At 73.2% G+C, this 56,145-nt stretch carries 52 protein-coding genes (2 of these 52 running past the window's edge); 21 read left to right on the forward strand and 31 right to left on the reverse strand.

Annotated features, from left to right (window positions below):
• A protein-coding gene (locus ACIF8S_RS01585; protein WP_349797320.1) for a hypothetical protein crosses the window boundary here: on the forward strand, positions 1–73 show its 3' portion. Its footprint begins 287 nt before the window's first position; 73 of the gene's 360 nt are visible here — the last part of the coding sequence; its start codon lies beyond the left edge, outside the window; the stop codon is at positions 71–73.
• A gap of 99 nt (positions 74–172) precedes the next feature.
• Here ACIF8S_RS01585 and ACIF8S_RS01590 read toward each other — a convergent pair whose 3' ends face one another.
• On the reverse strand, positions 173–1,570 hold the full coding sequence (locus tag ACIF8S_RS01590) for an FAD-dependent oxidoreductase (protein WP_399996700.1): 1,398 nt from the start codon (positions 1,568–1,570) through the stop codon (positions 173–175).
• A gap of 37 nt (positions 1,571–1,607) precedes the next feature.
• A complete protein-coding gene (locus ACIF8S_RS01595) occupies positions 1,608–2,600 on the reverse strand; it encodes a DUF4349 domain-containing protein (protein WP_399996701.1) in 993 nt (330 codons plus the stop codon).
• Between the two features lie 158 nt (positions 2,601–2,758).
• Between ACIF8S_RS01595 and hemG the strand changes: the two genes are divergently transcribed.
• The gene (gene hemG, locus ACIF8S_RS01600; RefSeq protein ID WP_399996702.1) at positions 2,759–4,216 is read left to right on the forward strand and encodes a protoporphyrinogen oxidase; all 1,458 of its coding nucleotides are present in this window, start codon (positions 2,759–2,761) and stop codon (positions 4,214–4,216) included.
• Between the two features lie 5 nt (positions 4,217–4,221).
• Positions 4,222–4,953 carry a hydrogen peroxide-dependent heme synthase gene (gene hemQ, locus ACIF8S_RS01605; RefSeq protein ID WP_399996704.1) on the forward strand — a complete coding sequence of 244 codons (732 nt, stop codon included), beginning with the start codon at positions 4,222–4,224 and terminating at the stop codon, positions 4,951–4,953.
• A 13-nt stretch (positions 4,954–4,966) separates the two neighbouring features.
• On the opposite strand, the gene ACIF8S_RS01610 is transcribed toward hemQ, so the two are convergent.
• From ACIF8S_RS01610 to ACIF8S_RS01655, 10 genes are all read right to left on the reverse strand, one after another.
• Positions 4,967–6,586, reverse strand: a complete 1,620-nt coding sequence (locus tag ACIF8S_RS01610; protein ID WP_399996705.1) for an alpha/beta hydrolase — start codon at positions 6,584–6,586, stop codon at positions 4,967–4,969.
• Between the two features lie 123 nt (positions 6,587–6,709).
• A complete protein-coding gene (locus tag ACIF8S_RS01615) occupies positions 6,710–7,489 on the reverse strand; it encodes a TIGR04222 domain-containing membrane protein (RefSeq protein WP_399996707.1) in 780 nt (259 codons plus the stop codon).
• Positions 7,490–7,565: 76 nt separating this feature from the next.
• Positions 7,566–8,453, reverse strand: a complete 888-nt coding sequence (locus ACIF8S_RS01620; RefSeq protein ID WP_399996708.1) for an alpha/beta fold hydrolase — start codon at positions 8,451–8,453, stop codon at positions 7,566–7,568.
• A 150-nt stretch (positions 8,454–8,603) separates the two neighbouring features.
• A complete protein-coding gene (gene asnB / locus ACIF8S_RS01625; protein WP_399996710.1) occupies positions 8,604–10,433 on the reverse strand; it encodes an asparagine synthase (glutamine-hydrolyzing) in 1,830 nt (609 codons plus the stop codon).
• A gap of 35 nt (positions 10,434–10,468) precedes the next feature.
• Entirely contained in the window at positions 10,469–11,755 is a 1,287-nt protein-coding gene (locus tag ACIF8S_RS01630) for an aspartate aminotransferase family protein (RefSeq protein ID WP_399996712.1), read from the reverse strand.
• Positions 11,733–12,854: a hypothetical protein gene (locus ACIF8S_RS01635; protein ID WP_399996713.1), complete on the reverse strand. Its 1,122-nt coding sequence runs from the start codon at positions 12,852–12,854 to the stop codon at positions 11,733–11,735. The genes ACIF8S_RS01630 and ACIF8S_RS01635 overlap by 23 nt, the downstream gene beginning before the upstream one ends.
• Complete coding sequence (locus ACIF8S_RS01640) at positions 12,851–13,903, reverse strand: GNAT family N-acetyltransferase (RefSeq protein WP_399996714.1); 1,053 nt, start codon at positions 13,901–13,903, stop codon at positions 12,851–12,853. Before ACIF8S_RS01640 ends, ACIF8S_RS01635 begins: the two co-directional genes overlap by 4 nt.
• Positions 13,904–14,113: 210 nt before the next feature.
• The gene (locus ACIF8S_RS01645; protein ID WP_399996715.1) at positions 14,114–15,484 is read right to left on the reverse strand and encodes a DUF6002 family protein; all 1,371 of its coding nucleotides are present in this window, start codon (positions 15,482–15,484) and stop codon (positions 14,114–14,116) included.
• On the reverse strand, positions 15,484–15,918 hold the full coding sequence (gene panD, locus ACIF8S_RS01650) for an aspartate 1-decarboxylase (RefSeq protein ID WP_399996716.1): 435 nt from the start codon (positions 15,916–15,918) through the stop codon (positions 15,484–15,486). Before panD ends, ACIF8S_RS01645 begins: the two co-directional genes overlap by 1 nt.
• A gap of 38 nt (positions 15,919–15,956) precedes the next feature.
• Entirely contained in the window at positions 15,957–16,697 is a 741-nt protein-coding gene (locus ACIF8S_RS01655; protein ID WP_399996718.1) for a TauD/TfdA family dioxygenase, read from the reverse strand.
• Positions 16,698–17,180: 483 nt separating this feature from the next.
• Here ACIF8S_RS01655 and ACIF8S_RS01660 point away from each other — a divergent pair, with 483 nt between their 5' ends.
• The gene (locus tag ACIF8S_RS01660) at positions 17,181–18,425 is read left to right on the forward strand and encodes an MFS transporter (protein ID WP_399996719.1); all 1,245 of its coding nucleotides are present in this window, start codon (positions 17,181–17,183) and stop codon (positions 18,423–18,425) included.
• 82 nt (positions 18,426–18,507) lie between these two features.
• Here the strand turns inward: ACIF8S_RS01660 and ACIF8S_RS01665 are convergent, their stop codons facing one another.
• Entirely contained in the window at positions 18,508–19,824 is a 1,317-nt protein-coding gene (locus ACIF8S_RS01665) for a DUF692 domain-containing protein (RefSeq protein ID WP_399996720.1), read from the reverse strand.
• A 259-nt stretch (positions 19,825–20,083) separates the two neighbouring features.
• Here ACIF8S_RS01665 and ACIF8S_RS01670 point away from each other — a divergent pair, with 259 nt between their 5' ends.
• From ACIF8S_RS01670 to ACIF8S_RS01680, 3 genes are all read left to right on the forward strand, one after another.
• Positions 20,084–21,064 carry a TIGR03619 family F420-dependent LLM class oxidoreductase gene (locus ACIF8S_RS01670; RefSeq protein WP_399996721.1) on the forward strand — a complete coding sequence of 327 codons (981 nt, stop codon included), beginning with the start codon at positions 20,084–20,086 and terminating at the stop codon, positions 21,062–21,064.
• A 139-nt stretch (positions 21,065–21,203) separates the two neighbouring features.
• Positions 21,204–22,124 carry a presqualene diphosphate synthase HpnD gene (gene hpnD, locus ACIF8S_RS01675; protein WP_399996723.1) on the forward strand — a complete coding sequence of 307 codons (921 nt, stop codon included), beginning with the start codon at positions 21,204–21,206 and terminating at the stop codon, positions 22,122–22,124.
• A 75-nt stretch (positions 22,125–22,199) separates the two neighbouring features.
• Positions 22,200–22,874, forward strand: coding sequence for a phosphatase PAP2 family protein (locus tag ACIF8S_RS01680; protein ID WP_399996725.1), 675 nt, complete (start codon positions 22,200–22,202; stop codon positions 22,872–22,874).
• Between the two features lie 70 nt (positions 22,875–22,944).
• On the opposite strand, the gene ACIF8S_RS01685 is transcribed toward ACIF8S_RS01680, so the two are convergent.
• The 3 genes from ACIF8S_RS01685 to ACIF8S_RS01695 all read right to left on the reverse strand — a co-directional run bounded on the left by ACIF8S_RS01685 (position 22,945) and on the right by ACIF8S_RS01695 (position 27,762).
• Positions 22,945–25,008 carry a neutral/alkaline ceramidase gene (locus ACIF8S_RS01685; protein WP_399996726.1) on the reverse strand — a complete coding sequence of 688 codons (2,064 nt, stop codon included), beginning with the start codon at positions 25,006–25,008 and terminating at the stop codon, positions 22,945–22,947.
• Between the two features lie 267 nt (positions 25,009–25,275).
• Entirely contained in the window at positions 25,276–26,874 is a 1,599-nt protein-coding gene (locus ACIF8S_RS01690) for an alpha/beta hydrolase (RefSeq protein WP_399996727.1), read from the reverse strand.
• Between the two features lie 168 nt (positions 26,875–27,042).
• A complete protein-coding gene (locus ACIF8S_RS01695; RefSeq protein ID WP_399996728.1) occupies positions 27,043–27,762 on the reverse strand; it encodes a peptidyl-tRNA hydrolase in 720 nt (239 codons plus the stop codon).
• 103 nt (positions 27,763–27,865) lie between these two features.
• Here ACIF8S_RS01695 and ACIF8S_RS01700 point away from each other — a divergent pair, with 103 nt between their 5' ends.
• Positions 27,866–28,231: a gas vesicle structural protein GvpA gene (locus tag ACIF8S_RS01700; protein WP_399996729.1), complete on the forward strand. Its 366-nt coding sequence runs from the start codon at positions 27,866–27,868 to the stop codon at positions 28,229–28,231.
• Positions 28,232–28,289: 58 nt separating this feature from the next.
• Here ACIF8S_RS01700 and ACIF8S_RS01705 read toward each other — a convergent pair whose 3' ends face one another.
• The 6 genes from ACIF8S_RS01705 to zapE form a co-directional block, all read right to left on the reverse strand.
• Positions 28,290–28,481 carry a hypothetical protein gene (locus tag ACIF8S_RS01705; RefSeq protein ID WP_399996730.1) on the reverse strand — a complete coding sequence of 64 codons (192 nt, stop codon included), beginning with the start codon at positions 28,479–28,481 and terminating at the stop codon, positions 28,290–28,292.
• Positions 28,482–28,499: 18 nt separating this feature from the next.
• The gene (locus tag ACIF8S_RS01710; protein ID WP_399996731.1) at positions 28,500–29,342 is read right to left on the reverse strand and encodes a polysaccharide deacetylase family protein; all 843 of its coding nucleotides are present in this window, start codon (positions 29,340–29,342) and stop codon (positions 28,500–28,502) included.
• A 189-nt stretch (positions 29,343–29,531) separates the two neighbouring features.
• Positions 29,532–31,058: an FAD-dependent oxidoreductase gene (locus tag ACIF8S_RS01715; RefSeq protein WP_399996732.1), complete on the reverse strand. Its 1,527-nt coding sequence runs from the start codon at positions 31,056–31,058 to the stop codon at positions 29,532–29,534.
• 148 nt (positions 31,059–31,206) lie between these two features.
• The gene (locus tag ACIF8S_RS01720; RefSeq protein ID WP_399996733.1) at positions 31,207–32,601 is read right to left on the reverse strand and encodes a PhoX family protein; all 1,395 of its coding nucleotides are present in this window, start codon (positions 32,599–32,601) and stop codon (positions 31,207–31,209) included.
• A 197-nt stretch (positions 32,602–32,798) separates the two neighbouring features.
• Entirely contained in the window at positions 32,799–34,253 is a 1,455-nt protein-coding gene (locus ACIF8S_RS01725; RefSeq protein WP_399996734.1) for a SulP family inorganic anion transporter, read from the reverse strand.
• A 643-nt stretch (positions 34,254–34,896) separates the two neighbouring features.
• Positions 34,897–36,036 carry a cell division protein ZapE gene (zapE, locus tag ACIF8S_RS01730; RefSeq protein ID WP_399996735.1) on the reverse strand — a complete coding sequence of 380 codons (1,140 nt, stop codon included), beginning with the start codon at positions 36,034–36,036 and terminating at the stop codon, positions 34,897–34,899.
• Here zapE and ACIF8S_RS01735 point away from each other — a divergent pair.
• The 4 genes from ACIF8S_RS01735 to msrB all read left to right on the forward strand — a co-directional run bounded on the left by ACIF8S_RS01735 (position 36,035) and on the right by msrB (position 39,436).
• Positions 36,035–36,847, forward strand: coding sequence for a pyrimidine reductase family protein (locus tag ACIF8S_RS01735; RefSeq protein ID WP_399996736.1), 813 nt, complete (start codon positions 36,035–36,037; stop codon positions 36,845–36,847). The genes zapE and ACIF8S_RS01735 overlap by 2 nt on opposite strands.
• Positions 36,848–37,070: 223 nt before the next feature.
• Entirely contained in the window at positions 37,071–37,544 is a 474-nt protein-coding gene (locus ACIF8S_RS01740) for an indole-3-glycerol phosphate synthase (RefSeq protein WP_186568370.1), read from the forward strand.
• A gap of 81 nt (positions 37,545–37,625) precedes the next feature.
• Positions 37,626–39,014 carry a UDP-N-acetylmuramate--L-alanine ligase gene (murC, locus tag ACIF8S_RS01745; RefSeq protein ID WP_399996737.1) on the forward strand — a complete coding sequence of 463 codons (1,389 nt, stop codon included), beginning with the start codon at positions 37,626–37,628 and terminating at the stop codon, positions 39,012–39,014.
• A gap of 14 nt (positions 39,015–39,028) precedes the next feature.
• A complete protein-coding gene (gene msrB / locus ACIF8S_RS01750; protein ID WP_399996738.1) occupies positions 39,029–39,436 on the forward strand; it encodes a peptide-methionine (R)-S-oxide reductase MsrB in 408 nt (135 codons plus the stop codon).
• A 15-nt stretch (positions 39,437–39,451) separates the two neighbouring features.
• Here msrB and ACIF8S_RS01755 read toward each other — a convergent pair whose 3' ends face one another.
• Entirely contained in the window at positions 39,452–40,828 is a 1,377-nt protein-coding gene (locus ACIF8S_RS01755) for a hypothetical protein (protein ID WP_399996739.1), read from the reverse strand.
• Between the two features lie 115 nt (positions 40,829–40,943).
• Between ACIF8S_RS01755 and ACIF8S_RS01760 the strand changes: the two genes are divergently transcribed.
• From ACIF8S_RS01760 to ACIF8S_RS01770, 3 genes are all read left to right on the forward strand, one after another.
• On the forward strand, positions 40,944–42,230 hold the full coding sequence (locus ACIF8S_RS01760; protein WP_399996740.1) for a molybdopterin-dependent oxidoreductase: 1,287 nt from the start codon (positions 40,944–40,946) through the stop codon (positions 42,228–42,230).
• Positions 42,231–42,243: 13 nt separating this feature from the next.
• Positions 42,244–42,708 (forward strand): hypothetical protein, encoded by a 465-nt coding sequence (locus ACIF8S_RS01765; RefSeq protein WP_399996742.1) that lies wholly within the window; start codon positions 42,244–42,246, stop codon positions 42,706–42,708.
• 94 nt (positions 42,709–42,802) lie between these two features.
• Positions 42,803–43,915: a hypothetical protein gene (locus tag ACIF8S_RS01770; protein WP_399996743.1), complete on the forward strand. Its 1,113-nt coding sequence runs from the start codon at positions 42,803–42,805 to the stop codon at positions 43,913–43,915.
• Here ACIF8S_RS01770 and ACIF8S_RS01775 read toward each other — a convergent pair.
• Genes ACIF8S_RS01775 through ACIF8S_RS01785 form a run of 3 tightly spaced genes read right to left on the reverse strand, consistent with a single transcriptional unit; the run spans position 43,912 to position 46,012 of the window.
• Complete coding sequence (locus ACIF8S_RS01775) at positions 43,912–44,658, reverse strand: class I SAM-dependent methyltransferase (RefSeq protein WP_399996745.1); 747 nt, start codon at positions 44,656–44,658, stop codon at positions 43,912–43,914. The genes ACIF8S_RS01770 and ACIF8S_RS01775 overlap by 4 nt on opposite strands.
• 11 nt (positions 44,659–44,669) lie before the next feature.
• On the reverse strand, positions 44,670–45,290 hold the full coding sequence (locus ACIF8S_RS01780) for a DUF2064 domain-containing protein (protein WP_399996746.1): 621 nt from the start codon (positions 45,288–45,290) through the stop codon (positions 44,670–44,672).
• Positions 45,287–46,012 (reverse strand): glycosyltransferase family 2 protein, encoded by a 726-nt coding sequence (locus ACIF8S_RS01785; RefSeq protein WP_399996747.1) that lies wholly within the window; start codon positions 46,010–46,012, stop codon positions 45,287–45,289. Before ACIF8S_RS01785 ends, ACIF8S_RS01780 begins: the two co-directional genes overlap by 4 nt.
• A 104-nt stretch (positions 46,013–46,116) precedes the next feature.
• Between ACIF8S_RS01785 and ACIF8S_RS01790 the strand changes: the two genes are divergently transcribed.
• Positions 46,117–46,836, forward strand: a complete 720-nt coding sequence (locus ACIF8S_RS01790) for a response regulator transcription factor (RefSeq protein ID WP_399996748.1) — start codon at positions 46,117–46,119, stop codon at positions 46,834–46,836.
• 2 nt (positions 46,837–46,838) lie between these two features.
• Complete coding sequence (locus tag ACIF8S_RS01795; protein ID WP_399996749.1) at positions 46,839–47,951, forward strand: sensor histidine kinase; 1,113 nt, start codon at positions 46,839–46,841, stop codon at positions 47,949–47,951.
• Positions 47,952–48,258: 307 nt separating this feature from the next.
• Here the strand turns inward: ACIF8S_RS01795 and ACIF8S_RS01800 are convergent, their stop codons facing one another.
• From ACIF8S_RS01800 to ACIF8S_RS01810, 3 genes are read right to left on the reverse strand one after another with little or no spacing between them, the layout of a single operon-like run.
• Positions 48,259–49,248, reverse strand: a complete 990-nt coding sequence (locus tag ACIF8S_RS01800; RefSeq protein ID WP_399996750.1) for an NAD-dependent epimerase/dehydratase family protein — start codon at positions 49,246–49,248, stop codon at positions 48,259–48,261.
• A 52-nt stretch (positions 49,249–49,300) separates the two neighbouring features.
• Positions 49,301–50,758, reverse strand: a complete 1,458-nt coding sequence (locus ACIF8S_RS01805) for a sensor histidine kinase (RefSeq protein ID WP_399997058.1) — start codon at positions 50,756–50,758, stop codon at positions 49,301–49,303.
• A gap of 38 nt (positions 50,759–50,796) precedes the next feature.
• Entirely contained in the window at positions 50,797–51,486 is a 690-nt protein-coding gene (locus ACIF8S_RS01810; protein WP_399996752.1) for a response regulator transcription factor, read from the reverse strand.
• A 290-nt stretch (positions 51,487–51,776) separates the two neighbouring features.
• On the opposite strand from ACIF8S_RS01810, the gene ACIF8S_RS01815 reads away from it, so the two are divergent.
• The 4 genes from ACIF8S_RS01815 (at position 51,777) to ACIF8S_RS01830 (ending at position 55,317) form a co-directional block, all read left to right on the forward strand.
• A complete protein-coding gene (locus tag ACIF8S_RS01815; protein WP_399996753.1) occupies positions 51,777–52,934 on the forward strand; it encodes an ABC transporter ATP-binding protein in 1,158 nt (385 codons plus the stop codon).
• On the forward strand, positions 52,931–53,623 hold the full coding sequence (locus ACIF8S_RS01820) for an ABC transporter permease (protein WP_399996754.1): 693 nt from the start codon (positions 52,931–52,933) through the stop codon (positions 53,621–53,623). Before ACIF8S_RS01815 ends, ACIF8S_RS01820 begins: the two co-directional genes overlap by 4 nt.
• Positions 53,620–54,285, forward strand: a complete 666-nt coding sequence (locus tag ACIF8S_RS01825; RefSeq protein ID WP_399996755.1) for an ABC transporter permease — start codon at positions 53,620–53,622, stop codon at positions 54,283–54,285. The genes ACIF8S_RS01820 and ACIF8S_RS01825 overlap by 4 nt, the downstream gene beginning before the upstream one ends.
• Positions 54,286–54,360: 75 nt before the next feature.
• Complete coding sequence (locus tag ACIF8S_RS01830) at positions 54,361–55,317, forward strand: ABC transporter substrate-binding protein (RefSeq protein WP_399996756.1); 957 nt, start codon at positions 54,361–54,363, stop codon at positions 55,315–55,317.
• Between the two features lie 84 nt (positions 55,318–55,401).
• On the opposite strand, the gene ACIF8S_RS01835 is transcribed toward ACIF8S_RS01830, so the two are convergent.
• Positions 55,402–55,998 (reverse strand): GTP-binding protein, encoded by a 597-nt coding sequence (locus ACIF8S_RS01835; protein ID WP_399996757.1) that lies wholly within the window; start codon positions 55,996–55,998, stop codon positions 55,402–55,404.
• Positions 55,985–56,145 carry the end of a DUF742 domain-containing protein gene (locus ACIF8S_RS01840; RefSeq protein WP_399996758.1) on the reverse strand. It continues 193 nt past the right edge of the window, so only the last 161 of its 354 coding nucleotides appear in the window; the start codon falls outside the window, past its right edge; its stop codon occupies positions 55,985–55,987. The genes ACIF8S_RS01835 and ACIF8S_RS01840 overlap by 14 nt, the downstream gene beginning before the upstream one ends.

Here is a 56,145-nt window from a genome sequence, read left to right on the forward strand (position 1 = left end):
GTCCTCCCTGCCGTCCCGGCCGCCGGGGGAGCAGGCACGCCAGGCGATCGAGCGGATCAACGGGACGGCGTGAGCGTCGCCCGCGGGGTCGACGGCGCACACCGGGTCGACGGCGCACACCGCGTCGACGGTGTGCGCGGCGTGAGCGGCGCGCGGCGGGCGCGGGGCACGCTCAGCGCCCGCCTATGAGGCGCGTCGCCGCCTTGCGGGCCGCCACCTGGACCGGGTCCCACACCGGCGAGAACGGCGGGGCGTACCCGAGGTCCAGTGCCGCCACCTGGTCCACCGTCATGCCGGCCGTCAGGGCCACCGCCGCGATGTCCACCCGCTTGCCCGCGCCCTCACGGCCGACGATCTGCACGCCCAGCAGCCGGCCGGTGCGCAGTTCGGCCAGCATCTTCACCGTCATGGGCGAGGCGTTCGGGTAGTAGCCCGCCCGGCTGGTCGACTCGATCGTCACCGTCTCGAAGCGCAGGCCCACGCGGTGGGCGTCCTTCTCCCGCAGTCCGGTGCGGGCGATCTCCAGGTCGCACACCTTGCTGACCGCCGTGCCGACCACGCCCGGGAACGTGGCGTAACCGCCGCCCACGTTCGCGCCGATGATCTGGCCGTGCTTGTTGGCGTGGGTGCCGAGCGGGATGTGCCGCTGCTGCCCGGACACCAGGTCCAGCACCTCCACGCAGTCACCGCCCGCCCACACGTTCTCCTGCCCGCGCACCCGCAGGGAACGGTCGGTGAGCAGCCCGCCGTGGTCCCCGAGGGGCAGCCCGGCCGCCCGCGCCAAGGCTGTCTCCGGGCGTACGCCGATGCCCAGGACGACCACGTCGGCCGGATACTCGGCGTCCGCGGTGGCGACCGCCCGCACCCGGCCGTCGTCGCCGGTGGGCAGCCCGGTCACCTCGGCGTCGTTCACCATGGTGATGCCCATGCCGGCCATGGCCTTGTGCACCAGCCGGCCCATGTCGGGGTCGAGCGTCGCCATGGGCTCCCGGCCCCGGTTGACGACGGTCACCTCGTAGCCTCGGTTGATCATCGCCTCGGCCATCTCCACGCCGATGTACCCCGCCCCGACGACCACCGCGCGGCGCCCGCCGGTCCGGGCCAGCGTGTCGAGCAGCGCCTGCCCGTCGTCCAGGGTCTGCACCCCGTGCACCCCCGGCGCGTCGATGCCGGGCAGCTCCGGACGGACCGGCCGCGCACCGGTGGCGATCACCAGCTTGTCGTACGACGTCCACGCCTCCGCCCCGGACTCCAGGTCACGCGCCCGGACCCGCCGCCCGTCCAGGTCGATCCCGGTGACCTCGGTGCGCAGCCGCACGTCGATGTCGCGTGCGCGGTGCTCCTCGGGGGTGCGCGCGATCAGCCGGTCCCGGTCCTCGACGTCGCCGCCCACCCAGTAGGGGATGCCGCAGGCGGAGTAGGAGGTGAAGTGGCCGCGTTCGAACGCCACGATCTCCAGCTCGTCCGGGCCCCTCATCCGCCGGGCCTGCGACGCCGCGGACATACCCGCGGCGTCACCGCCGATCACGACCAGGCGTTCCCTCGCTCCGTGCGCAGCGCTCGTGTCCATGCGGACCACGCTACGGGGGAGGGAGCGGAGCGGTCCCTCAGGCCTCGCCGTCCCCGCCCCCGGGGGCGCGCCCCGGCACCCGCGGCGCCACGGGCAGCGATCCCGGACCACCCGCCGGGGGCACCGGGGCCGGCCGGCGCGGCAGCCGGGGACGTACCAGCGTGCGCCACACCAGGACGGCCGGCGCCGCCACCGCCGCGAACGGCAGGACCGCGCCGAGTGCCAGGGCCAGCCAGCGCAGCAGCGTAAGGAAGACGTCCCAGCCGCCCGCGAGCGCGTCCAGGAAGCCCGGGTCGTCGTCCTTCGCCTCCTCCACAGGGTTCTCGGTCAGCGTCAGGGTGATGGTGGCGAGGCTCGTACGGTCCTTCAGTGCCGCCTGCTGGGCCAGCAGCGACTCCAGGTCCGCCTGACGGCTGCTCAGCTCGCCCTCCAGGGTCACCACGTCACTGAGCCGGGTGGCCCGGTCCATCAGCTCGCGGATACGCGCCACGCTGGCCCGCTGCGTGCTGATCCGGCTCTCCACGTCGACCACCTGGTCGGTGACGTCCTGTGCCTTCGCGCTGCGCTCGACGAGGGTGCCCGTGCCCTCCAGACCGGTCAGCACCTCCTCGTACGCGTCGGCCGGAACCCGCAGCACCACACGGGTGTGCTCGTCGCCCACCGCGTCCCGGTGGGTGTTCTCGTCGCCCACGTAACCGCCGGCGTCCGTGGCCGCCGCGCGGGCCTCGTCCAGCGCCTTCGGGACGTCCTTGACCCGCACCGTCAGGGAGGCGGTGCGGATGACGTGCTCCGCCGCCACCCGCGGGGCGGCCGCCGCGGCCCGGCCCGCCGCGCCGCCCGGCGCGCCCTCCTTGGCGGACTCCGCCGCCGCGTCCCCGGCCGCCTCGTCCGCCATCACGCCCTTGTCGGCCTTGCTGTCGCCCAAGGCCCCGCCGTCGGCGGCGCCGCTGCACCCGGTGACCGCGAGGGCCGCCGCCAGCAAGGTTCCGGCCAGGGCGGGGCCGGTTCGTACGGATCGTCCTGTGCGCATGCGGGAGTCCCCCTCGTGTCGTCACTGCTGACGCTCCTGAGACGCCGTAAGGGGGACGGTCGTTCGGGCCGGACGGTCGCGATGGGGTCACGGTCGGGACTCGGCGGGGCCACACGGCCCTGGCGGGCCGGCGTGCGGCATTTGAGAAGGTGGGAGGCATGAGCGGAACACACAGGGACGGCGGGCGGCACGCCGTCGTCGTCGGAGCGGGCATCGCCGGGCTGGCCGCCGCGCACCGGCTGCTGGAGCACGGGGCGCGGGTCACCGTGCTGGAGGCCTCGGACCGGGTCGGCGGCAAGCTGCTGCCCGGCGAGATCGCGGGCGCCCGCGTCGACCTCGGGGCGGAGTCGCTGCTGGCCCGGCGCCCCGAGGCGGTCGGCCTCGCCCGCGCCGTGGGCCTCGCCGACCGGCTCCAGCCGCCCGCCACCGCCTCCGCCGCCCTGTGGACCCGCGGCGCCCTGCGCCCCATGCCGAAGGGGCACGTCATGGGCGTCCCCGGCACCGCCGCCGCGCTCGCGGGCGTGCTGTCCGACGAGGGCGTCGCCCGCATCGAGCGCGACGCCGAGCTGCCGCCCACCGAGGTCGGCGACGACGTCGCCATCGGTGAGTACGTCGCCGAGCGGTTCGGCCGGGAGGTCGTCGACCGGCTCGTCGAGCCGCTGCTCGGCGGCGTGTACGCGGGTGACGCCTACCGCATCTCGATGCGCTCGGCCGTCCCGGCGCTCTTCGAGGCCGCCCGCGCGCACGCCACCCTGACCGAGGCGGTCCGCGCCGTCCAGGCGAAGACCGCCGCCGCGCAGCAGACCGGCCCCGTCTTCATGGGCGTCGCCGGCGGCGTGGGCTCCCTCCCGCTCGCGGTCGCCGACTCCCTGCGCTCCCGGGGCGCCCGCATCCTCACCGGCATCCCGGTCACCGCACTGCGCCGCGAACCCGAGGACGGCTGGCGGCTCGTGGCAGGCGACGAGGTGCTGCACGCGGACGCCGTCGTCGTCGCCGTGCCCGCCCCGGCCGCCGCCGGACTGCTGCGCGCCGAGGCGCCCGGCGCCGCCGCGGAGCTGTCCGCCGTCGAGTACGCCTCGATGGCGCTGATCACCCTGGCCTACCGCCGCGCCGAGGCACGGCTGCCCGAAGGCAGCGGGTTCCTGGTGCCGCCCGTGGAGGGACGCACCATCAAGGCCTCCACCTTCGCCTCCCGCAAGTGGGGCTGGGTCGCCGAGGAGAACCCGGACCTGGCCGTCGTCCGCACCTCCGTGGGCCGCCACGGCGAGACGGAGATCCTGCACCGCGACGACGACGAACTGGTCGAGCTGTCCCGGCACGACCTGAAGGCCGCCACCGGCCTGGACGCCGCCCCGGTCGCCACCCGCGTCACCCGCTGGGACGACGGGCTGCCCCAGTACCCGGTCGGCCACCACGCGCGTGTGGCCCGGGTCCGCGCGCACCTCGCGGGCCTGTCCGGGCTGGCCGTGTGCGGCGCCGCGTACGACGGCGTCGGCGTCCCGGCGTGCATCGCGAGCGCGTACGCGGCGGCCGACCAGATCAGCGGTGACCTGCGCGCTGTGCAGGAGCTCACCGCCCACCCGGTGCAAAGCCTTCACGGAGGAGCAGGAGAATGAGGGACATGAGTGACGACGCCACCACCCCCGCGCCCGACCGGATCCCCAACAAGGGCAAGCTGGCCAGGGACCTCAACGAGGTCATCCGCTACACCCTCTGGTCCGTCTTCAAGCTGAAGGACGGCCTGCCCGAGGACCGCGCCGGCTACGCCGACGAGGTCCAGGAGCTGTTCGACCAGCTCGCCGCCAAGGACGTCACCGTCCGCGGCACCTACGACCTGTCGGGCCTGCGCGCGGACGCCGACCTCATGATCTGGTGGCACGCCGAGACCGCCGACCAGCTCCAGGAGGCCTACAACCTCTTCCGCCGCACCCGGCTGGGCCGCGCGCTGGAGCCGGTCTGGTCGAACATGGCGCTGCACCGCCCCGCCGAGTTCAACCGCTCGCACATCCCGGCGTTCCTCGCCGACGAGACGCCCCGCGACTACGTGAGCGTCTACCCGTTCGTGCGCTCCTACGACTGGTACCTGCTGCCGGACGAGGACCGCCGCCGGATGCTCGCGGACCACGGCAAGATGGCCCGCGGCTACCCGGACGTGCGCGCCAACACGGTCGCCTCGTTCTCCCTCGGCGACTACGAGTGGATCCTCGCCTTCGAGGCCGACGAACTGCACCGCATCGTCGACCTGATGCGCCACCTGCGCGGCTCCGAGGCCCGCATGCACGTCCGCGAGGAGATCCCGTTCTACACGGGCCGCCGCAAGGACGTCGCGGACCTGGTCGCGGGCCTGGCCTGACGTCCGCCCGGCGTCACGCCGCGGGCGCGGGCGCCGTCGGAGCGGGTGGGGTCGTGGCCGGTGCGGTCGGAGCGGGTGCCGGGTGCGGTGCGCAGGAGGCGCGCCGGCCCGGCACCTCGCCGTCCAGCAGATACGCCGTCAGGTGCTCGTTGACGCAGGCGTTGGCCCCGCCCGCAAGACCGTGGCTGCCGGCGTCCCGCTCCGTCACCAGCGCGGATCCGGCCAGCCTGCGGTGCAGTTCCAGGGCGCCGTCGTACGGGGTGGCCGCGTCCCGCTCGGCCGCAAGGATCAGTGTCGGCGGCAGCGCGCCCCGTCCGGCGCGCACGTCCAGGGGCCGCTGCCGGGGCGCGGGCCAGTAGGCGCAGGGCAGATTGGTCCACACGTTGTCCCAGGTCTCGAACGGCGCCCGGCGCGCGAGCCGGGTGTTGTCCCGGTCCCACACCGCGAAGTCCGTCGGCCAGGGGGCGTCGTTGCACTCCACGGCGAGGTAGACCGCGCGCGTGTTCTCCGCCTCCGCCGCCGCCTCCGGATGCTCCTCGGCCTGCTCGACCAGCGGCCCGGGGTCGCCCTTCAGGTACGCCGACAGGGCGTGCGCGCGCTGCGGCCAGTAGTCGTCGTAGTAACCGGCCCTCAGCATGGCCGTGTGCAGCTGCGCCGGGCCGACCTTCCCGCCCGCCGGCCGCGCCGCCAGGCGGGCCCGCACCCGGTCGTAACTCTCCTGCACCTCCCGCGCGGTGCCGCCCAGCCCGTACACGTCGTGGTGTGCGGCGGCCCAGGCCCGGAAGTCGGCCCAGCGGTCCTCGAACGCCGCCGACTGGGCCAGGTTGTTGCGGTACCAGATCCGCTCCGGGGCCGGGTTCACCGCCGAGTCGAACACCATCCGCCGGACGTGCGAGGGGAACAGCGTGGCGTACAGCGCCCCGATGTACGTGCCGTACGACGACCCGAGGAACGTCAGCCGGGTCTCGCCCAGCGCGGCGCGCAGCACATCAAGGTCCCGGGCGTTGGCGAGCGAGGTGTAGTGGCGCACGGCGGCGCCGGTCCGCTCGGCGCAGCCGCGCGCGTAGGCGGCGGCGCGGGCCGCGCGGTCGCGCTTGACCTCCGCCGAGGGGTGCGCGGGCGCGGGCGCGGGACCCTGCTGGAAGGTGCTCGGGTCGGTGCACGACAGCGGCGCGGAACGGCCCACCCCGCGCGGGGCGTAGCCGACCAGGTCGTAGGCCGCCGCGAGACGCTTCCAGCCGGGGACGTGTCCGAGCATCGGGAAGTACGTCCCGTCGGCGCCGGGCCCGCCCGGGTTGTGCACCAGGGAGCCCTGCCGGGGCACCGTGCGCCCGGTCACGGGGTCCGTCCCGGTGGCCCGGGACCGGCTGACGGTGAGCCGGATCTGCTCGCCGTCCGGGCGGGCGTAGTCGAGCGGGACGCGCAGGGTGCCGCACTCCACGGTGGGCGGCAGGCCCTGCTCCTCGGCGCACGGGCCGAAGTCGATGCCCGCCTCGGCGGCGCGCGCGGCGGCGACGGCGGTGCCGCGCGCCTCACCGGCGGGCGTCCGGGCGCCGGCCGGGGCCGCGGCCAGGGGGGTGAGGAGCAAGGACCCTGCGGCTCCTGCGGCCAGGAGGACGGCGGCGGTTCTCATCGGTGATCCCTTCGGTGCGCTGCCGCGCCGGTGCGCCGCGTCGACAAAAGGGATGTTTTCGGGCGGCGGGGGTGCGGGCAAGGACCGCTCACCGGGTGTCGGCCGCGGGTCGCCGGGCCCGGGTCACCAGCCCGGGCCCGGCTCCCGGTGGGCGAAGGCCTCCCGCACCTGCGGTTCGCCCACGGCGTGCACCCCGCGCACGGCGACGGAGGTGAGGTAGGCGCGGTCGTCGTCGGTGTCACCGGCCGCCGCCCGGCGCGCGGCGTCCAACAGCCGCTGTCCGGCGGGGGAGGCCCAGCGTGAGGCGGGGTGCGCCTCGAACCGCGCCACGGCCAGACAGCCCAGCGTGAACACCAGGGGCAGCGCGAACCACAGGGCGACCAGAAGACGCGGCATCTCCGACGGAACCGGCATGAGCAGCGCGACGGCCCCGAGCCCGGCCACGGCCGGCGCCGCGAGCCGCAGCCGGCGGACCGCCTCCCCGACGCTCCGCCCGGCGCCCTCGGGCACCGCCAGCCCGGCGCCGACCAGCCGGTCCGCCAGCGCCCGCACGGCCTCCGTGGCCGCCGCAGCCTTCCGCACCGGCGCTATGGGCGACTGCCCGTCCGGCCCGATCGCCCCGATCACCGACCGCTCCACGTCGTCCCGCCCGCGCGGATCGACGACGGTGGCCCAGCCGGTGTGGGCGAGCAGCAGCCGCCGCTGACGCGCCATCGCGACCAGCGTGACGTCGGCGACCCGCGCGGGTCCGCCGGACAGGAACGCCGCCTCGTACAGCGTCAGGCCGCGCCGCCCTCCCGCAGCGTCACCGGCCGCCGCGTCACGCACTGCGGCGAGACACAGCCGCAGGCAGGAGATCCCGGCGATCGCCCAGGCCAGGAGCAGGAGAGGAACCCAGAACATGGATTGTTTGTAAGGGACATGGTCGCTGGAACACCATGCCTTGTTCACCATGCGGACACGGCACCGCGGGTACCGGTCATGAAACTCGGCCCGGTGTCTTCACCCCCGCCCAGGCCCTCCGTAGTTCCTCGGCCAGGCGGGCGGGAGCCTCCTCGGCGATGTGGTGGCCGCTCTCCACCCCCTTGGCCGACAGCTCACCGGCGACCCAGTCCCGCCAGACGGCGGCGACGTCCTGGTACAGCAGAGGCAGGTCGCTCCTGGTGCCCCACAGCACGAGGGTGGGGCACTGCACGCGCCGTCCGGCTGCCCGGTCCTGGTCGTCGTGCCGGCGGTCGATACCGAGTCCGGCCCGGTAGTCCTCGCACATGGCATGGATGGTCCGCGGATCGCCGAGTGCCCGTTGGAGGTCCTCCCAGGATTCCTGGCCCATGTCCTCCGGGGTCTCCGGGTACCAGAGGCTGAGGTTGCCGCCGATGACGGTTTCCGGACCGGGGCTCGGCTGGGCACGGAAGAACCAGTGCCACCACCGGGTGGCGAAGTCGGCGTCACAACGGGCCAGGGCCTCGCCGATGGGGACGACGTCCAGTGCGGTCAGGTGGGTGACGGCCGAAGGATGGTCCAGGGCGAGGCGCGTGGCGACGTAGCCGCCGCGGTCGTGTCCGACCACGTGGAACGTCTCATGCCCCAGGGACCGCATGAGGGCCAGGCAGTCCGCGGCCATCCGGCGCTTGGAGTAGGGCGCGTGGTCGTCGTCCGTGGCGGGCTTGGACGACTGCCCGTAGCCGCGGAGGTCGGGACAGACGACGGTGTGGTCCTCGGCGAGCAGGGGAGCCAGCCGGTGCCACGTGGTGTGGGTACGTGGGTGCCCGTGAACGAGGAGGACGGCAGGTCCGTGCCCGCCGTGGCGCACGCGCAGGCCCACCTCACCGAGGTCGACGTATCCAAGAGTGAATTCGGGAAACACGGCACACTTCTTCCCTCGATACCGACGTGTGAACGGCCGGCCACCGTTCGTCACGGCGCGTCTGTTCGCCCGGGTGCGTCCGTCCGGCTCACCCCTGGCCGGACGGACGCACCTCGGCGGCGCACGCGAGAACCGCGGGCCCGGGCGTGTTCAGGCCAGGGACACGTTGTAGTCCCGCATCCAGGTGTCGACCTCCAGGATCGGCAGGAGGAGGTGGCTGGAGTTGAGCCATGTCATGGTCTTCGAACCCGACTGGGTGAGCGCCTCCACCCGCTGGGGGTCGAAGACACCGTGCAGGGGGGAGGACGGGTCGCTGAGCACTTTGTCTATGGACCGCATCACCTCGGCGTTGTAGGCCGGGTCGTGCGTCCCGGGGTAGCCGCTCTTGGGCCGGTCCAGGGTCTCCTTGGGAAGGACGTCGGCGAAGGCGAGCCGCAGAAGGCTCTTCCAGCGGCCGTCGGCGTTCTTCATGTCCCACGGCACGTTCCAGACGTACTCGATCAGCCGGTGGTCGCAGTACGGAACGCGCACCTCCAGGCCCACCGCCATGCTCATGCGGTCCTTGCGGTCGAGGAGGTAGGCGAGGGGGCCCTTCAGGCTGTAGTACATGACCTCGCGCATCCGGGCGTTGAGTCCCTGCTCCCCGGGCAGGCGGGGGACTTCCGACTTGAGGGTGAGGTAGCGGTCGTGCTCCGCGTCGGCGGGCCTGACCCGCCGGTGCAAGTCGGGGGCGAAGGCGTCGGCCAGACGTGGGGCGTCCCCGATCCACGGGAAGCGGTCGCGCCGGACGAGCCGCTCGTCGTGGTACCAGGGGTAGCCCCCGAAGACCTCGTCGGCGGCCTCCCCGGACAGCGCCACGGTGGACTGTTCGCGGATCGCCTTGAACAGCAGATGCATCGACGTGTCGAACTGCCCGAGAGAGGGCAGGTCGCGTGCGCGCCGGGCGGCCGGCAGAGCCGCGAGCACGTCGTCGGTCTGCAGCGTGATGTTGTGGTGCACGGTGCCGAGGTGTCGAGAGGCGAGCCGTGCGTAGGGAGCGTCCCGTTCGGGCCGTAGCTCGGTCGGTTTGAAGTCGTTCTCGTCGCCGCCGAATTCGACGGCGAAGGTGTGCAGGGGGCCCTCGCCGGCCGCGTTCAGACGGCGGTTGGCGAGGGCGGACATGATGGTGGAGTCGAGCCCTCCGGACAGCATCGCGGAGCGCGGCACGTCGGCGACGAGCTGACGGTCGACGATGTCCTCGAGCAGGTTCCGGACGGTGGCCACGGTGGTGTCCAGGTCGTCGCGGTGTTCGCGACTTACCAGCCGCCAGTAGGGATACTCGTGGCCGCCGGAGCGTGAGAAGCGCAGGACGTGCCCCGGGCGAACCTCGCGCAATCCGCGCAGCGGTGTCTCGCCGGGGAGGGCCAGCCGGGCGTTGAAGAGGATGGGCAGGCTGTCCTCGTCCACGACTGGCTGGAAGAGGGGATTCGCCATGATTCCCTTGGGTTCGGAGGCGAAAAGTATGCCGCCGGAGTAGGCGTAGTAGTAGAGCGGCTTGATGCCGATGCGGTCACGGGCGAGGACGAGCTCCTCGCGCCGCGCGTCCCAGACGGCGAAGGCGAACATGCCGTTGAAGTGGTCGACGCAGGAAGCGCCCCACTCGAGGTAGGAACGCAGGACGACCTCGGTGTCGGAGCGGGTGGTGAAACGGTGCCCGCGGCCTTTCAGGAGCGCGCGCAGTTCCCTGAAGTTGTAGATCTCGCCGCTGTAGACGAGGACGGCGGGCTCCTGGTGGGGTTCGGCCGTGGCGACGGCCGGCTGTGTGCCGCCCTCGAGGTCGATGATCGAGAGGCGACGGTGACCCAGGGCCGTGTGAGGTCCCAGCCAGGTGCCTGCGGCGTCAGGGCCTCGGAGGGCCATGGTGTCGGTCATGCGCTGGAGCGTGGTGCGCTCGTGGCTCAGGTCACGGGTGAAGTCGGTCCATCCGACGATGCCGCACATGTGTGTCCTTTCTGAGGGCTGCCGAAGCGGGGCGGTCAGGCGGTGGCTGCCGCGGTGACGCCGTGCTGCGCGGCCACGGCGAGGATCCGGGCCGCTGCCGCGATCTCTCCCTCGGTCACGGTCAGCGGTGGAGCGATGCGCAAGGAGTTGCCATGGCGACCGCCGCTGCCGATGAGGAGGCCGTGGGTGCGGCACGCTTCGACGAGGACTCGGGCGGCGGCGGGGTCGGGCAGTCCGGTGCGTGGGTCGACGACGTCCACCGCCAGCATCAGTCCCTGACCGCGGGAGCCCGTCAGGTGTGCGTGAGCTGATTCCAGTCGCTGCAGCTCGCCCAGCAGGTGTTGCCCGGCCTTCTCCGCGTTGCCCTGCAGGTCGTGGTCGAGGAGGTGGTCCAGGGTCGCCAGCGCGGCGCTGCAGGCCAGGGGGTTGCCGCCGAAGGTGGAGATGGACCTGCCCGGGATGCTGTCCAGGACGTCCCGCCGGGCTATCACTCCGCCGAGAGGGAGCCCGTTGGCTGTCCCCTTGGCGAAAGTGATCACATCGGGTGCGAGGTGATGGAGCTGGTGGCCCCACCAGGCGCGGCCCGTACGGCCCCAGGCCGTCTGTACCTCGTCGCAGATGAGGACCGCGCCGTGCCGCGCGGCGATTCGCGCGTACCGTTGCAGCAGCCCCGTGGGCGGCGTGTGGAACCCGCCCAGGCCCTGCACGGGTTCCACGATGAGCGCGGCGGGTGGTGCCTTGCCGGCGAGCCGTGCCTCCAGGTCGGCCACGGGATCCCGGGGAGGGTGTTCGTCGCCGTCGGGCGACGTCCTGCCGTTCGATGCGAACGTGACGTCGAACGGTGAGTAAGGGCTCGGCCGCCACCCGGGCAGCCCGGACACCGCGCTGCTGGTGAGCGACCTGCCGTGGTAGCTGTCGGTGAGAGCGATGACGTGGTTGCTGCCCGTATGGCACGTGGCGGCCAGCAAGGCGGTGTCATTGGCCTCCGTACCGGAGTTGACGAAGAAGACCACCGCATCGTCGATACCGGACTGTTCGGCAAGGCGTTCCGCCAGGCGCACTTGCGCGTCGATCAGATACAAGGTGGAGGTGTGGACGATGCCGCTGTCGAGCTGACGGTCCAGGGCACGGCGGAACTCCGGGATTCCGTAGCCGAGGGTGTTGGTGAGGATGCCGGCGAAGAAGTCGAGATGGGCCACGCCGTGGACATCGGTGACGGTGCGTCCGGAGGCCGAGACGGGCTGAAGCGGCTGGTCGTAGTACGTGGTGACCCACCGGGGCAGGACGCGTCGATGACGATCAGAGAGATTCCGGGGTGTCATACGTCTTCCTGGGTTCGGGCGTCGGCGCGGGCAGCTGAAGCAGCCGCTCGCGGAGGATCAGCTGCCGGGTGCGGAGTTCCTCGATGTCCTGCGGCCCGAAGGTCGCCGGGCAGTCGGGCCAATGGGGGCGCAGCACATCCAGCGCCGCGGGCGCGAAATGGGCCTTGCCCTGGCGGTCGACCGTGATGCCGTCGAGGACGGACCACCGCTGGTTGCGGTCGACGGCCTGGCGTTCCGACAGGCCGGGCGGGAGCCGCAGTGCGACACTGCGCCCGGTGATGACGACGGGGTAGCCGCCCGGCCTTCCCTCAGGAGCGGCCACGTGTCCGACGTAGTAGTCACGGGGGTGTGTCAAGGCGTCGATCACGGCCGCGCCGGAGACCGCACCGATCTCGTTGAGATCCGCGCGTGGCCGGCGGCGCCCCCGCTGAAGTATGTCGTGCGCGGCGGTCAGGGGCTGATCGTCGAACCACGCCCGGATGTCCTGGTCCGCAGTGGGAGGGGAGTGCAGATGGGCATGATGGGCGAGGACCTTGAGACGTGACTCGTCGCTGACCCGCAGCTCGCTGCGTAGGAGACCGACGAGCGTGGACACGTTGCCCAGCCCGCACAGGACAGGCAGTCCCGCACCGTGCAGGACCGGATTGACGGCATCGGGGAAGCACGCGTTCACCACAGCCGTGCCAGGGCTTGCCTCCACGGCGGACGCGGCACGGAGTGCGGTCGCCGCCTGCAGGGGCACCGTGACGCCGAATCCCGCCGCGCCGACGAGGTGCGTCCATGCGGACGGGTGCCCGCGCATCTCGCCGGGTGAGTACTCCGAGGAGCAGACGGCCAGGACCTGCGGCTGGTGGCGGCCGAGCAGCGGCCGCAGATCGGCGCCTCCCGCCACATCCAAACGGTGCGGGCAGAAACGGACGGACCGGTCCGCGAGCACGGCGTGCGCGTTGGCGAGGGCGGCGAGATTCCGGGCACGGTCGTGGTGGCCGCTGACGACGTGTACGACCGTCGGCCCGGACGCGCGCTGGGCGAAGGCCTTGCTCAGCGTGCCGGCGAAGGCACCGGTGCCGAGGACGACCACATGACGGGGCCGCTTCATCGTGGCGTTCCCCGAGACGGCTCGAACCCGGCCAGATGCCCCAGCACGGTGTCGAGGTGGACGATCTCCGGCTCGGCCAGCCCGGGACACCGGGCGCTGAGATCCAGGCGGGGCGGCCGCTCGTCGTCGGCGTAGTACACCGGCGTCAGCCTGTCCGACGCATCCGAACGCAGCAGCGGATTCGCCACCAGGAAGTCACGGACGGCGGGAGTGTCCCGGCGGGGATAGAGCCTCACGCGCTTGGTGGCGAAGTGATTGGGAGGCCACTCGGGGTGCGCGCCCAGCCTGCGCTTCCACTGGAAGATGCCCTTGCTGATGTACGCCTCGGTGCCGAACAGATCCACGCGCGCGACACGCTGTTCGCAGGCCCACCGCAGCAGGTGGTGGTAGAGGGCCTTGAACGCGCCGCTGCGGTAGTGCTCGTCACGGCCGTCGAGTACGCCCAGGAGCCGGGTGGTGAGGGTGCGCCGGTCCTTGGACCAATGGCACAGCGCCCCGGCGACTCGTGTGCCGGCCTGACTGAGGAAGAACAGCGTGCCGTGGCGCAGCACCGCATGGCGGGCCACGTCGCGACGCTCGGTGCGGCTGCGGTCGCCGTGCCGGTTACGCATGGTGGGAACGTGCATGCGGTCGTAGAAGAACCCGAGAGCCTCCGGCGAGGAGTCCTCCTCCAGCACCCACTGGTGCTCACGCTGGTCGCGGCGGAATTGCCAGCGCTCCCGCTTGGAGATCTGCCGAGCCAGCTCCTCCTGTGACGGGGGGACATCCACCACGAGGTGGAGGCGGAACGGTGCGGTCACACTGCCCTGTGCGGGCAGACCCCGCAGGACCCGTTCCTCGGCCCCCACCACCAGGAGGTCGGTGCCGGCGCAGTCACCGGCGGCCACGTCGCTCCAACGGGCGGTGGTGCACGTGCGCCCGGCAGTGGCCCATCCGAGCTGGGTGCGCTGGTGCTCGAGCAGCTGGAGGATGTTGGTGCGGCCCACCGGCAGACCGGCGTACCCGATGCTGAGGCCGTCGTTGCCGGCGAGGGAGGAAATGACGGGCACGCCCCGTTGGAGGCTGTCGGCCCTGCTCCGGACAGCGCGCCAGCGGGGGGAGGGGGAGTTGTTCCACCAGTAGGCGAGGCGCGCCGCGACCGGGGTGAGGAGTTGGTGCCGTGTCGGGGAGGTACGGTCGGCGTCCCCCGCCGGGGCGGGGGGGAGCTCAGTCGTCGCGGTCGGCGAAGTCTGATCCTGAGTCGTCATGGGGCCTCACCCTCAGCTGCCTGCGGCTGTGTGCACGAGGTCCCGCAGGTCCCCGTAACCGGTGATCGCCCGCATCTGATGTGTCTGCGGTGCCTGATAGTCGTCCGCGCCGTAGGAACCGGAACCGTGGATGAGGATCTCCGTCTCGTCGAGCAGGCCGCGGTCCAGGGCGTTGAGGACGCCGGTCATTGCCATGACGAGAGACCATTCGCGGATCTGCCGCGGGTCGGCGGGGAGTTCGACGTGGGCCGGTTCCAGCAGAGCGCGAACGAGCGGGTACCGGTCCAGGCACTCGGCGAGCGAGACGACGATCCCTCCGCCCCCCTGGCGACGGATGATCCCGTTCATGCGTTCGGAGGTCGCGGGAGTGCGGGTGTAGAAGGTGGCGTCGAGTTGCTCGTCGGGTGCGAACGTCCGGGCGGGGAAGCGGGGGTCGGAATCCTGCACGTGGAGGCCGTCGCGGTACTGCCACCGCGGTCGGTAGTCGAACCTGCCGTGGTAGTAGCTCGAGACCATGTCGGGCGTGCCCAGGTGCTGCACCAGGAAGTAGCGTGCCCCGGTACCGGGCCACTCCCGTCCGGTGTGCTGCTGCTGGCCGTAGAAGTGGCCGAGCAGTCCGAAGGCGCTCGAGACGGAGTGGGCGTGCACGCGCGGCGCGGCCGGCAGGTGGTCCCGCTCGAACAGGGCTCGAGCGGTGTCCGCGACGGCGTAGTTGCTCAAGTCCATCGTGTGCCACAGTCGCACCCCGTACCGGGCGAAGAGCGCTTCGGCCTCCTGGTCCGCCAGGGCGCGCGCGAGTTCCTTGACGTGCAGCGGCTGTGAGGAGTCGAGGACCGCCAGCGGGTTGCGGGCCCGCAGGACGCCGTCGTCGGTCAGGGGTGAGCGCCACAGTTTCTGACAGGAGGCGGCGGGCACCACGCAGACGATCCGGAGTTGGTGGGCGCCGACCAGGCCGGTCTCGTGAGCCCGCAGCACGGCGTCTCGCAGGGCGGTGGCCTTGTTCGCACTCGACGGTGTGACGATCATGATTGGCTCGCCGGTGTGCTGGATGTGTGCCACCGCCCGGGCCACGATCATCAGGGACGCCAGGGTCTTGGTGGTGCGCGTCCTGGGGTTGTGCATCAGGTTCAGCAACCGCAGGGGGGTGTCGTGGTAGCTGCCCAGCTCCTGTGCGCTGATCCCGCCGGGCTCGAAGAACCGTTCCAAGGCCGGAGTGAGGTCCGGCAGGTGCCAGCCCGGGGTGAACCCGGCCGGCCGGTCACCCCTCCCGGCGTCCGCCAGTACGCCGGACAGGTCGTCGTAGTAGCGCACGAGGGCGGGGCGGACGCCGCCGGAGGCCGGGGCGAGGACGCCGGCCGAAAGGGGGGAAGCCGTCGTCGCCATCACACCGCTCCCTGCGTGAGGGTGTCACCGCGCAGCAGCGAGGAGGCTGCCCGGTCGGCGGGGACATGGGCCGGGTCGCCGCCGATGTCCACGGGGCGGTTGTGCTCGTCGACGAAGACGATGGTCGGCTGTAAGTCCCGGGCCTGCTCCGCGGGTACGCCCTGGTAGGCGATGACGATCACCAGGTCACCCGGGGCGATCAGCCGGGCCGCCGCGCCGTTGATGCCGACGACGCCGCTGCCGCGCGCGCCCTCGATGACGTAGGTGCTCAGCCGGTTGCCGTTGTTGATGTCGACGATGTCGACCTGCTCGCCCGGCAGCAGGTCAGCGGCGTCCATGAGGTCGCGGTCGAGAGTCAGGGATCCGACGTAGTGCAGATCGGCCTGGGTCACGACCGCCCGGTGGATCTTGCTGTGCAGCATGGTGCGGAACATGGGGAGACTTCCTTCCTTCGGGGGCCTGCATGGAGGGTTCAGACGGCGATCTGGATGCGTCGCAGGTGCCGGCGGCGGTCGCTGAAGGCGTTCCGGGCGTGCAGGAGCCGCCAGTTGTCCCACACGAGCATGTCCCGCTCGGAGTACGTGATGGACACGTGCTCACGGTCGAACGCGGCGTGCCAGCGCTGCTGCAGCTCCGCGGCCGGATCGTCGTCGTCGCGTATGAGGTTGTTGCAGCTGAACCGGACGATCGAGCCCTGGTCGGTCTCGGCCAGGACCGGGTGACGGGTCCTGAGGTCGAGTCCCAGGCGCCGCACGCCTTCTGTGGTCTTCCAGTCGTACTCGTGCGTGAGGAACCACTCGCGTTCCTCGTCCGAGAAGGCGTCGACCCAGGGCCTGGTGTCGGCGAGTGTGGTCTCCCCGCCGGGGCCCTCGGCCGGCGTGACGCACCACAGTGCGATGTACCGCGGGGGGACCACTGCGAAGTCGTATCCCTCCGAATGCGGGGTCAGCGGACGGGTGTTGCCTGCGTGGTAGACGTCGTCCATGCCGGGCTCCGGACGTACGTCACCGACCACGGCGCCGGTGTAGTTGGGTACGAAGCGGCCCAGGCTCCGGCAGAACCTCACCGGGTCGAACTCCTCGGGCACGTTGCACATCTGCACGTAGCCGTGCTCGTCCATGAGTTGCTGGAAGGTTTTCATCAGCAGCTCATCGGTCAGCGGGTCACCGTTGAAATCGACCTGGGAGAGAATGCTGAGAGGTGAGTGCGTCATGCTTTTCCTCCGGTGGGATTGAAGGTGGCGCAGCGCGCGTCGCGCATCCGGTTCAGGCGGTCAGGAATTGCGCGCGGGGGTGGCAGCCGGCATCGCGGAGTCGGGGTCAGGAATACCGGGACTCGGCGGTATGGCCGGTGACGCGTTGTCACGTAACCAGGGCGCCCGGATGTGTGTCAAGGACTTGGGGCATCTCACGTTCCGTGCACGTTCGCACTGGCCAGAGATGTTGCGAAGGGTGATACTCGCATGTCGGACGACGTTCAACGTGTTGCTGTGCGGCCACTCAAAGTAATATCGTTTGCTCGAAAGTGGGCCGGGTACTCGGCGGGGGCTTTTTGTGTCCGCACCCGCGTAATTGCCGCTGCTGGCGCAGGCGGAAATGAAGATGGCTGAAATCGTGCTCCTCCGGCCGACGGGAAAATCGATCGGTCCGGCGGCCGCAGATTTCCAACACTCCACGGCAGGAAAGGGCAGCGACAGTTGAGCCGGAATCACCCTGGGAAAGACCGGAAAGATCACTTAATCGTTCGCCGTCTCCTGTTCAGCGAGGGCGTGACCGCCCTGGGAGACGGACTCTGGTTCAGCATGTGGGCGGTCTACCTGACGTCCGTCCAGGGCGTCCCCGCCGCGACCATGGGACTCGCCATGGGCCTGGGCGGGGGAGTCGGCCTTCTCGCGGCCCTGCCCATCGGCACGTTGACCGACCGCCTCGGTGCCCGGGAGACCCTCGTGGCCGTAACCGTTCTGCGGGCGGCCTTCTCGCTCACGTTCCTGGCCACACACACCTTCTGGCCACTGCTGATCGCAGCCGCCCTGTTCACCTCGATGGAGACAGCCGCCAAGGGAAGCAAAGTGGCGCTGGTCCATCTCATGGTGCCCGAACGGGACTGCCTGCCCCTCCTCGCCCGGGCCCGCGTCGTGCAGCACATCCTCTACGCCGCGGGCGCCGGCGCCGCCGCCTGGGTGCTCGCACACCGGTCGACCACCCCTTACCACGGCGCAGTCGTCGTCAACAGCCTCACCTTCGTCATGTCGGCCGCGATCCTGATCGGCCTTCCGCACGTCCCACCCGTACCCGCCGCGCGACGTCAAGCAGGCACAGCGGCGCTGCGCAACTTCCCCTTCACCGCCATCATGAGCAGCACCGCCCTCCTCGCCCTCTGCTGGGCGCTCCTGTCGAGTGGCCTGCCGCTCTGGCTCAAAGAGGGCACCACGGCACCCGTGTGGATCGCCCCCCTCGCAGTCCTGGCGAGTTCCCTCCTCATCGCGCTCTTCCAGGTGCGAGTGACCCGCAGCGGGCAACGACTCGCGGGAGCCGTGCGCTCCTCCTGGCGCGCCGGCGCCGCACTCGCCGGCTGTTGCCTCGTCTTCGCGGCGGCGGCCTGGCCCGCCAGCCCGGTCATCGCCGCCGTCGTCGTCCTCGCCGGACTGGGCCTGCATGTCCTGGGCGAGCTCTACTACGTGGCGGCCCGGTGGGGACTGTCCATCAAGCTCATGACGCACGGCGCGCAAGGCCAGTACCAGGCTGTTGCCGCCACCACGGAAGGCGCCGTGGTCGCGGTCGGGCCGGCGCTGGTCGTCACCCTGGTCAGCGGCGCCGGGGCGGCGGGCTGGGGCGTCCTCGCCCTCGTTCTCCTCACCTGCTCCGCGCCGGTGGCCCCCCTCTGCCGATCGGCCTTGCGCCGCAGGACCGCTCGCCCGGCGAAGGAGACGTCACCCGCCTGAGAGCCGCCGGGGAAGGAACGGCGCACCTCGATCCGGCCACAGGGGAGCTGCAAGGTACCCCTGCTGATGCCGGGGGCCGGCGTCAGCGTCGGAGCAGGGCGCGGCGGGTCGCGCGGGCCAGGCGGACGACCGGGCGGGTCGAGCGGGGCTTCGGGCCTGAGCGGTCGAGCCACCATTCGCGCAGCTCGCGCCGCGCCCGCGTGTCCTCGGGCCGGCCGGTCAGCAGCAGTTCCCCGGCGAAGTCCAGTGCGTCGCGCCGGTACCCGCCGGTCATCGGCCGCGTCTGCGCGTACGCGAGGAAGGCCACCCGGTAGCCGTCGCCGAGGATCACCGGCAGTTCGGGCGCCACCTTGGCGACGACATCGGCCCGCTTGGCGGCCAGCGCACGCGCCTGCACCCTCATCCGCGCCCGGTCGAACCCCTCGGGCACCGGCGTTCCCGCGGTCAGCGCGGACAGCACCGCGGTCTGCGCGAGCGCCACCCGCTCACGGGCAGGCCCGGTCCCGCCCTCGACGGCAACGGCGTCCCGCGTCGGCGCGTACTCCGGGGCCGCGGTCTCCCGCCGCTCCCGCGCCCCCGCCTCCACCGCCCGCCCGATCGCGTCCAGTTCGCCCTTCAACTCCTCCGGGGCCGGGAAGTTCTCGTCCCGCTCCAGCAGCACACCCGGGGGCGAGACCCGGGAGGCGAGGTCGGTGAGGATGTCGAGCACCGGCCGCGGCACCGGGTGGGCGTGGCTGTCGTGCCACACGCCGTCCCGCTCGAAGCCGCCCGCGACATGGACGTACGCGATGGCCTCCAGCGGCAGTTCGGCGAGCGCCTTGGCCGGGTCCTCGCCGCGGTTGACGTGGTTGGTGTGCAGGTTGGCGACGTCGATGAGCAGCCGTACGCCGGTGCGGTCGGCCAGCTCGTACAGGAACTGGCCCTCCGTCATCTCCTCGCCGGGCCAGGAGAACAGCGCGGCGATGTTCTCCACGGCGAGCGGCACCGGCAGCGCCTCCTGCGCGATGCGGACGTTCTCACAGAGCACGTCCAGGGCGTCACGGGTGCGCGGCACCGGCAGCAGGTGCCCGGCCTCGATCCCGGGGGAGGCGGTCAGCGGCCCGCCCGCCCGCACGAACGCGATGTGCTCGGTGACCAGGGGCGACCCGAGCACCGTGGCCCGCTCCGCGAGGGCGGTCAGCCGCTGCTCGTCCGGCCGGTCCCCGCCGCCGAGACCCAGCGAGACGCCGTGCGGTACGACGGTCACCCCGCGCCCGCGCAGCCGCAGCAGCGACTCGGGCAGGTGTCCGGGGCAGACGTTCTCGGCCACCGCCTCGACCCAGTCGATCCCCGGCATCGCCTCGACCGCGTCCGCGATCTCCGGCCGCCAGCCGATCCCCGTACCCAGTCGCACCGTCATCCCCGTCCCCTCCTTCACCCGGCCTACCGCCCGGCCCCCGGTACCGCCCGCACGGGCGTGCCGGGGATATGACCCCGGGCTGCGCGCCCGAACCGTCCTCCGGCCGCCTTCAGAGGAACATTTGAGGTTCCCCGACCCGCCGGCCGTCTTCCCGAGGGCCCCCGTCGCAGCTAGCACGCCGAGACTTTGCCGACGTGATGCTCCCCCCTGCTCGATCCTTTACCTGCACGTGTATAGATTAGGATCTAAATCTATCGACGTGACAACGGATGTGCCGGTGCTGCCGCATCCGACGAGCGGCCCCTCACAAGAGGAACTGGACATGCGCATCGGCTTGGCTCTGCCGACCTTCGGCCCCGGCGCGAACACGGACGGCATCGTCGCCGTCAGTCGTTCCGCGGAGGACCTGGGCTACGACTCCCTCTGGACAGGCGATCGCATCCTGTCCCCGCGGAACCCCGGCGCCCCGTATCCGGTCGGTGACGGAGTGATGCCCAGGGTCTACGAGAACAGCCTCGACCCGCTGGTGTCCCTGACGCTCGCCGCCGCGCACACCGGGCGGGTCCGTCTGGGCACGAGCACGCTCAACGGTCTGTGGCAGCCGCCTCTGATGCTGGCCCGTTCCCTGACCACGCTCGATCTCCTGAGCGGTGGGCGCCTGGACGTCGGACTGGGGCTCGGCTGGATGCCCGACGAGTACACCGCGGTGGGTGTGCCGTGGCAGGGCAGGGGCCGGCGGCTGGACGAGACGCTGGACGTTCTGCGGGGGTACTGGGCCAACGACGTCTTCTCCCACCAGGGACCGCTCTTCACCGTCCCGGAGACCGTCGTCGGGCTCAAGCCCCACCAGCGCCCCGCGCCGCCCGTTCTGCTCGCCGCCTTCACCCAGGCGGGTCTGCGCAGGGTCGCCCGACGGGCGGACGGCTGGCTGCCCGTCGCCATGCCGCTCCCCTACCTCACGGGCATGTGGGCGACCGTCCTGGCGGAGGCGGAGGACGCGGGGCGGGATCCGTCCTCCCTGCGCATGGTGCTGCGCGTCAACCCCGAACTGACGGCGGAGAAGGCCGACCGCGAGCGGCTCCCCGAGGCCGGGACCTTGGAGCAGTACATCGACTACGCCCGGGCGGCGGCCGAGGCGGGCGTGCACGAGCTGTTCATCGACTTCGGGCAGAGCCCCCTCGGCCTCGACGAGCGCGCCGACATGACCGGCCGCTTCGTCGAAGGCGTACGCGCGGGCTGACCTGGCCGTCCGGACGCGTCGCTGCCGGGTCCCCCGGCCGTCGCGGCTTTCGGGGTCCGCCGGGGCGGATCGGCGACGGCCTCCCGCGTGTTCGTGGAAATCGTTGCTCTGAGAAGTGCTGAGGAAAGTGAGTCCAGGCATGACGACGTATCGGCCCGTCTCCGCTCCGGTACTGGCGGCCTACAGTTACTGCGAGGCGGTCACCGGACACGAGGCCCGGAATTTCTCGTACGGCATCAGGCTGTTGCCTCAGGAGAAACGGCGTGCCATGGCCGCCCTGTACGCCTTCGCCCGGCGGGTGGACGACATCGGTGACGGTTCCCTCGATCGAGAGACGAAGGAATCAAGGCTGGAGGCGGCGCGCACGGTCGTCAAGCGGATCCAGGCCGGGGAAGTGGAGGAGCTCGACGCCGAGCCGATAGCCGTAGCGCTCGCCGATGCCGCGCGGCGCTTCCCGATTCCGCTCGACGGCCTCGAAGAACTGATCGACGGCGTACTGATGGATGTCCGGGGCGTCACGTACGAGACCTGGGACGACCTCAGGCTCTACTGTCAACGCGTCGCGGGAGTCGTCGGACGTCTCTCACTCGGTGTGTTCGGAACTGTTCCCGGCGTTCCCGGCACGGAACGTGCGGTCGAATACGCCGACACGTTGGGGCTCGCGCTTCAGCTCACGAACATCCTCCGGGACGTACGTGAAGACGCGGCTCTGGGACGCACCTACCTACCTGCCGAGGAGCTGCGGAAGTTCGGGTGCGGAGCGGGTTTCGGCAGGCCCGCACTGCCACACGACGCCGACTTCGCAGGGCTCGTCCACTTCGAAGCCGGCCGGGCACGGGCCCTGTACGAGGAAGGGCTTCGCCTCCTTCCCATGCTCGACAGACGCAGTGGGGCGTGCGTGGCTGCCATGGCGGGCATCTACCGCAGGCTCCTCGACCGCTTCGAGCGCGAACCCGAGGCAGTGTTGCGCGGCCGGGTCTCGCTGGCGGTCCATGAGAAGGCATCCATCGCCGTCCGCAGCCTGTCGGGCATCGGCGCCCGCGGTGCTCGCCGGCGGTGAACCGGCCCCCACTGCAGCCGCTCATTCACGGACCATGCGGCGGCGGACACACGTCGCCCGACGGAAGGACGTTGCGTGTTCTCAGGCAGAAGAAAACTGGTCGGCGGCTCGGCTGTGCTGGTGGCGCTGTTCGCGCTGGGGGCGGTGGCGAAGACAGCCACGCTGACACGGTGGGACACGGCCTTCGACGAGGAACTCGCCGAACGGCGTACCGGCGGATTGACATGGCTGGCGAAAGCGGCGACGGAGGTGTCGCAGACCTCGGTCGGGGTGGCGCTGGCACTGCTGCTTCCTCTGGTGCTGTGGATGTTGCACCGGCGGCGGGACGCGGTGCGGGTGCTGCTGGTCTTTGTCGGCGCGCTGACAGTGACGCTCGTGGCGAAGGTGACGGTGGCCGAGCACCGGCCGCCGGCCCGGTTGTGGGTCGAGGTCCCGGACAACGCGCAGAGCTTCCCCAGCGGGCACACGACGATCGCCGCGGCCCTCGCGCTGGCCCTGGTCCTTGTGGTGCGCGGGCGTGCGCGAGTGCCGGCGGCGGTTCTCGGGGTACTGCTGACGGCCGGGGTGGCGCTTGCCCGGATGTACCTGGGGGTGCACTATCCCCCGGACGTCGCAGGCGGGGTGCTGAGCGTGACAGCCGCACTGTTGCTGACCCTGGGGTTCCTGGAACTCCCTCCGGTCGCCAGGCGGCTGCCCCTTCGCGACCGGTCCGACGACGAGCCCCGGAAGGTCGCCGCCGCTTCCCTGTGACCCGCAGGGAATGTCCAGGCGGCCGCGACGGCTGGGCATCCGGGTCGTCACACGACCGGCAGCCGAAGGTCTAGCGGACCTGGAAGGCCGTTGACACGCCCGTGATCGACGAGACCTTCCCGCCCAGGCTCCTCGCGTCGCCGTGGTAGACGACCCGATAGGTGCCCGAGGGGGTCCCCTGCGGGATGTCCCAGGTGATCGTGACCTTGGACGCGGCGATGCCGTCGCGGGCCCAGTGGAAGCGGGTCGTCCAGTCGCCGTCGTCGGCGACGGTGCGCCAGGCGCCGCCGGAGTCCCGGCGCTCGATCCGCAGGTAGGTGTCACCGCGGTGCAGGTCGTTGCTCGGATGGGCGCCCGCGAAGACCACCTCGACGCGCTCACCCGGACGGTAGGTCTCCCGCGGCCGCACCAGCACGTCACCGAACTTCCGGAACAGCGGCGGCGCGTCCAGGACCACCCCGGGCTGCAGCGAGAGCGCCGTGCCGGTCAGGTCCGGCGGCTCGGGGCCGAGCGGCAGGCTCGTGCCGTCGCGCAGGGAGACCGCCAGCTCGGCCGCGGTCTGCTGGAGCGCCGGGAGCTGCCAGCGGCCGAAGAGGGTGCTGCCGCCCTCGTACTGCTGGGCGTCGTACTCCTCGGGCGTGGTCACGTAGTGGAAGTACGCGTTGCTGTACCCGGCGACCAGGACGTCGTCGAGGCCGGCGCCGACGATCCCGGCGACCGTGCGCCGCAGCCGCAGACCCGCGCACACGGTGACCTCGCCGGGGACGCCGATCAGGTACAGGCCGCCGATGCGCACCAGCATCACCGGCACCCGCTCCTGCACCCACGGGTAGATCCGGTTCATCTCCCCGATCGGCACGAAGACGTCCTTCGGTGCCTGCGCCTGCTTCAGTTCCGGGGACACCGTGTAGATCAGGGAGTTGGAGATCGCGTCCCAGAACGGGTTCGAGCCCTCCTCGAACCCGGGGAAGGCCGGCCCGTCCTCCAGGCTCCCCGCCGCCATGGCCGCGCCGACGCACGGCTTGGACGTCCGGTGGGTCCGTCCGTCACCGGTGAACTCCGGGCGCACCGTGACGTCCGAGAGGTCGATGTACACCAGCCGGGAGTCGACCGGGCCCGCCAGCCGCACGCCGGGCCCCTCCGCCTGGGCCGCGGCCGCCTCGTACTGCCGCAGCCCGCTCGCCCGGGTCGACTCGAAGTCGGCGGGCGTCGTCGGCGGCACCAGGTCCAGGTTGGGGGACATGTCGCCGCTGTTGGTCTGGGCGAACGCCGATACGAACGCCGGGGAGCCGTCGGCCAGATAGTCCACCCCGTGGACCTCGCGCTCCCAGTGGTAGGCCGCGTACCCCTTGTTGTCGGCGCTGATCAGGCGGTTGTCGCCGGACATGCTGGTGCCGTGCACGGGGAACCAGTTGACCGCCCCGACCGTACGGCCGTCCCGCTCCACCCGCAGCAGCGTGGTGAGGGGGTCGACGGCGTCGGGGAAGTGGTCGCGGTCGGCCTTCGGGTTGCGGTCGAAGGCGGTCCGCGAGCGGTTGACGCTGGCGCCGGTCAACGTGCCGTGACTCAGCAGGAGTTCGGACGGGGCGAGGTCCTCGTGGGCGTTCCGCGCCGCCTCGAACAGGCCGTCCGCCACCGCCTCGAAGGTCGCCTCGTGGAAGCCGAACGTCGTGGTGTTGTACAGCAGATGGTGCGAGTAACCGCCGGGGCCGGCGTGCGTGTGGGTGGCGGTGATCAGCACGTTCTGCTCGGTGTACAGGTCGCCGTACGCCTGCTTCAGCCGCCGCAGCACCGCCCGGTGGACGCTGTCGAAGATCATGGGGGAGTCGGCGACGATCAGCAGCACACGGCGGCCGCTCGCCTCCTCTGCCACCACGAACGCCCGTGCCCGCAGACGGGTGTGCAGACCAGCGGCCTGCTGGTCGAACCGGCCGTACCCCATCATGCCGACCTCGGCCACCTCACCGGTGGCGTCGGAGATGCCCCGGCCGACGAGGTAGCCGCCGCCTCCCGCGACGGCGGCAGCGGCGGCGCCCGGGGCGACCAGATGCGCGCCCGCCAGCCCGAGGCCGGTGACGGCACCGGCCTTCAGGACGGTCCGGCGGCTGCGCGACGGAGGACGATTCGCGGTCATACGCTGCTCCTCAGGGTCGGTCGGCCCCCCGGCGGGCAAAACATGAACAACATTCAAGTTCCGCGCGCCTCATTGGTACACCGCCCGACATGAACACGGCAAGAGGTGTGCACGGGACCGGAGAAACGCCGTCGCGGGCCCGGAACCGCCACGGAAGCGCCATATCGGCCCCCGCACCCCTGGCACGACGAAGCCGGCTCGGCGGGTCCGTTCACGACGGACCCGCCGGGCCGGCTCGGCGGTCTCAGTGCCGGTACCGGACCGGTGTCACCCCTTGCCCCGCAGCGGCTCCCGCTCGCAGACGGTCCCCGCGGCCGGCACCGCGCCCTCCAGCAGGTAGGCGTTCACGGCCTCACGCACACAGGTGTTGCCGGAGTCGTACGCGCCGTGCCCCTCGCCCTCGTAGGTGAGTTCCACGCCGACGCCCTCGCCGAGCCGCTCGGCCATCCGCGCGGCACCCTCGTACGGGGTGGCGGGGTCACCGGTGTTGCCCACGAGCAGCACCGGCGGCGCGCCCGGCGCCCGCACGTCCGGGTGCTCGGCCTTGCCGCGCACCGGCCAGTCGGTGCACTCCAGCGCGCCCCACACCATGGTGTCGCCGAAGACGGGCGACGCCTCCTCGAACGCGGGGGCCTGCTCCAGCACGTCGTCCACCGTGTAGCGGTCGCTGCGGTCGGCGCAGGTGACGGCGGTCTGTGCGTCCCGCTGGTCGCTGTAGCCCCGGGCGTGGCGGCCGCTCAGGGCGTCCGCGAGACCGAGCAGGGTCGCGCCCTCGTCGGAGGCGAGCAGTTCCAGGCCCACCTCCAGGGCGGGCCAGGCGGTCTCGAGGTACAGCGCCTGGATCACGGCGTCGATCAGCTGGGAGCCGGTGAGCACCCTCTCCCCGTCGACGGTCAGCGGTTCGTCGTCCAGGGCCGCCTCCAGTTCCATGACGAGGGCGGCGACCTCCTCGGGGCTGTCGCCGAGCGCGCACCCGGTGTCCACGCACCACTGGGCGAAGTGGTCGAAGGCGAGCTGGAATCCGGCGGCCTGCGCCAGGGCCCCCTCCATCTGGTTCAGCGTGGGGTCGACGACCCCGTCCAGGACGGCGCGGCCCACGTGGCGGGGGAACAAGTGCGCGTACACGCCGCCGAGTTCCGTTCCGTAGGAGATGCCGAAGTAGTGCAGCTCGTCGTCGCCCAGGAGGTGGCGCAGCAGGTCCATGTCGCGGGCGGCGTCCTCGGTGCCCACGTGCGGCAGCATCCGGCCCGACTCCTGTGCGCAGGCCGCCGCGTACTGCTGCCGCGCCCGCAGCACGGCGGCCACCTCGGCCTCGCCGTCGTCGGGGGTGTCGTCCTGTTCGGCCATCGCCTGTGCCGCCTCGGCGTCCAGGCAGGTGACCCCGTCGCTGGCGCCGATGCCGCGCGGGTCGAAGCTCACCAGGTCGTAGCGGGACCGGAGTTGTTCGTAGTCGGGGGCGAGGGCGGGCAGCGTGGCCACCCCGGACTCGCCCGGCCCGCCGAAGTTGAACAGCAGCGAGCCGATGCGGTCGGCGGCGTCCGCGCGGGACGCCGCCCGGATCAGGGCGAGGTCGGTCGTCGCGCCGTCGGGTCTGTCCCAGTCCAGCGGCGCCCGTGCGGTGGCGCACTGCCAGCGGGTGCCGTCCGGCAACGGCTCGGGCGCCTCTCCGCCACCCTGCAGGGGGGACGGGGCGGGGCAGTCCTTCCAGTCGAGGGACTGCGCCCATATCCGTCCGCGGTCGTCCTCCTCGCCGCCTCCGCCTCCCGCGCCGCCCTCGCCCGCCGGGCCGCAGGCGGCCAGGGAGACGGAGAGCAGGACGGCACCGGACAGCAGGGCAGCAGTGGCTGTCGTACGTCGTGTCGGCATGCGCTCAGCCTCCGGCGGCCCCACCGCCCCCGCACGGCCTCACATCCATCCGGGGGACCCGGTCGGCGGGCGGACGGGCGGGGTCGGGCGGACGGTACCGGGCAGGGCCGGGCGGACCCAGGCCGGGGGGTGCCGGAGCCCTCGCGCTGCCGGGCGGTCGGCTTCAAGTCAGCGCAGCGCCGGGTGGTCCGCGACCACGGTGCACGACCCCGGGGCGATCTCCGTGAAGCCGGCGTCGCGCACCGTGGGCAGGCCGCCGCCGGCCAGCGCGGGCCAGTCGGCCGGGCCGGCGGTGCGCACGGCGAGCGGGAAGCCGGCCGCGCGCCAGGCCTCGCGGGCCGCGTCCGACAGCTCCCACCAGGCCAGTTGAGCGCCGTGACCGGCCTGCGCCATGGCCTTGCCGGCCGACATCTCCAGGGTGGGGTTCAGCCAGAGCGTGGCGACGCCGGGGTCGGCCGGGGGCACCGGGTCCGGGTCGTCGAGGTCGGTGCCGGAGACCTGGAGACGGGCCAGATCCTTCGGCCAGCCGTCCAGGGGCACCGGCGGGAAGACGCGCACCTCGGCCGACTTGCCGGTGACGGTGATCCCGGGGAGCGCCTCGGCGCGCCGCCACTCCGCGCCGCGCGCCCGGCGCACCACCTTACGGATACGGGCGTCCTGCCAGTCGCGTACCGCCCGGGCCCACTCGCCGTCGCCCACCGAGCGCTCGTCGGCCAGCATCACCAGGACCGCGCGGGCTGCCGTCTCCAGGGCGTCCGTGCGGGCAGGCGGCGAGCCGCGCTCGATACGGACCACCAGGGGCAGCACGAACTGGGGGGCCTCGTCACGCGAGCCCGGGTCGGGGCGGAAGGGGCTGTCGGGGGCGGGGGTCGTCCGGTCGTCGTTCACCCGCCCAGTGTGCCAAGCCGGACGCCGGCCGCGACGGCCGGCTCGGTCGGACATCAAGGGGCGCAGAGCGGGCACGAGGGTGGGGGGAAGGGGCTGATGAGCGATGACCCAGGTGGTGCCGCAGCGTGGCGGGGGAGGTTCCAGCGGTCTCTACGACGTGCTGGAGCTGATCCTGGACCGGGGGCTGGTGATCGACGCGTTCATACGGGTGTCACTGGTCGGTATCGAGATACTCAAGATCGACATCCGCATCGTGGTGGCCAGTGTCGACACCTACTTGCGCTTCGCCGAGGCGTGCAACCGGCTGGACCTGGAGTCGGGGCCGCGCAAGCCCGCCGGGCTGACCGAACTGCCGGAGAAGATGCGCGACTCGGGCTCCAAGGGAGTGGCCAAGGGGCTGCTGTCCGGCGCGGTGGAGACGGTCTCCGAGGCGTTCCAGCAGGCGCGCGACGAACCGAGGCGGAAGTAGCGGCGCGTCTCCGGCGCGGCTGACCGTCCGTCGCGCCTCGCCGGCCTCGAACGCTCCGTCAGCCGGAGCAGGCCGTGCGTTCCGCCTCGCGCCATTCGCAGGCGGGGCACAGGGTGATGCCCTTGTAGGAGTCCGGGTACTCCGTCGGCTCCTGGCAGAGCACGCACGCCGCGTACGGCGGGCCGTCCGCCTTCGGGGGCGTCTCCGTCCGGACGAGGCAGTAGTCGCGGTCGGTTCCGTTGTCGCTCATGCCTCCAGCGTAGGACGCTCAGCCGCGACCGTTCGCCGCGTCGATCAGCTCGGAGACCTTGACGAAGCGGTAGCCCTGGCGGCGCAGCTCGGGGACGACCGTCCGTACCGCCTCCTCCGTGGCCGGGGCCGCGCTGCGCGTGCAGTGCAGGACGACCACCGAGCCGGGGCGCACCCCGTCCAGCACCTGCCGCGCCACCGCTTGCGGGTCCGTGGCGAAGGCGTCCCCGCCGACGACGTCCCACTGCACGGCGGTGACCCCGGCCGGGGTGAGCGCCTTGAGCGCCCGCCGGTCGTAACAGCCGCCCGGGAAGCGGAAGTACGGCATCGGGTCGGGCACACCCACGGTCCGGAACGCCTCGTACGCCCGCTCCACGTCCGCCCGCATCCGCTCCCGCGTGACCGCCGGCAGGCCGTAGCAGTCGGCGGTGAAGGCGTAGTGGCTGTACGAGTGGTTGGCGACCTCGAACAGCGGGTCCCGGCCGATGGAGCGGGCCTGGTCCGGGTACTCCTCGGCCCACCGGCCCGTCATGAACACGGTGGCCGGCACTTTCAGCGCGCGCAGCGTCCCGATCAGCCGCGGGTGGTCGAAGCGCTCGCCGGCCGCGGCCCTCGGGCCCTGGTCGGCGGTCATGTCGGCGTCGAAGGTGAGGGCGACGGTCTTCCCGCCGTCCCGGGGGCCGTGCTCGAAGACGGGGGTGACGCCCGCGGGGCCCGCGGCGAGCGTCGGGGGTGCCGACGGGGCGGCGGGGGAGGGCGCGGGGGCGGGAGGACGGGCGGCGGGCCGCGCGGTGGTGCCGCAGGCGGCCAGGGCGGCGGCGAGGACACAGAGGGCGATAACACGACGTGAAAGTGTGATCACCGTATGACAGTAGGGCGGCCCCCGAGGTGATCGTCGCAGCTCGTGCGGAGGGGACGGCGCGCTCACCCGACCGGCGGGGGCGCGGCCCCTGGCACAGGGGGCCGCCCCCGCCGTCTCGCCCCGCCGTCTCGCCCCGCCGTCTCGCCCCGCCGTCTCGCCCCGCCGTCTCGCCCCGCCGTCTCGCCCCGCTCAGATGTCCCGGCGCTCCAGCGACCGCGTGGCCGGGCCCTGGACGACCTTGCCGTCCGTGTCGAAACGGGAGCCGTGGCAGGGGCACTCCCAGGCGCGCTCGGCCGCGTTGAAGTCGACCAGGCATCCCATGTGGGTGCAGCGGGCGGACACGGCGTGCAGTGCGCCGTCGTCGTCGCGGTAGACCGCCAGCCGGCCGCCCTCCGTGCGCACCACCGCGCCCTCCCCGGGCGGCAGCGCCTCCACCGGCGGCGAGGGCCGCAGCCGGTCGCCGACGAAGTGCTTGGCCACCTGCGCCTGGTGCTTGAGGAAGGCGGGTGCCTCACGGACCGCGGAGGTCAGACGCCGCGGGTCGTACAGCCCGCTCCAGGCACACTCCGCGCCGGTGATCTGCGCGGTGAGCAGCCGGCCCGCCATCATGCCGCCGCTCATCCCCCAGCCGCCGAAGCCGGTGGCGACGTACGTGTGGTCGGCGCCCGGGTGCAGCGGCCCGACCATCGGCACGGTGTCGGTGGGGTCGTTGTCCTGGGTGGCCCAGAAGTGGGTGAGCTCCACGCCGGGGAAGTGCCCGCGGGCCCAGTCCGCGAGCCGGTCGAAGCGCGCCCGGGTGTCACCGGTGCCCGGGGTGAAGTGCTCGCCGGTCACCACCAGCAGCCGGCGGGAGCCGTCGTCGCCGTAGGGGGCGGTCCGTACGGAGCGGGTGTTCTCGTCGGGGGTGATGTACATCCCGTCCGGGTCCAGCCCGGCCGGGACGGGACCGGCGACGACCAGTTCGCGGCGCGGGGAGAGGCGGGTGAACAGCAGGGCGCGGTCGAAGAGCGGGTAATGGGTGGCGACCACGACGTCCCGGGCCGTCACGGAGGCGCCCGTCGACGTCGACAGACGGCAGGGCGTGCCCTCCTCCAGGCCGAGCACGGTGGTGTCCTCGTGGACGTGCCCGCCGCGCGCCACGATGTCGTCCGCGAGCGCGAGCAGGTACTTCCGCGGATGGAACTGCGCCTGGTCCGTCACCATCACCGCGCCCGCCACCGGGAACGGCAGCCCGGTCTCCGTCACGAACGACGCGGGCAGCCCCGCCTCCCGCGCGGCCCGCGCCTCCGCGCGCAGTTCGTCCACCCGGTTCTCGTCCCGGACGTAGGTGTACGCGCTGCGGCGCTCCCAGTCGCAGTCGACGCCCAGCTCCGCCACCGCCTCGGCGGTCCGCTCGATCGCCTCCGACTGCGAGCGGGCGTACAGCCGCGCCCCCTCGCCGCCGCGGGTACGGCGCAGCTTGTCGTAGACCAGCGAGTGCAGCGCGGTGATCTTGGCGGTGGTGTGTCCGGTGACGCCCGCCGCCACCTGCCCGGCCTCCAGGACGGCGACGCTCCGGCCGGCCCGGGTCAGTTCCCACGCCGTGCACAGGCCGGCGATGCCGCCGCCGATCACGGCCACGTCGACGTCGAGGTCCTCGGCGAGCGCGGGACGGCGCTCCCCGCCCGGTGCGGTGCTCAGCCAGTACGAGTCACCCGTGTGCTGCTTCTCCGTCATGCGGGGCCGGGTACCCCGGTGTCCGGGGTTCACCGGAGTCCGGAGCCCGCCGGCGGCCAGGTGTGAGCCGTCCGGGTCAACCCCGGCCGCGGCGTACCCGCGGTACCGGGGCGGAGGGCGCACGCCCTCCGCCCCGGCCATGACGGTGCTACCGGCGCCAGGGGCCGGTCACGGCGAACGTCGTCCCGGGGTCGTAGCAGTTGACGTACATCGTCCGGCCGTCCGGGGAGAAGGTGACGCCGGCGAACTCACCCCACTCCGGTTCCTCGGGGGTGCCGACGTTCTGGCGGTTGCGGGCCATCGGGTAGACCTCGCCGCGCCGGGTCACGCCGTAGACGTGCTGGGCGCCTCCGCCGTCCTCGCACACCATCAGGCCGCCGCTGGGCGCGAGGCAGATGTTGTCCGGGGACTCGCCGGGCAGCTGGATGTCGGTGTCCGGGCCGAAGACGATCACCAGGGTGAGACGCCGCCGGTCCGGGTCGTAGCGCCAGATCTGACCGTAGTGGTCGGCGGCCGAACCCTCCGAGGCGTGGGCGAAGGACGACACGAAGTAGACGGAGCCGCCGCCCCAGTAGCAGCCCTCCAGCTTCTGCGCGTGCGTGATGCCCCCCGGGCCGAAGTCCTGGAAGCGGATGGGCGTCTCGACGGCCAGCGGGTCGGGGACGTCCACCCACTCGACGTCGTCGAAGCGGGCACCGATCTCCTGGATCGAGGACAGGTCCGGCACCCCGGGCACCCGCATCGCCTGAAGCGTGCCGCCCGCGCGGAGGGAGCCCGTGCCGCCCAGCGGCTTCTTCGGCAGGAAGCGGTAGAACAGGCCGAAGGGGCGCTCGAAGGCGTCCTCCGTCTCGTAGACCACGCCCCGCTTCGGGTCGACCGCGATCGCCTCGTGCTGGAAGCGGCCCATCGCGGTCAGCGGTACGGCGCCGGTGCGGCGCGGGTCGGCGCCGTCGACCTCGAAGATGAAGCCGTGGTCCTTGGTGTAGCCGTTGGTGCCGGCCTTGTCCTCCGTCTCCTCGCAGGTCAGCCAGGTGTGCCACGGGGTCGGGCCGCCCGCGCAGTTGACGGCCGTACCGGCGATCGCGACCCGCTCGGAGAGCACTCGGCCGCTCCGGTCGAGGGTCAGCGCGGTACAGCCGCCCTTGCCCTGCGGGTCGTACGTCAGTCCGTCGATCACCGGGACCGGGACTCTGCCGGTGTTGCGGTTCTCGTGGTTGCGGACCAGGTGGGTACGGCCCTGCCGGCCGGCGAAGGCGGCCATGCCGTCGTGGTTGGAGGGAACGGGCCCCTCTCCCGAGCGGAGCTGGTCGCCCTCCTTGGAGAGCACCTTGTAGCGGAAGCCCCTGGGCAGGTCGAGCAGTCCGTGGGGGTCGGGGACCAGGGGGCCGTAGCCGGAGTGGCCGAGGTCCTGCGCGGCCGAGGTGCCGGTGAACAGTTCGGAGAGGGCGCCGGTGAAGGCGATGCCGACACCCACGGCACCGGAACGGGCGAGCATCTGGCGTCGGGTTGCCGTGGAGCCGTGGGGGGACCCGTTTTCTGACATGGGGAAACCTTCCTGCTGGCGGACAGGAACTGTGACCCAGCCGTGTCTATCACCTGGTGCCGGTCCCGGGAACCACGCGAACCACTCGTGTCCCGGACCCGGCACCCTCGACCGGCCGCCGGCCTGACGGACCCGGCACCCTCGACCGGCCGCCGGCCCTCACGGACCCGGCACCCTCGACCGGCCGCCGGCCGGGACTATCGCGTGGTGAGCCGTACCGGTGGGGTGTCGGGGGAGCTGTGGCGGTCGGCCCAGTGGTGCAGCGCCGTGCTGCAGGCGTGGTCCAGGTGGTGCAGCCCGGTGAGGTCGAGTTCGACCGGGCGGTCCTGGGGGAGCGACTCCAGGGTGTCGAGGATCTTCGGCAGCCGCAGGAACGTCGCGTTGCCCGAGAGGTGGACCTGGACCGGTCCCGCCCCCTTGTCCATGACCTCCAGCTTGATCTTCGAGGACTCCCACGCGGTCTTCACCACCGACAGCGCGAGGCCGATCAGCACGCCCTCGAACATGTTCACCACGACGATCGACACGGCCGTGGCCACCAGGATCAGCGCCTCGCCCCGCTGCCCCCGCCACAGCGTGACCAGCCCCCGGAACGGAATCAGCTTCCAGCCGGCGTGGATCAGGATGCCGGCCAGCGCGGGCAAGGGGATCAGCGCGAGGGCCGACGGCAGCAGCGCCGCGAACAGCAGCAGCCACACCCCGTGCAGCACCCGGGACGCCTTGGTCCTCGCGCCTGCCTGGACGTTGGCCGAGCTGCGCACGATGACCGCGGTCATCGGCAGCGCGCCGAGCAGCCCGCACACCGTGTTGCCCGCGCCCTGCGCCATCAGCTCCTTGTTGTACCGGGTGCGCGGACCGCTGTGCAGCCGGTCGACAGCCGCCGCGCTGAACAGGCTCTCGGCGGAGGCGATGAGGGTGAAGGCCACGACCGTGCCGAGCATCCCCACGTCCGCGAGCGCCTCGAAGGCGCTGGTGCCGGGCGGCTGGACGGCGTCGATCAGCCCTCGCACCTCGACCGTGGCGGCCGGCACGCCGAACGCCGCCGTGACCGCCGTCGCCAGCAGTACCGCCGCGAGCGCCCCCGGCACGGCCCCGGCCGGTCCCGGCAGCCGCCGCCACAGCACCATCACCACGACCGTGCCCGCGGCGACGGCCGCCGAGGCGAGCGCCTCCCGGCCGGCGAGCACGTCCGCGGCGGCCCCGGGCAGGCCGAGGATCTTGTCGACGCCGTCGGCGGGCGCCTCCAGTCCGGCGGCCGCGTAGAGCTGTCCGGCGATCAGCACCAGGCCGATGCCGGCCAGCATGCCCTCGATCACCGACAACGAGATGGCCCGGAACCAACGCCCGAGCCGCAGGGCGCCCATGACCAGTTGCAGCAGGCCCGCGGCGAGCACGATCACGCCGAGCGCGGGCAGTCCGTAGGTGTCCACCGCCTCGTACACCAGCACGGTGAGTCCGGCGGCCGGGCCGGACACCTGAAGGCTGCTGCCCGGCAGCACCCCGGTGACCAGGCCGCCCACGATGCCGGTGATCAGGCCGAGTTCGGCGGGGACCCCGGAGGCGACGGCGACGCCCACACACAGCGGGACGGCGACGAGGAAGACCACGAGCGAGGCGGCGACGTCCTGCCGCAGATGGGGTAAGCGGAGCACGCGCGCCCTCACCGGGTCCGGCGCGGGCCGGTGGCGGCGGCGCGCTCGACGTCGGCGGAGCGGAAGACGGGAGGGGGAGCGGAGCGGGGTGCGGAAGGGTGAGCGGAGGAGAGTGCGCAGGACCGCGCGGAAGGGAGTACGGCGCCGGGGAACCGGTCCCCGGTGCGGCGGGCCGTCGGGTCAGGGCGTCGGCCGGGCGTACGGGGGCGGCCGGCGAAAGGGCGGAGCATCTGTTTCCTCCTGGCGCGTGTGGGGACGCGTCGGACGGGCATGACGAGGACCGGTCCGCTGATCCGTGGCCCGTGCTTGACGGACCGTATGCGCGGATGCAAAGGACACAGGAGCCGCGCAGCGGGCGGCGGAGGTAAAGCGACGGCAAGGGCCGGGGGTGTGGCAGCCGGTCGCCCGACCTCGCAACACGGGTACCTGCAAAGGTGGTTCGCACCCCGTGCCGCAGGTACACGCTGGGTCAACGGTTGGTCAAGAAACACCGTAACCCTGCGTGGCCGTTTGCAGGGTCACATCGGTGAGCCACGCCGGAGAGAGCCCGAAAAGGGCGGGTGGGATGGCGCGAACGCTCCCGTGATCACCGATGGCCCGGCCGAGCGCCGAACGTGCGTGCGGCGGGCGGCCGGCGCCTGGGTCAGACGGTGTCGGTGAGCCGCTTGGCGTCCCTGGCCAGGGCGGTGAGCCGGGAGATGGCACGGAAGTACTTCTTGCGGTAGCCGCCCTTCAGCATCTCCTCGCTGAACAGCTGGTCGAACGGCAGCCCCGACGCCAGCACCGGCACCTCACGGTCGTACAGCCGGTCCGCGAGGACCACGAGCCGCAGCGCCGTCGACTGGTCCGGCACCGGACGCACCCCGGTGAGGCACACCGCGCGGATACCGTCGGTGAGGGCGCCGTAGCGGCTCGGGTGGACCCGCGCGAGGTGGTCGAGGAGGTCGGGGAAGGCGTCCAGCGACGCGCCCTCGGTGGCGTGCGCGACCCGGGTCACCACGTCGTCGGCGTACGGCGGCGGCGCGTCCGGCAGTCCCCGGTGCCGGTAGTCCTCGCCGTCGATCCGCAGCGCGCGGAAGTGCGCCGACAGGCCCTGGATCTCGCGGAGGAAGTCCGCCGCCGCGAACCGGCCCTCGCCCAGCTTGCCCGGCAGGGTGTTGGAGGTGGCGGCGAGCGCGACGCCCGCCTCGACCAGCTTGCCCAGCAGGGTGGACACCAGCACGGTGTCGCCCGGGTCGTCCAGCTCGAACTCGTCGATGCACAGCAGCCGGTGCCCGGAGAGGGTCTTCACGGTCTGCTGGAAGCCGAGCGCGCCCACCAGGTTGGTCAGCTCCACGAACGTGCCGAACGCCTTGAGCGACGGCTCGGCCGGGGTGGCGTGCCACAAGGAGGCCAGCAGGTGCGTCTTGCCGACGCCGTAGCCGCCGTCGAGGTAGACCCCGCGCGGTCCGGACGGGGCCTTCTTCGCCGCCTTGCCGAAGCCGAACAGCCGGCGCCGCCCCGAGCCCCCGCCCGCCTTCCCGTCGAGCCCCGCCGCGAAGCCCTCGAGGACGCGGACGGCCTCGGTCTGGCTCGGCTGGTTCGGGTCGGGGATGTAGGTGTCGAAGCGGACGGCGTCGAACCGCGGCGGCGGCACCATCTCGGCGACGAGCCGGTCCGCGGGGACGTGCGGCTCGCGGGAGCACAGCGCGAGCGGGGTCACGTCGGCTATGGGACCGGGACGGGAGGCTGCGGAGGACGACACGGTCCCCCATCGTACGGGGCGTGGAAGACTGCCTGACATGCGACGCCTGTTCCCCGTGACCGACGTGACCGACGAGACGGCAGCCACCGGTGAGGCGGCAGCCGCCGGCGGGGCGGCCGGCCGGGAGTGGAGCCTGGCCGAGCTGGCCGCCGCGTACGCCTACCCCGAGCCGGGCCCGGAGGGCCGCGTGCCGTGGCTGCGCGGCAACATGGTGTCCACCCTCGACGGCGCCGCCCAGCACGAGGGCCGCTCGCAGCCCATCTCCTGCCCGGCCGACATGCGGATCTTCGGCGTGCTGCGGGCGCTGGCGGACGTGGTCGTGGTCGGCGCGGAGACGGTACGGCAGGAGGGCTACCGCCCGGCCCGCGCCCGCGCCGAGTTCGCCGCCGCGCGGGAGGCCGCCGGACAGACGCCGGCGCCGGTGATCGCGGTGGTCACGGCGAGCCTGGACCTCGACTTCTCGCTGCCCCTGTTCACCTCCCCGCAGGCGCCGACCCTGGTCCTCACCGGCGCCGGCGCCGACCCGGGGCGCGTCGCCGCCGCCGAGAAGGCCGGCGCCCGGGTGGTCGTCGCCGGGGAGGGCGCCGCGGTGGACCCGGAGCGGGCCGTGCGGGCGCTCGCCGGGCTGGGCCACACCAGGCTGCTGACCGAGGGCGGTCCCCGGCTGCTGGGGCAGATGGTCGCCGCCGGTGTGCTGGACGAGCTGTGCCTGACCGTCTCGCCGATGCTCACCGCCGGTGACGCCCAGCGGATCGCCGGTGGACCGTCAGTGACACTTCCGCGGCGTTTCGCGCTGTCGTCGATGTTGGAAGAGGACGGTTTCCTGTTCACGCGCTACCGCCGGACCTGACCGGCCCGGCCGGGGCGCGCCCGCCGGAAGGAGGAGAACCCGGTTTCCGCCGGCCCGCCGGTCCGGCGATCGGCGGAACGACCCGCCCGTCCCGCGCGGTGACGGGCCAGACTGATTCCCGGCCGTACTCGCGCCCGCACGGGGAAGGATGATCTCCGGGGGCCTGGCTCGGCCCACGGAGCAGCGAGGGCCCGAGGGCCCTCCGAGGAGTAAGGGGCGCCTGGTGTTCACAAGCGTACTGATGATCGAGAAGGCCCTGACGTCCGCCGACGTGGAGTTCGTCACCACCCTGCACGGCGACGAGCCGGTCTCCTTCCACGTCCTGCTCCAGCCACGCGGCGAACAGGCCGACCGGCTGCTGAGAGCCATCGACGACGTCGCGCTCGGCGAGCTCGACGAGGCCGTGCGCGAGGGCGAGACCCCCGAGGGCGAGGAGGCCCGGTCCATGGGGGAGCGGGCGCTGGCGGTGTCCCTCCAGGCGCTGCGCACGACCGGCGACACCGCCGAGGGCCACCTGGTCGAGAACCACCCGCTGGACGCGTTGCGCAAGCTGGTCCAGGAGGTCGGCGCCGACGAGGTGATCGTCCTGACCGACCCGCACTACGTGGAGGAGTTCTTCCACCGCGACTGGGCCTCCCGGGCCCGCCACAAGGTCGGGGTGCCGGTGCTGAAACTCTTCTCGCACAGCAAGGCATAGGCTGGGGCCGGCGCTCTCCCGGCTGTCCCGCGAGGGCGCGAAGACCGTCGTCCCGCTCGTCGCACCACTGGGAGAACACGCATGGCACCCGGCCTTCCTACCGCCATGGACCGACCGCACTTCATCGGCATCGGCGGCGCCGGGATGTCGGGCATCGCCAAGATCCTCGCCCAGCGGGGCGCCGCGGTGGCCGGGAGCGACGCGAAGGACTCGGCCACCGCCGAGGCGCTGCGCGGCCTGGGCGTCACCGTGCACATCGGCCACGCCGCCGGGCACCTCGCCGACGACGCCAGCTGCGTGGTGGTCTCCTCCGCGATCCGCGAGGACAACCCCGAGCTGCTGCGCGCCGCCGAGCTGGGCATCCCCGTGGTGCACCGCTCCGACGCCCTCGCCGCCCTGATGGACGGCCTGCGCCCGATCGCGGTGGCCGGCACCCACGGCAAGACCACCACCACCTCCATGCTGGCGGTCTCCCTCACCGCGCTGGGCCGCGAGCCGTCGTACGCCATCGGCGGCGACCTCGACGCCCCCGGCTCCAACGCGCTGCACGGCGCGGGCGAGATCTTCGTCGCCGAGGCCGACGAGTCCGACCGCAGCTTCCACACGTACGCGCCCGAGGTCGCGATCATCCTCAACGTGGAGCTGGACCACCACGCCAACTACGCGTCCATGGAGGAGATCCACGCGTCCTTCGAGACGTTCGTCGGCCGGATCGTGCCCGGCGGCACCCTGGTGATCTCCGCGGACCACGAGGGCGCCCGCGAGCTGACCCGGCGGCTGGACGGCTCGGTGCGGACCGTGACGTACGGCGAGTCCGCGGACGCCGACGTGAAGGTCCTGTCGGTCGTCCCGCAGGGCCTGAAGAGCGAGGTGACCGTCGAGCTGGACGGCGCCCCGCTCACCTTCACCGTGTCGGTTCCCGGCAGGCACTACGCGCACAACGCGGTCGCCGCCCTCGCCGCCGGCGTCGCGCTGGGCGTCCCGGCCGCCGAGCTGGCGCCGGCGCTGGCCGCGTACACCGGTGTCAAGCGCCGCCTCCAGCTCAAGGGCGAGGCGGCCGGCGTCCAGGTGATCGACTCCTACGCGCACCACCCGACCGAGATGACCGCGGACCTGGAGGCGATGCGCTCCGCCGCGGGTGAGGCCCGCATCCTCGTCGTCTTCCAGCCCCACCTGTTCTCCCGCACCCGCGAGCTGGGCAAGGAGATGGGCGTCGCCCTCGCCCTGGCCGACGCCTCGCTCGTGCTGGACGTCTACCCGGCCCGCGAGGACCCGATCCCCGGCGTCACCAGCGAGCTGATCATCGAGGCGGCCCGCGCGGCCGGCGCGGACGTGACGGCCGTCCACGACGCGGCGGAGATCCCCGCCGCGGTCGCGGGAATGGCCAAGGCAGGCGATCTGGTTCTCACCATGGGAGCGGGCGACGTCACCGACCTCGGCCCCCGCATCCTGGACCGTCTGTCGAACTAAGGGGCTGGAACCTCATGCCGTACGACGTGGAGAAGCCGGACGAGCAGTGGCGCGCGGAGCTGTCGCCGTCCGAGTACGCCGTTCTGCGCCAGGCGGCGACGGAACCCGCCTTCACCGGTGAGTACACCGACACCAGGACCGAGGGCGTGTACTCCTGTCGCGCCTGTGGCGCCGAGCTGTTCACCTCGGACACCAAGTTCGAGTCGCACTGCGGCTGGCCGTCGTTCTTCGACCCGAAGGACACCGACGCCGTGGAACTGGTGCAGGACCGCTCGCACGGCATGGTGCGCACCGAGGTGCGCTGTGCCCGCTGCGGCTCACACCTCGGGCACGTGTTCGAGGGTGAGGGCTATCCGACGCCCACCGACCAGCGGTACTGCATCAACAGCATCTCGCTGACCCTGCAGCCCGCCGATTCCTGATCCGACGCCCGCTCCTCACCACCCCGTCAGCACGAGGTGGTTGAGGAGCAGGGCCACTGCCGCCTGCCCGGCGAGCCAGCCACGCGGACCGGGCAGGAAGGAGCCCGCCGGCAGCAGCCACAGGGCGAACGGCAGCCAGATCCGTTCCGTCTCCGCCTTGCTCATGCCGGACAGGTCCGCGATCAGCAGGGCCAGCAGCGCGGACCCCACCAGCAGCGCAAGCCGGGGCGCGGGACCCCGCAGGAGCGCCGCCCGTCCGGTCCCGAGCAGCACGCCGCCGCCCCTGCGCAGCCCCGCCACCGTGGCCGGGCCGACGACCAGCACCGCGCACGCCAGGTTCGCCCAGATCCAGTAGCCGTACGGGCGCACCCCGCCCGCGCCCTGGTAGTAGCGGGTGACCAGCAGCCGGTACGCCTCCCACCAGTCGAAGCCCAGCGCCGTGAACACGGCCGGCACGACCAGGAACCCGGCGGCCACGTACGGCAGCGGCCGCAGCCGGCGGGTGCCGAGCAGCAGCACCGCCGCGGCGATCACCGCGACCAGCGTCAGCCCGTACGACAGGTACAGCGTCAGCCCGAACAGCAGTCCCGAGCCGAGGCCCGTCCACGCGGGGCGGCAGCCGGTGACGGCGAGGGCCAGCAGGGCGAGCGCCCACGCGGCGACCGCCGCGAACCAGCCGTCGGCGGAGGTACCCGTCCACACCGCCGCCGGGGCCAGGACCACGAAGGGGGCGGCCCGGCGGGCGAGGCCCTCGTCGGCGAGCCGCCGCACGGTGACGAGCACGGCCACCGCCGCCGTGGTGCCGGCCGTGACGACGAACGCCCCGGCCCAGCCGCCGCCGCCCAGGCCGATCCGGTCCAGCAGCACGAAGGTGAGGGTGGCGCCCGGCGGGTGCCCCGCGACGTGCGCCGGCCAGTTGTCGGGGGTGCCGATGAGGATGTGCGCGTGGAAGTCCCGCAGCGTCGCCGGGATGTCCTGCCACCGGCCGACGACCTGGAGGTACTCGTGCCGGGTGGTCAGCCGACCGGCCACGCCCCGGGACCAGCCGTCGACCAGCGCCAGCGACCACGTCCAGGCCAGCGCGCCGCCCCACACGGCGAGCAGCAGCCGCCGCCACGGCAGCCGGGCGGTCAGGGCCGGGCCGTACGCCACGACGGCGACGGCGACCGCGATCGCCGCCGGGGTGCCCGGGCCGACGTGCGGCATCCAGGTTCCCACCAGGGGCGGCCAGCTCACACGGAGGGTGCCGTAGCGGTTCTGGATGTGGGTGCCGACCAGGGCGGCGACCAGGACCAGCGCCGCGGCGGCGACGACGGCGTACCCGTCGAGCAGCGTGCCGCGGGAGTCGCGGACCGGGTCGCGGGGGCCGGTGCGGGGAGAAGTGCGCTTCACGTCGTCACACGCTAGGCCGCCGAGCCTGCGGCAAGCGGCTGACGAGCGGGGACGTCAGCGTTTCGTCACCGGTTGCGGACCCTCCTCCGGGGTGCGGCCGCCCTACGGTCGGCACATGGCACGGTCTTCCCTCCCCGGCCGCCTCCCGCGCGGCCCCTTCGCACCGGACTTCTGGCGCAGCCCCCTGCGCGGTCCCCGGTTCACGTCGGTGCTCGGCGTGGTCCTGCTCGCCGGCATCACCGTCATGTTCGTCACGGGCCTGCTGTCGTACGCCGCGTACAACCCGGATCTGTCACCGGTGAACGACCGGACCCCCGGCAAGGGGATCCTCGGCTTCTACCTCTTCTCCTGGCCCACCGATCCCCCCTGGCTGTACCGGCTGACCCAGGGCGTCCACGTCACGCTCGGCCTCGCGCTGGTGCCGGTCCTGCTGGCCAAGCTCTGGTCGGTCGTGCCCAGGCTGTTCACCCTGCCGCCGGCCCGCTCGGTCACCCACGCCCTGGAGCGGATCTCGCTGCTCCTCCTGGTCGGCGGGGCGCTGTTCGAGTTCACCACCGGCATCCTCAACGTGCAGCTCGACTACATCTTCCCGGGCTCGTTCTACCCGCTGCACTTCTACGGCGCCTGGGTGTTCTTCGGGGCGTTCCTCGCCCACACCGTGCTGAAGGCGCCGGCGGCCTTCCGCAATCTGCGCCGGATGCGGCAGGGCGCCGGCGAGGGCGGGGACGAGGACCCGGTCGAGGCGCCCGTCGGGGATCTCGCCGCCCCCCGGCCCGACCCGCCCACGGTGTCCCGGCGCGGGGCGCTCGGCCTGGTCGGCGGCGGCTCGCTGCTGCTCGTCGCCACCTCGGCCGGGCGCAGCTTCGACGGGCCGCTGCGCGAGACGGCCGTCCTCGCCCCGCACGGCGGGCCCGAACCGGGCAGCGGACCGGGCGCCTTCCAGATCAACAAGACGGCCGAGTACGCGGGCATCCGCCCCGACGACACGACCGAGGAGGCCTGGCGGCTCACCGTCACCGGGCGCGCCGGCACGGTCAGGCTCAGCAGGGCCGAACTGCTCACCCTGCCGCAGCACGAGGCCGCGCTGCCCATCGCCTGCGTCGAGGGCTGGTCGACGTCCGACCAGCGATGGCGCGGGGTGCGGCTGCGGGACCTCGCGGCGCTGGCCGGCCACGACGACCCGGTCGACGTGTTCGTCGAGTCCCTGCAACTGCGCGGCACCTGGCGGCACGCCGCGCTGAGCGCCGATCAGGTCGCCGACGGGCGCTCGCTGCTGGCCCTGTTCGTCAACGGCGCGGAGCTCACCCCGGACCATGGCCACCCGGCCCGCGTCATCGTCCCCGCCGCCCCCGGCGTGCTCAACACCAAGTGGGTCGCCCGGCTGACCTTCGGCGAGCTGTGAGGAGTTGCCTGTCATGCGACGTTCCCCGCTGAACCGGGTGGCCCGGCCGGTACTGGGCAGCCCGTTCCACCTGCTGGTGCTGCTGTGCTCGTTCGCCCTCTGCGCCTACGCGGGCGTACGGCTGCTCGACGGGGACTGGCTGATGATCACCGTGTGGTTCGTGGGTGCCGCCCTGATCCACGACCTGGTGCTGCTGCCGCTGTACGCGGCGGCCGACCGGGCGCTGATCACCACCACCGGCCGGCGCGCGGCCTGGGTGAACCACGTACGGGTGCCGGCCGCGCTGTCCGGGCTGCTGCTCCTCGTGTGGTTCCCGCTGATCACCGGACGGGTGTCGGAACGCTACGCGGCCGTCACCGCCCTGTCCGCCGACGGCTTCGCGGCCCGCTGGCTGCTGGTGACGGCGGCGCTGTTCGCCGGGTCGGCGGTCCTGTTCGCGCTCCGCACGGGCCGCCACCACCCGGCACCGGACGACTGACCCGGCCGCCGCGTGGTGGGTGCGAGGCGGCCTAGGATGGGGTGATCGTTTCGGTCGGCCGGGGGGCCGGCTCGAGGGGGAGGGGGACCGTCGAGTGAGCGGAGCCGGGGGGCAGGGCGGGTCGTCCGTGCCGGACGAGGAGTGGGAGCGGTTCCTGCGCGAGTCGGTGGACGGCGCGGCCGACGCGCCCGTGGAGCCGTCCGCGCGCGCCCGCGAGGTGCGGGCACGGCTGCGGAAGGGCGGCGGGCAGCCGGAGGGGTGGCGCACCTACACGCCGGCCACGCGCGGGCGCCGCACCGGCTGGTACGTGACCGGGCTGGTCGCGGCCGTCGCGCTGGTCCTCGTGGCGCTGTTCCCGCAGCAGATCGTCGGGTGGTTCGGCGGCGACGACGGCGAGCCGGCCGGGACGCCCATGGCCGCCGAGTCGGAGCGGCCCACCGCGGCCCCCGGCGCCGAGCGGGCCCTGCGCCCGACGCTCGACGAGCCGTTCCGCGGCTCGCCCGCCGCCCGCTGGGCCGACGGGCCCGACGGGATCACGGTGCCCCCGGCCAAGGCCACCGGCTGGATGGACGCGGCCCAGGTCGAGCGGGCGCTGCGGCGGAGCAAGGAGTTCATGGTGGCCGCCGGCCTCGACGCCGGTGTGCTGCGCGGGGAGCGGCCCGAGCGGGCGATCGCGCTGCTGAGTCCGCACCAGCGGGACGTACGGGAGTATCTGCGCGCGGCGCTGTCGTCGGCGACGCCCACCGAGGAGACGGACCCGCTGCTGCTGTTCAGCCGCTTCCGCCCGGACCAGGCCGAACCGGTCGGCGACGTCGTCAAGACGCGCGGGCGGCTCACCTACCGCGAGGGCGAGCGGGGCGCCGTCGAGGTCACGGCGGACGTCACCTTCGTCTACCCGGTCACCCCGGCGGCGGGTGACGGCGGGGCGGACGCGGAAGTGATCCGTACGATCGTCCGGCGCGAGGTGGTGATGAGCTGGGACGACCCGTCCAAGGTCGTCACCGAACCGGACACGATGTCGCTCGTGTCGTACTCGGTCGACATGACCAACGGCGGGTGCTCCGGCCCGACCGGCTACTTCGTACCCCCCTTCGGCAGGGCCGGCGAGCGGCCCGCCGACGCGTCACAGCTCGACCCGTACGACCGCAGCGAGCCCGTCGGCACGGCGACCGGGGCCGACGGCTGCGTGACCGCGACCCGCTCCTAGCTCGTCCGGCAGGGGCCGCCCCTCGCCGTGTCGGCGGGCGCTGGGGCCGGGGCGCGGAGGGTCGCGAAGGTTCGGGTGGGGGTGGACCACCGGTCCTCCGGGTGCCAGCCGCCCGCCCGGGCGTGGCGCAGCAGTGCCGGAGTGCCGAGGCGGGCCCAGGGGAAGAGTTCGCCGGGGCTGCCGTGGGCGTCGGTGACCTGGACCAGGATCCGTTCGTCCACCTCCGGGTCCGGCACCGTCTCGACGATCAGCAGACCCCCCGCCGTGAGGACCCGGGCCATCCGGTCCAGCAGCGCGGCCGGGTCGCCGCCGATGCCGATGTTGCCGTCCATCAGCAGGGCCGTGTCCCAGCGCCCGGCGCCCGGCAGCGGGCCGAAGACCGAGGCCGGCACCGCTTGTCCGCCGCGCCGGACGGTGTGCGCGACCGCGGCCTCGCTGACGTCGATGCCGAGGGCCCGGCGCCCCTGCGCGCCGAGCGCGGCCACCAGCCGTCCGGGACCGCAGCCCACGTCCAGCACCGTGCCTTCGCAGCGCCCCAGCACCTCCAGGTCGGCCGCGTCCGGCTCCGCGCACCAGCGCTCCACGTCCAGCGGCAGCAGCCGCCCGTCGGATTGGCGCAGGAACAGCGGGCCCCGCCCGGCGCGCAGGGCGTCGGCGTAGGGGTCGGCCGACCAGGCGCGGTCCGCGGACGGAGCCGGACGGCCGGTCGTGCGCTGCGGTCCGAGGCGGGACGTCGTCGCCACCCGCGCCCCGCTCACCGGCGGGCCGCCGTCAGCTCGGCCAGCCGCGCGGCGAACCGGCCGCCCGGCGCCGCGCCGGCGACGGCCGCCGCGTCCCGGGCCGTGTCGACGTCACGCAGCAACGGCAGGTCCCGTACCCGCAGGCCGTCCAGCCGCCGCCGTTGCGCGGCCCCCGTGTCCGGCCGTGACATGGGCACCCCGCGCAGCAGCCCGGGGTCGGGCGCTGCCAGGCCCAGCGCCCAGAAGCCGCCGTCGGCGGCAGGGCCGAACCAGGCGTCGCAGTCCGCGAAGTCCACGGCGAGCAGCTCCGGCGTCACCTGCGGGGTGTCCATCCCGATGAGCAGCGCGGGCCCGTCGCACCCGGTGAACGCGGCGGCCAGCCGCTCGTCGAGACCGCCCGTACCCTGCGGTACGACCTCCACGCCGGCCGGCAGCCACGGTCCCGGCGCCCCGTCCAGCACCAGCACCCGGCGTCCCGCGGGCGTGCGGGCGACCACGTCGAGGGTGTCCGCGAGCGCGGCCTCGGCGAGCGCGGCCGCCTCCTCGGGCGTGAACGGCGGCGTCAGCCGGGTCTTCACCCGGCCCGGCCGGGGCTCCTTGGCGATGACGAGCAGCGTGAGCGGGGACGACGTCACGAGGCCACCCCCTCGCGCGCGGCGGGCTCCTGGAGCACCCGGCTCATGTCCCGTACCGCCTGGAAGGTGCCGCGCCAGGTGCCGGTCACCTTGGAGGCGCCGGTGCGCGGCGTGTACGGCACGTCGTGCTCGGTGACGCGCCACCCGGCGTCGGCGGCGCGCACCACCATCTGCAGCGGGTAGCCGCTGCGCCGGTCGGTCAGGTCCAGGGCGAGCAGCTCCTCGCGCCGGGCCGCCCGCAGCGGGCCGAGGTCCCGCAGCCGCAGTCCGGTGCGGCGGCGCAGCAGCCGGGCCAGGGCGACGTTGCCGGCCCGGGCGTGCAGTGGCCAGGCGCCCCGCCCCCGTGGCCGGCGCCGGCCCAGGACCAGGTCGGCCGCGCCGGTGCGGACCTCGTGGACGAACGGCACCAGGTCCGCCGGGTCCAGCGAGGCGTCGCAGTCACAGAAGCAGACGATGTCGGCCGTGGCGGCGCTCAGCCCGGCGTGGCACGCGGCGCCGAAACCGCGCCGCGCCTCGTGCACGACGGTGGCGCCGAGCTCACGGGCGACGCGGTCGGAGCCGTCCGTGGAGCCGTTGTCGACGACGAGCGCGCGCCAGCCGGGCGGGATCCGCCGCAGCACCCACGGCAGCGCCGCGGCCTCGTCGAGACAGGGCAGGACGACGTCGACGGACGCCGGGCCCGGTGGTTCCGGGGAGGAGGGGGAGGAGGTCACGGCTCTCACCCTACGAACGCCAAACGGGCATTCCGGGCAACGCCTCCTTACGAAACACGGACGTCGGCGCCCGCCCGGCCGGTTCGCGCGCGCGGGGTGCGACGCTGGACGGCATGGATCAGCCACCACCGAGCGGCGAGGCCGGAGCCCGGGTCCTCGTCGTCGACGACGACCCCACCGTCGCCGAGATCGTCACGGGCTACCTGGACCGCGCCGGCTACGTCGTCGAGCGGGCCGGCGACGGCCCCGACGCGCTCGCCCGCGCCGCCGCCCACTGGCCCGACCTGGTCGTCCTCGACCTCATGCTGCCCGGCATGGACGGCCTCGAGGTGTGCCGCAGGATGCGCGGACAGGGGCCCGTGCCGGTCATCATGCTCACCGCGCGCGGCGACGAGGACGACCGCATCCTCGGCCTGGAGGTCGGCGCCGACGACTACGTCACCAAGCCGTTCAGCCCGCGCGAGCTGGTCCTGCGCGTCGAGTCCGTGCTGCGCCGCACCCGTCCCGGGCCGGCCGCGTCCGGGCTGCTGCGCGCCGCCGGCCTCACCGTCGACCCCGCCGCCCGCCGGGCCACCAAGAACGGCGCCGAACTCGCCCTCACGATCCGCGAGTTCGACCTCCTCGCCTTCCTCCTGGCCCATCCGGGGCGGGCGTTCGCGCGGGAGGAGCTGATGCGGGAGGTGTGGGGCTGGGACTTCGGCGACCTGTCCACCGTGACCGTCCATGTACGGCGGCTGCGCGGCAAGGTCGAGGACGACCCGGCACGGCCCCGGCTGATCCAGACCGTGTGGGGTGTCGGCTACCGCTTCGACCCCGCGACCGGGGAGGCGTGACGATGCGGGACACCCTGCTCATCGCCCTGTTCGCGTTCCTCGGCGCCACCACGGCCGGCGTGCTCGGCGCGGGCGTGCTGCTGCTGATCCGGCGCCGGTCGCTGACCGCGCACCTCGCGGTCGTCGCCGCCGTCGCCGTCACCGCCATGTTCGCCGGCACGCTGGCCGTCGCGCGGGCGATGTTCCTCTCGTCGCACGACCTGAGCGTGGTGACCACGGTCGTCGCCATGGCCGCCGTGGTCTCCCTGGTCACCGCGCTGCTGCTGGGGCGCTGGGTCGTCGCCCGCAGCCGGGAACTCGCGCTCGCCGCGCGCTCCTTCGGGGACGGCGGTGAGTTCGCCGCGCCCGACGGGCCGGCCACCGCGGAACTCGCGGCGCTGAGCCGGGAGCTGGAGGCCACCAGTGTGCGGCTCGCCCAGTCACGGGACCGGGAGCGGGCCCTGGAGTCCTCCCGGCGGGAACTCGTCGCCTGGATCTCCCACGACCTGCGCACACCGCTCGCCGGACTGCGCGCCATGGCGGAGGCGCTGGAGGACGGTGTCGCCGCGGAACCCGACCGCTACCTGCGGCAGATGCGCACGGAGGTGGAACGCCTCAACGACATGGTCGGCGACCTGTTCGAGCTGTCCCGCATCCACGCGGGGACGCTGAAGCTGTCCCCCGCCCGGATCAGCCTCTACGACCTGGTCGGCGACGCCCTGGCCGGGGCGGATCCGCTCGCCCGCGAGCACGGCGTACGGCTGGTGGGTGAGGGGGTGGAGCCGGTGCCGGTGGAGGTGGACGGCCGGGAGATGAGCCGGGTGCTGGGGAACCTCCTGGTGAACGCGATTCGCCGGACTCCGGCGGACGGCACGGTGGCGGTGGCCGCGCGGCGGTCGTCCGAGGGGGCGGTGGTGGTGTCCGTGACGGACGGGTGCGGGGGCATTCCGGAGGAGGATCTGCCGCGCGTCTTCGACACGGGGTGGCGGGGGACGCATGCGCGGACGCCTCCGGCGGGGGCGGGGCTTGGGCTTGCGATCGTGCGGGGGATTGTCGAGGCGCACCGGGGGACGGCGTCCGTCCGTAACGTCAGGGGAGGGTGTCGGTTCGAGGTGAGGTTGCCTGCGGAGGCGTGAGGTGAGGGGGTGCGCAGTTCCCCGCGCCCCTGGGGCGTGTGCCCGTTGGGGGCGTTCGGTGGGTGCGGGTGGGTAGGGGCTGGTCGCGCAGTTCCCCGCGCCCCTGAGGGGGTGGTGGTTGGCTTCGTCGCCTGGGTGCGGCAGTGTTGTGGCTGGTTGCGCAGTTCCCCGCGGCCCTGAGGGGGTGGTGGTTGGCTTCGTCGCCTGGGTGCGGCAGTGTTGTGGCTGGTTGCGCAGTTCCCCGCGCCCCTGAGGGGGTGGTGGTTGGCTTCGTCGCCCGGGTGCGGCAGTGTTGTTGTTCGTGTTTCTACGGGGCGGTTGCGAACTCTCTCATTCCTTCCTCGAAGGTGATCTCCGGCTTCCAGCCCAGGTCCGCTCGCAGGCGGGCCGAGTCCGCCGTGATGTGGCGGACGTCGCCCAGGCGGTACTCGCCGGTGACGACGGGGGACGGGCCGCCGTGGGCCTCGGCGAGGGCGTGGGCCATCTCGCCGACCGTGTGCGGTGTGCCGCTGCCCGTGTTGTAGGCGGTGAGGGCGCCGGCGGGCGGATCCGCCTCCAGGGCCGCCACGTTCGCCGAGGCGACGTCCCGGACGTGGACGAAGTCACGGCGCTGGCCGCCGTCCTCGAAGACCCGCGGGGCCTCGCCGCGGGCCAGGGCCGAGCGGAAGAAGGACGCCACCCCGGCGTACGGGGTGTCCCGGGGCATTCCCGGCCCGTACACGTTGTGGTAGCGCAGCGACACCGCCGAGCCGCCCGTCGCGCGGGCCCAGGCGGCGGCCAGGTGCTCCTGCGCCAGCTTGGTGGTGGCGTACACGTTGCGCGGGTCGGCCGGGGCGTCCTCGCCGACCAGGCCCGGCTCCAGCGCGGCACCGCACACCGGGCACCGGGGCTCGAACCGCCCGGCCGCCAGGTCCGCCTCGGCGCGCGGCCCCGGCCGCACCACGCCGTGCCCGGCACAGACGTAACGGCCTTCTCCGTACACCACCATCGAGCCGGCCAGCACCAGCCGCCGTACGCCCGCGTCGGCCATCGCGGCCAGCAGGACGGCCGTCCCCAGGTCGTTGCGGGAGACGTACTCCGGGGCGTCGCCGAAGCCCGTGCCGAGGCCGACCATCGCCGCCTGGTGGCAGACGGCGTCCACCCCGTCGAGCGCCGCGCGCACCGCGCCCGGTGAGCGGACGTCCGCCGCCGGATCGGTACGGACGTCGAACACCACGGGTTCGTGCCCGCGCTCCCGCAGCGCCGTCACGACGGTGGACCCGATGAACCCGGCACCGCCGGTGACCAGTACGCGCATGCCCTCACGCTAAGCCCGCCGCAGCCCCCGCACCGGCTCCACGCCGGGCACGTCACGGTTCCGTAAGACCCGTGGGCCGCCGGCCGGGTGGGCGCCCGGAACCTCGGCGCACCCCTCGCAGCGGCAGCCGTACGGTGAAGACCGTCGCCCCCGGCTCGGTGGTCAGGGTGATGTCGCCGCCGTGGGCGCGGACCAGGGAGCGGGCGACCGACAGGCCCAGGCCGCTGCCGCCGCGGTCCCGGCTGCGGGCCTTGTCGACGCGGCGGAAGCGGTCGAAGACCCGCTCCCGGTCCTCGGCCGGGATGCCGGGGCCCGCGTCGGCCACCCGTACCAGGGCCGCGTCACCGGAGACCGCGACCTCGACGGAGACCGGGGTGCCGGCCGGGGTGTGCACGGCCGCGTTGGCCAGCAGGTTGTCCAGCACCTGCCGCACCCGCTGCGGATCGAGCGGCAGCACCAGGGGGCCGGGGGCCCGGGCCGTGACGGTGAGCGGATGCGTCGGGCGCGCCGCCCGGAACGCGTCCGCGGCCTGCCGCACCAGCTCCGTCAGATCCGTGTCGGCCGTACGCAGCGGCGCCTCCGCCTCCGCCGAGTCCAGCCGGGCGAGCAGCAGCAGGTCGTCCAGCAGGACACCCATCCGCGCGGCCTCGGCCCGCAGCCGGGCAAGATGCCGTTCCCGCTCGGCGGGTTCGTTCGCGGCGGCGTACTGGAACAGGTCCGCGTATCCGCGCACCGACATCAGCGGGGTGCGCAGTTCGTGCGAGGCGTCCGCGACGAAGCGGCGCAGCCGCTGCTCGGCCCGCGCGCGGACCGCGAGCGAGTCGTCGATGTGCTCCAGCATCGTGTTGAACGCCGTGCGCAGCTCCGCCACCTCGCGCCCGCCGTCGCGTCCGTCCGCGCGCAGCGGCAGCCGGGCCGCCGACTCGGTCAGGTCGTGCGAGGCGATGCCGTGCGCGGTGTGCGCCATGTCGCTCAGCGGTTGCAGTCCGCGCCGCAGCATCCGCCGCCCGAACACCACCAGCGCCGCCAGCGCGAGCGCGAACACCACCACCTGCACGGTGACCAGCCGTTCGACGGTCTTCTCGACGTCCTCCACGGGAGCGGCGCTCACCAGCACCACTCCCGGCTCCACCTCGCAGCCGCGCAGCCGGTACGTGCCCTCCCCGTCGATCCGCGCGGTGCGCATCAGCTCCGTGTCGGAGTGCGCCATCGCCCGCGCGAGTTCGGACAGCGGCCGGGTGTCGTCGGGCACGTCGGCCGGCCGGCGCAGCGAGACCGAGTCGCCGCTGACGTCGTACACCGCCGTGAACCAGCCGTAGTACGGCTTGCGCCGCACCGTGCCGTGCGCCGCGGCGTCCTTGGCCTGCACGGTCTGGATCAGCTTCAGCTGGTCGCCGAGCTGCTGCTGGAGATAGTCCCGCATGTAGGCGGTGAGCGCCGTGCCGACGACCGCGAACACCGCCAGCGACAGCACTCCGAGGCCCAGCGCCAGCCGGGTGCCCAGCCGCATCCGCCGGTGGACGTCCCGCAGCCGCCGGGCCGTCGCCCTCACTCCGCCGCCTGCCGGACCACGTAGCCGAAGCCCCGCACGGTCCGGATCAGCGGGGCGCCCGTGGCGTCCAGCTTGCGCCGCAGCCGGCTGACCACCAGTTCCACCACGTTGGCCCGGCCGCCGAAGCCGTACTCCCACACGTGGTCCAGGATCTGCGCCTTCGTCAGCACGGTCGGCGAGCGGCGCATCAGATAGCGCAGCACCTCGTACTCGGTCGGGGTGAGCGCCAGCAGGTGCTCGCCCCGCCGCACCTCCCGGGTGTCCTCGTCCAGCGACAGGTCCCCCACCCGCAGCACCGACCGCCGGAAGTCCGGGCCCGCGCTGCGCCGCAGCACCGTGCGCAGCCGCGCCATCAGCTCCTCCACGGCGAACGGCTTGACCAGGTAGTCGTCGCCGCCCCGGGTGAGCCCGGCCACCCGGTCGGCGACCCCGTCCCGGGCGGTGAGGAACACCACCGGCACCATCCGCCCCGAGCTGCGCAGCCCGTCCAGCACGCCGAAGCCGTCGACGTCCGGCAGCATCAGGTCCAGCACCACGATGTCCGGGCGGAACGCGGCGGCGCGGCGCAGCGCCTCCTCGCCCGAGTGGGCGGTGACCGCCTCCCAGCCCTCGTACCGGGCGACCGTCGCCACCAGGTCGGCTATCGGAGGGTCGTCGTCCACCACGAGTACGCGCACTCTGTCCACGCGCCCATACTGCGGCACGGCACCGCCCGTGCCCGAGGCCCCCGCACGGCCGGAGCCCGATCGACAGCGAACCGACAGCGAACCGACAGGATCGGGGCTACGGCCCGTGCGGATCAGGTGGTTTGCCCCGCCGGGATCCGGGCAGGTGCCGCCCTGGCCCTCGGCCGCCCCCGCCGCCGGGGTCCCGTGACACCCGGGGCGTCGTCGGTGCCGCCGTCTACACTCGACCGGCACCCGGCGCGGTCGATACCGGCCGACCATCCTCAGCCACCCGAAGGGCAAGCGGCGTCTTGATACGGATCGACTCAGTCACGAAGCGGTACCCGGACGGCACGGTGGCGGTCGACCGGCTGTCGCTGGAGATCCCGGACCGCTCGATCACCGTCCTCGTCGGACCTTCGGGCTGCGGCAAGACGACCACCCTCCGCATGATCAACCGGATGGTCGAGCCCACCGAGGGGACGATCCTCCTCGACGGCGAGGACGTGCGGCGCCAGCCCGTCACCGCCCTGCGCCGCTCCATGGGGTACGTCATCCAGAACGCGGGCCTCTTCCAGCACCGCACGATCGTCGACAACATCGCGACCGTCCCCCGCATGCTCGGCTGGGGCAAGCAGCGCGCCCGGGAGCGGGCGGCGGAGCTGATGGAACGGGTGGGCCTCGACACCGCGCTCGCGAAGCGGTACCCCTACCAGCTCTCCGGCGGCCAGCAGCAGCGCGTCGGGGTGGCGCGGGCGCTCGCCGCGGACCCGCCGGTGCTGCTGATGGACGAGCCGTTCTCGGCCGTCGACCCGGTGGTGCGCAAGGGACTCCAGGACGAACTGCTGCGCATCCAGGACGAACTGGGCAAGACCATCGTCTTCGTCACCCACGACATCGACGAGGCGATCAAGCTCGGCACCATGGTCGCCGTGCTGCGTGAGGGCGGCCGGCTCGCCCAGTACGCCCCGCCCGCCGACCTGCTGTCGAACCCCGCGGACGGCTTCGTCGAGGACTTCCTCGGCGCCGACCGGGGCATCCGCCGGCTCTCCTTCTTCACCTCCGAGGCGCTGGAGCTGACCACCGACGCCGTGGTCCCGGCCGGTGCCCCCGCCGAACGCCTCACCGCCGGCAAGGCCCCGTACCTGCTGGTGACCGACGCCGACGGCCGTCCGCTCGGCTGGCGCGAGCGCGGGAGCACCGGCGACTCCGGCGGGCTCCTGCCGTACGGGCGCCCGTTCCGGCCCGGTACGGACTCGCTGCGGGTCGCGCTCGACTGCGCGGTCCTCTCGCCCACCGGCTGGGCGGTCGCCGTGGACGGCGACGGCCGGGTGACCGGGGTGGTCTCCCAGCAGACCATCGGCGAGGCGATCCGCGCCGCCCACACGGCGGCCGGCACCGCACCCGCCGGGGCCGCGGCGGACGCCCCCGCGCCGGAGCGCGGCGAGGACGAGAAGGTCGCCGGATGAGCGGCTTCTTCGACATCCCCAGCGACCTCCAGCACAGCTGGGCCGGCCTGATCGGGCTGCACCTGCGCGAGGCCCTGCTGCCGGTGGCCGCCGGGCTGCTCCTCGCGCTGCCACTGGCGCTGCTGTGCGGCCGGTTCCGCTGGCTGTACCCGCCGGTGCTCGGTGTGACGACCGTGCTGTACGCCGTGCCGTCCCTGGCGTTCTTCGTCGTGCTCATCGACTACACCGGCCAGACCGAGCTGACCGTGATGATCCCGCTGGCCCTGTACAGCCTGGTGGTGCTGGTCCCGGCGATCGTCGACGGTGTGCGCTCGGTGTCCGACGAGACCCTCGCCGCGGCCACCGCCATGGGCTTCGGTCCCGTACGGCGCTACGTGCAGGTGCAGTTGCCCATCGCCGCGCCCGCGATCATCGCCGGGCTGCGGGTCGCCACCGCGTCCAGCATCTCCCTGGTGAGCGTCGGCGCCCTCATCGGCAACCAGGGCGCCCTCGGCAACCTGCTGGCCGCCGCGCAGAAGTACGACCGGCCCGAACTCGCGGCGAACGCCGTGCTCACCACCGCGGCCCTGGCGATCCTGTGCGACGTCGCGCTGGTCGCCCTGCGCCGGGCGCTGACGCCCTGGATGCCCGGCCGGAAACCGGCCGCGCCGCCGCGTGAGGAACTCCTCGCGAAGGGTGCCGCCCGGTGAACGTCCTCAGCTTCGTCCAGGCGTTCTTCAGCGACAACGCCCACTGGCACGGCTACGACGGCATCCCCACGCGCTTCGTGGAGCACGTCCGGTACTCGCTGCTGGCCCTCGCGATCGCGTCCGCGATCGGCCTGCCCGTCGGGCTGCTGACCGGGCACACCGGACGCGGCGGCAACGCGATCGCCTTCGTCGCGAACGCGGCCCGCGCCCTGCCCAGTTTCGGACTGCTGGTGCTCGCCGTGCTGCTCATCGGCTTCGGGCTGCTGCCCGTCATGATCCCGCTGGTCGTGCTGGCCGTCCCGCCGATCCTGGTGACCACGTACGAGGCGGTCCGCACCGTCGACCCGGCGCCGGTGGACGCGGCCCGCGGCATGGGCATGCGCGAGTCGCGGATCCTGTTCCGGGTGGAGGTGCCGGTGGCGCTCCCGCTGATCCTCGGCGGTCTGCGGACCGCCGCCATCCAGATCGTGTCGACGGCAACCATCGCCGCCTACGTCAGTCTCGGCGGGCTGGGCCGGTACATCATCGACGGGCTCTACCAGCGCGACTACGAGAAGGTCGTCGGCGGCGCGACGCTGGTGGCGGTCCTGGCGCTGGTCACCCTCGCGCTGTTCTGGGCCGCGGGACGGTTCGCGGTGTCGCCCGGAGTGCGCCGCCGCTGACATTCGATCAGCTGTGCGACAAATGTAACCCAAGCGGTCTTGACCGACCGTGAAACGGCTGGATTGGATCGGTGAATGATTTCCACGGCGAAGAGCTGCAGACCCACCAAGAGGCACACCGGGGCGGCGGCCGTCGCGCTCGCCGCCGCGGCGGCGCTGCTCGCGGGCTGTTCCTCCGGTGACACCTCCGAGAACCCGCTCGACGGCGAGAAGGCGGACGCCGGCACCGTCGTCGTCGGCTCGAACAACTTCGCCGAGTCCACCCTGCTCGCCGACATCTACGGCGAGGCGCTGCGCGCCAAGGGCCTGAAGGTCACCTACAAGCACAACATCGGCAGCCGTGAGACCACGTACGGCCTGATGAAGAACGGCTCGGTGACGGTCCTCCCGGAGTACAACGGCTCCCTCCTCGCCTACCTCGACGCCGACGCGGAGCAGACCTCCGCCGACGCGGTCAACGAGGCGGTGAAGGCCAAGCTGGACAAGCAGCTGACGCTTCTGGAGTCCTCGCCGGCCGAGGACAAGGACTCGGTGAGCGTCAACGCCGCGACGGCGAAGAAGTACGGCCTGACCGCCGAGTCCACGCTCGCCGACCTCAAGGACGTCGCGCCCGAGCTGACGATCGGCGGCTCGCCCGAGTTCCAGACCCGGCAGCAGGGCCTGAAGGGCCTGGAGGCGGTCTACGGGCTGAAGTTCAAGACCTTCAAGGCACTGGACGCGGGCGGCCCGCTGACCCAGGCGGCCCTCGCGCAGAACGAGGTGCAGGCGGCGGACGTCTTCACGACCGACCCGACGATCGTGAAGGAGAAGTTCGTCGTCCTGAAGGACCCGGAGAACCTCTTCGGGTTCGCCAACGTCACCCCGCTGGTCCGCAAGGACGGGCTGTCGCAGGAGGGCGTCGAGGCACTGAACGCGGTCTCCGCGAAGCTGGACACCAAGACGCTCCTCGACCTGGACGCCCAGGTGCAGCTGGAGAAGAAGGACCCGCTGGACGTGGCCAAGACCTGGCTGAAGTCCGCCGGCCTCACCTGAGACGCACCGCGGGGGTGCGGCGACCCGCCGCACCCCACGGGCGCCTCGCCCGGCTGCTCGTCCGGCCGCGCCTCGCGGGTGCGTTCAGCGCACTGCCGTCGTCTGGGCGATCAGCAGGTCGATGAGGGCGATCAGCACGTCCCTGGAGGACTCCCGCTCCCGCGCGTCGCACAGCAGCACCGGCACCTCCGCGGGCAGCGTCAGCGCCTCGCGGATGTCCTCCGCCGGGTACGGGTGCTCGCCGTGGAAGCCGTTGGCGGCGACCACGAACGGGATGCCCCGCCGCTCGAAGAAGTCGATCGCGGCGAAGCTCGACTTGGGCCTGCGCACGTCGACCAGGACCACCGCGCCCAGCGCGCCGACGGCCAGGTCGTTCCACATGAACCAGAACCGCTGCTGTCCCGGCGTGCCGAACAGGTAGAGCACCAGGTCGTCGGAGACGGTGATCCGGCCGAAGTCCATCGCGACCGTGGTGACACGTTTCTCCTCCACGCCGTCGAGGTCGTCGACGTCCAGGCCCGCCATGGTCAGCGACTCCTCGGTGCGCAGCGGCCTGATCTCGCTGACCGAGCCGACCATGGTCGTCTTGCCCACGCCGAAGCCGCCGGCGATCAGGATCTTGACCGTGTCGGGCGCCCCGAGGTCCGCGGACGCCCGGGCGGTGGTGTCAGAGCCGGCCAAGGCCCTCCCTCACTTTCTGCAGCAGGTCCGGATCCGGAGTGGTGACGGAACGCGGCGCGCGGACGGTGATCCGGCCCGCCTCCAGCAGGTCGCAGAGCATGATGACGACCACGCTCACCGGCAGGTCGAGCCGCGCGGCGAGCTCGG

Source organism: Streptomyces sp. NPDC085937, from assembly GCF_044540535.1.
GTDB lineage: Bacteria > Actinomycetota > Actinomycetes > Streptomycetales > Streptomycetaceae > Streptomyces.

Excerpts from the sequence above, each read along its gene's own strand:
- ACIF8S_RS01635 (WP_399996713.1), bottom strand. The coding sequence starts at position 12,854 with ATGAAGCGGCCCCGTCATGTGGTCGTCCTCGGCACCGGTGCCTTCGCC.
- msrB (WP_399996738.1), top strand. The coding sequence starts at position 39,029 with ATGCCGTACGACGTGGAGAAGCCGGACGAGCAGTGGCGCGCGGAGCTG.
- ACIF8S_RS01645 (WP_399996715.1), bottom strand. The coding sequence starts at position 15,484 with ATGGCGACGACGGCTTCCCCCCTTTCGGCCGGCGTCCTCGCCCCGGCC.
- hemQ (WP_399996704.1), top strand. The coding sequence starts at position 4,222 with ATGAGTGACGACGCCACCACCCCCGCGCCCGACCGGATCCCCAACAAG.
- ACIF8S_RS01820 (WP_399996754.1), top strand. The coding sequence starts at position 52,931 with ATGAGCGGCTTCTTCGACATCCCCAGCGACCTCCAGCACAGCTGGGCC.
- ACIF8S_RS01795 (WP_399996749.1), top strand. The coding sequence starts at position 46,839 with ATGCGGGACACCCTGCTCATCGCCCTGTTCGCGTTCCTCGGCGCCACC.
- ACIF8S_RS01800 (WP_399996750.1), bottom strand. The coding sequence starts at position 49,248 with ATGCGCGTACTGGTCACCGGCGGTGCCGGGTTCATCGGGTCCACCGTC.
- panD (WP_399996716.1), bottom strand. The coding sequence starts at position 15,918 with ATGTTCCGCACCATGCTGCACAGCAAGATCCACCGGGCGGTCGTGACC.
- ACIF8S_RS01805 (WP_399997058.1), bottom strand. The coding sequence starts at position 50,758 with ATGCGGCTGGGCACCCGGCTGGCGCTGGGCCTCGGAGTGCTGTCGCTG.
- ACIF8S_RS01685 (WP_399996726.1), bottom strand. The coding sequence starts at position 25,008 with ATGACCGCGAATCGTCCTCCGTCGCGCAGCCGCCGGACCGTCCTGAAG.
- ACIF8S_RS01735 (WP_399996736.1), top strand. The coding sequence starts at position 36,035 with ATGCGACGCCTGTTCCCCGTGACCGACGTGACCGACGAGACGGCAGCC.
- ACIF8S_RS01590 (WP_399996700.1), bottom strand. The coding sequence starts at position 1,570 with ATGGACACGAGCGCTGCGCACGGAGCGAGGGAACGCCTGGTCGTGATC.
- ACIF8S_RS01610 (WP_399996705.1), bottom strand. The coding sequence starts at position 6,586 with ATGAGAACCGCCGCCGTCCTCCTGGCCGCAGGAGCCGCAGGGTCCTTG.
- ACIF8S_RS01655 (WP_399996718.1), bottom strand. The coding sequence starts at position 16,697 with ATGACGCACTCACCTCTCAGCATTCTCTCCCAGGTCGATTTCAACGGT.
- ACIF8S_RS01720 (WP_399996733.1), bottom strand. The coding sequence starts at position 32,601 with ATGTCAGAAAACGGGTCCCCCCACGGCTCCACGGCAACCCGACGCCAG.
- ACIF8S_RS01790 (WP_399996748.1), top strand. The coding sequence starts at position 46,117 with ATGGATCAGCCACCACCGAGCGGCGAGGCCGGAGCCCGGGTCCTCGTC.
- ACIF8S_RS01630 (WP_399996712.1), bottom strand. The coding sequence starts at position 11,755 with ATGACACCCCGGAATCTCTCTGATCGTCATCGACGCGTCCTGCCCCGG.
- ACIF8S_RS01830 (WP_399996756.1), top strand. The coding sequence starts at position 54,361 with ATGATTTCCACGGCGAAGAGCTGCAGACCCACCAAGAGGCACACCGGG.
- murC (WP_399996737.1), top strand. The coding sequence starts at position 37,626 with ATGGCACCCGGCCTTCCTACCGCCATGGACCGACCGCACTTCATCGGC.
- ACIF8S_RS01595 (WP_399996701.1), bottom strand. The coding sequence starts at position 2,600 with ATGCGCACAGGACGATCCGTACGAACCGGCCCCGCCCTGGCCGGAACC.
- ACIF8S_RS01615 (WP_399996707.1), bottom strand. The coding sequence starts at position 7,489 with ATGTTCTGGGTTCCTCTCCTGCTCCTGGCCTGGGCGATCGCCGGGATC.
- ACIF8S_RS01715 (WP_399996732.1), bottom strand. The coding sequence starts at position 31,058 with ATGACGGAGAAGCAGCACACGGGTGACTCGTACTGGCTGAGCACCGCA.
- ACIF8S_RS01700 (WP_399996729.1), top strand. The coding sequence starts at position 27,866 with ATGACCCAGGTGGTGCCGCAGCGTGGCGGGGGAGGTTCCAGCGGTCTC.
- ACIF8S_RS01705 (WP_399996730.1), bottom strand. The coding sequence starts at position 28,481 with ATGAGCGACAACGGAACCGACCGCGACTACTGCCTCGTCCGGACGGAG.
- zapE (WP_399996735.1), bottom strand. The coding sequence starts at position 36,036 with ATGTCAGGCAGTCTTCCACGCCCCGTACGATGGGGGACCGTGTCGTCC.
- asnB (WP_399996710.1), bottom strand. The coding sequence starts at position 10,433 with ATGTGCGGCATCGTCGGATGGACCGACTTCACCCGTGACCTGAGCCAC.
- hpnD (WP_399996723.1), top strand. The coding sequence starts at position 21,204 with ATGACGACGTATCGGCCCGTCTCCGCTCCGGTACTGGCGGCCTACAGT.
- ACIF8S_RS01665 (WP_399996720.1), bottom strand. The coding sequence starts at position 19,824 with ATGACGGTGCGACTGGGTACGGGGATCGGCTGGCGGCCGGAGATCGCG.
- ACIF8S_RS01765 (WP_399996742.1), top strand. The coding sequence starts at position 42,244 with ATGCGACGTTCCCCGCTGAACCGGGTGGCCCGGCCGGTACTGGGCAGC.
- ACIF8S_RS01760 (WP_399996740.1), top strand. The coding sequence starts at position 40,944 with ATGGCACGGTCTTCCCTCCCCGGCCGCCTCCCGCGCGGCCCCTTCGCA.
- hemG (WP_399996702.1), top strand. The coding sequence starts at position 2,759 with ATGAGCGGAACACACAGGGACGGCGGGCGGCACGCCGTCGTCGTCGGA.
- ACIF8S_RS01690 (WP_399996727.1), bottom strand. The coding sequence starts at position 26,874 with ATGCCGACACGACGTACGACAGCCACTGCTGCCCTGCTGTCCGGTGCC.